Consider the following 55,731-nt stretch of genomic DNA (forward strand, 5'->3'; position numbering starts at 1 on the left):
GCGCAAGGCCGCCGCCGTCACCGCCGCCGAGCTGATGACGTCGCCGGCGGTCACGGTCACCCCGGGCATGCCGGTGCGCGAGGCGGCCAGGATCATGCACGCCCGGCGGATCAGGCAGCTCCCGGTGATCGACCCGGTCACCGGACGCGTCGTCGGCACCCTGCACCAGCGCGACGTGCTGCGCGTCTTCACCCGCCCGGCCGCCGAGCTGGAGGCGGACGTCAGGGCCGTGCTCCCGCCGGACGGCACGTTCGCGGTCGCGGTCGACGCCGGCGTGGTCACGATCACCGGCAGGGTGGCGACCCGCGCCCGGGCCGCCGCGCTGACGGAGGCGGTCCGGGCGGTGGAGGGCGTCGTCGACGTCGTGACCGAGCTCGAACGCGACCGGGACGACCTGTTCACCGTCCCGCCGCTGCTGTAGAGGCGGACGGGCCCGGCGGGCTGATTCCGGCGGCGAGGGCACTTGCTGGGACACTGAACGGTATGTCGGAAAGTGAGCAGCGTAGCCTGATGCCCCAGATGCGGCTCGACGAGCTGCTGGCCGAGCTGCAGACGAGGCTCAACGCCGTCCTCGCCACCCGCGACCGGGTGCACGCGCTGCTGGAGGCCGTCGTCTCAGTGGGCAGCGACCTCGACCTGGAGACCGTGCTGCGGCGGATCGTCGAGACGGCCACCAAGCTGGTGGACGCCAGCTACGGGGCGCTCGGCGTGGTCGGCGAGGAGCAGACGCTCGTCCAGTTCATCCCGGTCGGGCTGAGCGAGGAGGAGATCGCCCGGATCGAGCACTGGCCGCACGGGCTGGGCCTGCTCGGCCTGCTGATCAAGGACGCCCGCCCGCTGCGGCTGGGCCGCATCTCCGACCACCCCGAGTCCTACGGCTTCCCGCCCGGCCACCCGCCGATGGGCACCTTCCTCGGCGTCCCGGTGCGGGTGCGCGACGAGGTGTTCGGCAACCTCTACCTGACCGAGAAACGCGGCGGCGGCGACTTCGACGAGGAGGACGAGGCCATCGTGATCGCCCTGGCCACCGCCGCCGGCGTCGCCGTGGAGAACGCCCGGCTGTACGAGGAGTCGCGCCGGCGCGAGACCTGGCTGCAGGCATCCTCGGAGATCACCACCAGTCTGCTGTCCGGCGCCGGCTCGCGCGAGGTGCTCACCACCATGGCGGCGCGGGCCCGCCAGATGACCGACGCCGACCTGGTCCAGGTGCTGCTGCCCGACCCGTCGGGCGGCACGCTGACCGTCGACGTGGCCGAGGGCGAGGGCGCCGACGAGCTGCTGGGGATGGCGTTCGACGTCTCGGCCACCCTGGCGGGGGAGGCGTTCACGCACGCCGAGCCCCGGTCCGAACGCGACCTGCCGGGCACGCCCTACCCCGACTCGCCGCTGCGGCGGCTGGGCTACGGCCCCGGCCTGATGGTGCCGCTGGGCGCCGCCCCCCGCGTGCGCGGCGTGCTCATGCTGGCCAAGCGCGGCGGGCGGCTGCCGTTCAGCGGGGCCGACCAGCAGATGCTGGAGTCGTTCGCGGGGCAGGCGGCGATCGCGCTGGAGCTGGCCGAGGCCCGCCGCGACGCCGAACGGCTCGGCCTGCTGGAGGACCGCGACCGCATCGCCAAGGACCTGCACGACGTCGTCATCCAGCGCCTGTTCGCCACGGCCATGACGCTGATGAGCACCGTCCGGCTGGTCGAGCGGCCGGAGGCGGGCAAACGGCTCCAGCACGCCATCGACGAGCTGGACGAGACCATCCGGCAGATCCGCTCGTCCATCTTCGCCCTCCAGGCCCCGCGCGAGGACGCCGCGCCGAGCCTGCGCACGAAGATCGTCGACCTGGTGGAGGGGGCGGGCGCGCACCTGGGGTTCATGCCCGGCCTGCGCATGGAGGGCCAGATCGACACCCTGGTGCCCGACCAGGTGGCCGGGCACCTGCTCGCCGTCCTGCGCGAGGCGCTGTCCAACGTGGTGCGCCACTCCCACGCCACCCGGGCCGAGGTCTCCATCGAGGTCGCCGGCGGCCGGCTCACCCTCCTCGTCGGCGACAACGGCGTCGGCGTGGGCGACGGCGGGCGGCGCAGCGGCCTGCGCAACATCGAGGAACGGGCCGCCGACCTCGGCGGGGCCGCCGAGCTGGAGACGCCGGAGGAGGGCGGCACCCGCCTGCGCTGGCACGTCCCGCTGTGACGGCCGCCCCCCGCGCGTCCTAAGTCCCGGGAGGTCGGGACCTTCGTCCATACCCCGCGTCATGCCCGCTGAGCTGTGATGGGACGGCAAAGCCAGGTGATCGCGGCCATTCAGGCCGCCCCGCCTCCGCATGAACCACGTGAGGAAGACATGACGAACCCACCGGCCACCACCCCCGGCCGCAGCCCGGCGTTGATGCTCACCCTGGCGACCCTGGGCTTCGCGGTGAACTTCTGGGCCTGGGCCCTGCTCAGTCCGCTCGGGCCGCGTTTCAAGGAGCTGCTCGGGCTGTCGGCCGGGCAGCAGGCGCTGCTGGTGGCCGTCCCGGTGATCGTGGGGTCGCTGGGCCGCATCCCGGTCGGCGCGCTCACCGACAGGTTCGGCGGGCGGGTGATGTTCCCGCTGGTCTCGGCGGCCACCATCGTCCCCGTCCTGTTCATCGGCCTGTTCGGGCAGACGTCGATGGTCTCGCTGCTGATCGGCGGGTTCTTCCTCGGCGTCGGCGGCACCGTGTTCGCCGTCGGGGTGCCGTTCGTCAACGCCTGGTTCCCGCCGAACCGGCGCGGCCTGGCGGTCGGGATCTTCGGCGCGGGGATGGGCGGCACCGCGATCAGCGCGCTGACCACCGTCCCGCTGGTCCGCGCCGGCGGCGCCGCCGTGCCGTTCCTCATCACCGCCGTCGTGCTGGCCGCGTACGCGGTCGTGGCGTGGCTGGTGCTGCGCGACGCGCCCGGCCGGGCCGTCGTCACCCAGCCGCTGGGTGCGCGCATGGCCGCCGGGCTCAGGCTGCCGATCACCTGGCAGGCGTGCGTGTTGTACGCGGTCGCCTTCGGCGGTTACGTCGCCTTCTCGGTCTACCTGCCCGCCTACCTGCAGACCGGCTACGGGCTGGAGCAGGCCGACGCCGCCAACCGGATGGCCGGGTTCGTCGTGCTGGCCGTGCTGGCCCGGCCGATCGGCGGCTGGCTGTCGGACCGCGTCGGCCCGGTGCCCGTGCTGACCGGCGTGTTCGTCGTCACCGCCGGCACGGCGGCCGTGCAGGCGCTCACCCCCGGCCTCATGCCGGTCGGCACGATCGCGTTCCTGACCATGGCCGCCGCGCTCGGCGCCGGCAGCGGCGCCACCTTCGCGCTGGTCGCGCAGGTCGCCCCGGCCGACAAGGTCGGCACGGTCACCGGCCTGGTCGGCGCCGCCGGCGGGCTCGGCGGGTTCGTCCCGCCGCTGGTGATGGGCTTCCTGTACGGCCGGCTCGGCTCGTACGGCCTCGGCCTGGCCCTGCTGGCGGTCACCGCCGTGGTGACGCTGGCCCTGACGGTGACCGCGGTCCGCGCGCTGGCCGCCCGCCGCGTGGCCGGCCCGGCCGGCTCGCGCTGACCGCACCCACGCAAAGGCGCTGACCGCACCGCACACAAAGGGGCTGACCGCACCCCCACGCAAAGGTGGGGCCCGGCCGTCCGGCCGGGCCCCGCGCGTTTGGCGGTACGTCAGTCGGCGATCCGGCGGCCGGACAGCTGCTCGGCGTCGACCACGATGTAGTGGTCGCGGCTGCCCGGAGCCCACGGGGACAGGGGCAGCGCGGCCAGCCGGGCCGTCTCGGCCGGATCGGTCACCGCCCGCGCGTGCCCGACCGCCGTCACCGACCAGCCGGTGCGCATCGCGGGATCGAACTCGTCGGCCTCGAACGCCACCACGGCCTGCCGGGTGGCCGCGGCCAGCTTCGACCCGATCGAGGTGCGGACGACGACGCGCTCTCCGTCGAGGCAGAAGTTGACCGGCTGCACGGCCGGCAGGGCGCGATCGGTGAAGACGATCCGCCCGATCGGCGTGGACGACAGCAGGCGCAGGCACTCCTCACGAGAGAGCACCTGGAGCCCGGACGAGTCGAGTTGCATGCTTCTCAGCCTCCCACCAGGCACGTTCCCGGTGTCAGAGGCGAAAGTCCCGACGCGGGGGACGCTCAGTCGCGACGGTCGGCCCGCAACCGCGCCGACAGCGCGGCGGCCTGCGTGCGGCGCTGCATGTTGAGCTTGGCCAGCAGGTTGGACACGTAGTTCTTGACCGTCTTCTCGGCCAGGAACATGCGCTCGCCGATCTGCCGGTTGGTCAGCCCCTCGCCGATCAGGTCGAGGATGTTCCGCTCCTGCTCCGACAGCGCCGCCAGCGGGTCCTGCCGGGCGGCCTGGTCGCGCAGCCGCTGCAACATGGCGGCGGTGGTCTGCGGGTCGAGCAGCGACTGGCCGGAGGCCACCGTGCGCACCGCGCCGACCAGGTCCGAGCCGTGGATCTGCTTGAGCACGTAGCCCGACGCGCCGGCCATCACCGCGTCGAACAGGGCGTCGTCGTCGGCGAACGAGGTCAGCATGAGGCAGGCCAGCCCCGGCAGCTTCGAGCGCACCTCCCGGCACACGTCGACGCCGTTGCCGTCGGGCAGGCGCACGTCGAGCACCGCGACGTCGGGCTTCAGCGCCGGGATGCGGGCGATCGCCGACTCGGCGGTCCCGGCCTCGCCGATCACCTCGATGTCGTCCTCGGAGCCCAGCAGGGCGGCCACGCCACGCCGCACGACCTCGTGATCGTCGAGCAGGAACACACGAATCATGCCTCCGACGCTACCGCCTCCCGTCACCCGGAAGTAGGGACCAAGGTCCCTGGCGCCGGTCGTGGGCCGATCGGCCGGTACGAAGGGACTTTGGTCCCTGCCGGGAGCGCCCGCCCGCCCACCAGCCTGGATCCATGACCGTTGTGGCAGGGGAAGAGTTGTGAGCGACATAGACGCGATCCCGGGCATGGGGCCGTTGCTCGCGGCCAGGAAGTTCTTCACCAGGGCGGAGGTGTCGGCCGACGGCCGCACCCTGCACCAGGTCGATCCCGGCGCCTGGGACCGCTTCTACCGGGACCGGTGGGCGCACGACAAGGTGGTGCGCTCGACGCACGGCGTGAACTGCACGGGCTCGTGCTCCTGGCAGGTGTTCGTCAAGGACGGCCTGATCACGTGGGAGCACCAGGCCACCGACTACCCGTCGGTCGGCCCGGAGTCGCCCGAGTACGAGCCGCGCGGCTGTCCCCGTGGCGCGTCCTTCTCCTGGTACACCTACTCTCCCTCGCGGGTGCGCTACCCGTACGTGCGCGGGGTGCTGCTGGAGATGTGGCGTGCGGCCAAGGCCAGGCTGGGCGACCCCGTGCTGGCCTGGGCGGAGCTGACCGGCGACCCCGAGCGCGCGCGGGCCTACAAGCGGGCCCGCGGCAAGGGCGGGTTCGTCCGGTCGAGCTGGGACGAGGTCCTGGAGCTCATGGCCGCCGCCCACGTGCACACCATCAAGGAGCACGGCCCCGACCGGGTGGTGGGCTTCTCGCCGATCCCGGCGATGTCGATGGCCTCGTTCGCGGCCGGCACCCGCTTCCTGTCGATGATCGGCGGCACGCTCCTGTCGTTCTACGACTGGTACGCCGACCTGCCGATCGCCTCGCCGCAGGTGTGGGGCGACCAGACCGACGTGCCCGAGGCGGCCGACTGGTGGAATTCCCGCTACCTGATCATGTGGGGCTCCAACATCCCGGTCACCCGCACCCCGGACGCCCACTTCATGACCGAGGCCCGCTACCAGGGCACCAAGGTCGTCGCGGTCAGCCCCGACTACGCCGACAACGTCAAGTTCGCCGACGACTGGCTCGCGCCGCACCCCGGCACCGACGGCGCCCTGGCCATGGCGATGGGCCACGTGACGCTGACCGAGTTCTTCCGCGACCGCCAGGTGCCGTACTTCACCGACTACGTGCGCAAGTACACCGACCTGCCGTTCCTGGTGACGCTGGAGCCGCGCGGCGACGCGTACGTGCCGCGCCGCTTCCTGACCGCCGCCGACCTGGGCCAGGAGAGCGAGAACGCCGAGTTCAAGACCGTCTTCCTGGACGAGACGACCGGCGCCGCGCAGGTGCCGAACGGCTCGCTCGGCCACCGCTGGGGCCAGGAGGGCGAGGGCCGCTGGAACCTCGACCTGGACGGCGCCGTCCCGGCGCTGACCCTGCTCGGCCGGTCCGGGCGCGCGGTCGAGGTGGACCTGCCGCGCTTCGACGAGGGCCCCACCGAGGGCGGCTCGGTCATGCGCCGCGGCGTCCCGGTCACCGAGCTGGCCGGCAAGCTCGTCACGACGGTGTTCGACCTGCTCATGGCCCAGTACGGCGTGGCCCGCGACCTGCCCGGCGAATGGCCGGCGAGCTACGAGGACGCCACGCAGCCCTACACCCCGGCCTGGGCGGAGGAGATCACCTCGGTCCCGGCCGCCACGATCGCCAGGATCGCCCGCGAGTTCGCCCGCAACGCCGAGCGCACCCAGGGCCGGTCGATGATCGCGATGGGCGCCGGCACCAACCACTGGTTCCACTCCGACCAGATCTACCGCTCGTTCCTGACGCTGGTGCTGCTGACCGGCTGCCAGGGCGTCAACGGCGGCGGCTGGGCGCACTACGTGGGCCAGGAGAAGGTCCGCCCGGTCACCGGCTTCCAGCACCTGGCCTTCGGCTTCGACTGGCAGCGCCCGACCCGGCACATGGCCGGCACCGCGTTCTGGTACCTGGCCACCGACCAGTGGCGCTACGAGCGCATCGGGGCCGGCGAGCTGGCCAGCCCGCTGGGCGAGGGCAGGTTCGCGGGCCGCTCGTTCGCCGACTGCAACGCCCAGGCGGCCCGGCTGGGCTGGCTGCCCTCGCACCCGACGTTCGACCGCAACCCGCTCAAGCTCGCCGACGAGGCCGCCGCGCGCGGCGTCCCGGTGGCCGAGCACGTGGTGGACGAGCTGAAGGCCGGGCGGCTGCGCTTCGCCGCCGAGGACCCGGGCGACCCGGCCAACTTCCCGCGGGTGCTGACCGTGTGGCGGGCCAACCTGCTCGGCTCGTCCGGCAAGGGCAACGAGTACTTCCTGCGCCACCTGCTCGGCGCCGACGCCGAGGCGCGCAACGAGGAGACGCCCGAGGGGCTGCGCCCGGCCGAGGTGACCTGGCGGGAGAACGCCGCGGAGGGCAAGCTCGACCTGCTGACGACGATCGACTTCCGGATGACGTCCACGGCGCTGTTCTCCGACGTGGTCCTGCCCGCCGCCACCTGGTACGAGAAGCACGACCTGTCCAGCACCGACATGCACCCGTTCGTGCACGCCTTCAACCCGGCCATCGCCCCGCCCTGGCAGACCAGGTCCGACCACGACGCCTTCCTCGGGCTGGCCGACGCCTTCTCCAAGCTGGCCGCCCGCCACCTGGGCCGGCGCACCGACGTGCTGGCCGTCCCGCTCACCCACGACACCCCGGACGAGCTGGCCCAGCCGGGCGGCCGGGTGCGCGACTGGAAGCACGGCGAGTGCGAGCCCGTCCCGGGCCGGACGATGCCCAAGATCGTCACGGTCGAGCGCGACTACGGAGCGGTCGCCGAGCGCGTCCGCGGGATCGGGCCGCTCTTCGCCGACCTGGGCCTGACCACCAAGGGGATCACCTACCGGGTGGGCCCCGAGCTGAACCACCTGCGCGAGCAGAACGGCGAGACCCCCGAGGGCCACATCTCCCTGAGCACCGCCGACCGGATGTGCGAGGCCATCCTCGCGCTGTCCGGCACCACCAACGGCCGCCTGGCCACCCAGGGCTTCGAGACCATGGAGAAGCGCACCGGGACCAGGCTCGCCGACCTGGCCGCCGAGCACGAGGGCAAGCGCATCACGTTCGCCGACACGCGGTCGAGGCCGCAGCCGGTGATCACCTCGCCCGAGTGGTCGGGCTCGGAGACCGGCGGGCGCCGCTACTCCGCGTTCGTCATCAACGTCGAACGCGACAAGCCATGGCACACCCTGACCGGCCGGCAGCAGTTCTTCCTCGACCACGACTGGATCATCGAGCTGGGCGAGCAGCTTCCCGCCTACCGGCCGCCGCTCGACCTGCGCCGCCACCACGGCGACCAGCGCGACGGGCAGGCTGATGGGCAGGGCGCCGAGGTCACCGTGCGGTACCTGACGCCGCACTCGAAGTGGTCGATCCACTCGGAGTACCAGGACAACGCGTACATGCTGGCCCTGTCGCGGGGCGGGCCGACGATCTGGATGAGCGTCGAGGACGCCGCCTCGATCGGGGCCGCCGACAACGACTGGATCGAGGCGTACAACCGCAACGGCGTGGTCGTGGCCAGGGCGGTCGTCTCCCACCGGATGCCGGCCGGGACCGTGTACATGTACCACGCCAAGGACCGCAACGTGAACGTCCCGCTCACCGAGCGGTCGGGCCGGCGCGGCGGCGTGCACAACTCCCTCACCCGGCTGCTGCTCAAGCCCAGCCACCTCATCGGCGGGTACGCGCAGTTCACCTACGCCTTCAACTACTACGGGCCGACCGGCAACCAGCGTGACGAGATCACGGTCATCCGCCGCCGCGGCCAGGAGGTGACCTACTGATGCGCGTCATGGCACAGGTCGCCATGGTGATGAACCTGGACAAGTGCATCGGCTGCCACACCTGTTCCGTCACCTGCAAGCAGACCTGGACGAACCGGGACGGCGTCGAGTACGTCTGGTTCAACAACGTCGAGACCAAGCCCGGCGTCGGCTACCCCAAGCGGTACGAGGACCAGGAACGCTGGCACGGCGGCTGGCAGCTCGACGGGCGCGGCCGGCTGAAGCTGCGCGCGGGCGGCCGGGTCAAGCGGCTGCTCAGCCTGTTCTCCAACCCCGACCTGCCGGACCTGGACGACTACTACGAGCCGGCCACCTACGACTACGACACCCTGCTCAACGCCCCCGCCGGGCCGCACGTGCCGGTCATCCGTCCGAAGTCGGCCATCACCGGCAAGGACATGAACATCACGTGGGGCGCCAACTGGGAGGACGACCTCGGCGGCGCCCCCGAGCACGCCCACGGCGACCCCAACCTGGCGGCCATGGCCGAGAAGGTGCGGATGGAGTTCGACCAGACCTTCATGTTCCACCTGCCGCGCATCTGCGAGCACTGCCTCAACCCGGCGTGCGTGGCCGCCTGCCCCTCCGGCGCGATGTACAAGCGGGAGGAGGACGGCATCGTCCTGGTGGACCAGGACCGCTGCCGCGGCTGGCGCATGTGCGTCTCGTCGTGCCCGTACAAGAAGGTGTACGTCAACCACAAGACCGGCAAGGCCGAGAAGTGCACGTTCTGCTTCCCCCGCATCGAGGCGGGACAGCCGACCGTGTGCGCCGAGACCTGCGTGGGCCGGCTGCGCTACATCGGCCTCGTCCTGTACGACGCCGATGCCGTGCTCGCCGCCGCCCGCGTGCCCGACCCTCGCGACCTGCTCGAGGCCCAGCGCGAGGTCTTCCTCGACCCCGACGACCCGCAGGTGGCCGCCGCCGCGCGAGCGTCCGGGATCAGCGAGGACTGGATCGAGGCCGCGCGGCGCTCGCCGATCTACCGGCTGGCCATGCGCTACCGGGTGGCGCTGCCGCTGCACCCGGAGTACCGCACGCTGCCGATGGTCTGGTACATCCCGCCGTTGTCGCCGGTGCTCGACGCCGTGACCGGGGCCGGCGCGGACGCCGACGACCCCGACAACGTCTTCCACGCCATCACCGACCTGCGCATCCCGCTGGAGTACCTGGCCGGGCTGTTCAGCGCCGGGGACACCGAGGTGGTGGCCGGGGTGCTGATGAAGCTGTCGGCGATGCGCGGCTACATGCGGGCCCGCACCCTCGACGGCACCGTGGCCGGGGACCTGCTGGAGTCGGCCGGGATGACGGCGCGGGACATGGAGGAGATGTACCGCCTGCTGGCCGTCGCCAAGTACGAGGAGCGCTACGTCGTGCCCGCCGCCCACCGCGAGGACGCCGCCGCGTTGTCGGCCCAGGCCGCCGGGTGCAGCCTGGACGGCGACGGCGGCCCCGGGATGAGCGGGTTCCACCCGACCGGCGTGACCGGCCGCCGCAGCGACGGACGCCTGGGCCTGAAGCTGTTCACCGGCAAGGGGCCGGCGTCATGAGACTGCTGCCCGCCCCCGACACCGTCGTCGAACGGCCGCAGGACCGCGCCGTGCTGCTCCGGCTGGTCTCGCTGCTGCTGCAGTACCCGGACGCCGGGCTGCTGGCCGCCCGTCCCGAGCTGCGCAAGGCCGTCGCGGCGCTGCCCGACGGGCATCCGCGCCAGGCGCTGGAGCAGTTCCTGTGGTGGTTCGGCGACCGGCAGCCGATGCCGCTGGCCCGCCACTACGTCGAGACCTTCGACCTGCGCCGCAGGTCCAGCCTCTACCTCACCTACTACCTGCACGGCGACACCCGCCGCCGGGGCATGGCCCTGCTGACGCTCAAGCAGCGCTACCGCGTGGCCGGGCTCACCCCGCCCGAGGGCGAGCTGCCCGACTTCCTGCCGGTGGTGTGCGAGTTCGCCGCGCTGGCCGGGCCGGACGTGGGGGAGGCGCCGCTGCGCCAGCACCGCAAGGGGCTGGAGCTCATCCGCACCGCCCTGCACGAGGCGGGCTCGCCGTACGCGCTCGTGCTGGACGCCCTGTGCGCGGTGCTGCCCGGCATGTCGGAGGCCGAGCGGGCCGCGGTGGCCGACCTCGCCCTGGCCGGCCCGCCTGCCGAGGAGGTCGGCCTGGCCCCGTACGGGCCGCCGCTGACCGAGAGTGAGGTACGGCCGTGAGCGTCGTGCTCTGGGCGATCGTCCCCTATGTCGCCTTGACGATCTTCGTCGCCGGGCACGTCTGGCGCTGGCGGGTGGACCAGTTCGGCTGGACCACCCGTACCACGCAGGTGCTGGAGAGCAGGCTGCTGCGGCTCGGCTCGCCGCTGTTCCACCTCGGCGCGTTCGCGGCCATCGGCGGTCACGTGCTCGGCCTGCTCGTCCCCAAGAGCTGGACCGAGGCGGTCGGCGTGGACGAGCACCTCTACCACCTGGTGTCGGTCAGCGCCGGGACCGTGGCCGGGGTCATGGTCGTCGCGGGCCTGACGCTGCTGCTGGCCCGGCGTCTGACCAGCGCGCGGGTGCGGCGCACCACCACCCGCGCCGACAAGGTGCTGTTCACCGTGCTGGCCGTGGTGATCGTGCTCGGCATGGCCGCGACCGTGGGCAGCAACCTGCTCGGCGGCGGCTACGACTACCGGGCCACGATCGCCGTCTGGTTCCGGGGCGTGCTGACCTTCCGTCCCGACCCGCGGCTGATGGCCGACGTGCCGCTGCTGTTCCAGCTGCACGCGATGTCGGCCTGGCTGCTCGCCGCGATCTGGCCGTTCACCCGGCTGGTGCACGTGTGGTCGGCGCCGGTGGCGTACCTGTGGCGGCCCTACGTCGTCTACCGGCGACGCGTGCCCGTCCGGTCCCGCTGACCGGCGCGGAGCCCGGGAAGGAGAGGTGTGATGGGCGGTCAGATCGTTGTGGCGGTGGACGGATCCGCGCCCGCGACCGCGGCGGTGGAATGGGCGGCGGCCGACGCCGCGCGGCGCGGGCTGGACCTGCGCATCGTGCACGTGCGCCGGCCCGGCGGGACGGACGACCCCGCCCGCGCGCTGGAGGCCGCCGCCGCCCTGGCCGGGCAGGCCATCCCGGCCGTCCTGGCCGGGCAGGCCGGACGGGGCGGGGAGGCCGAGCGAGTCGGGGTGACGACAGAGGTGATCGCCGGGAACGTCGTGGACACCCTGGTCGCGGAGTCGCTCGCGGCCGACAGCCTGGTCCTGGGCTCGCGCGGGCTCGGCGGGTTCACCGGCATGCCGGCCGGATCGGTGAGCGTCGCCGTGGCCGGGCACGCCGCCGGCCCGGTCGTCGTCGTCCGGACGCCGCCGCACGGGCACGTCGTCCCGTGGCGGCAGGCCAACCCCGACCTGGTCATCACCGAGGAACAGCCGTGCGAGCACCCGGTCTCCGCCCTGGTCCGCGCCGCCGGGACGGCCGACCTGGTGGTGGTGGGCTCGCGCGGGCTCGGCGGCTTCGCCTCGGCCGTGCTGGGCTCGGTCGGCCACGGGGTGCTGCACCACGCGGCCTGCCCGGTGGCGGTCGTCCAGCCGCGCTTCTAGCCTCCGGGGCCGGCCCCCCTCACATGGAGTGGATGCGGCGGCCGGTGACGTGGTGGGGGACGATCCGGATGTGCAGCCGCCGGTCGCCGCCCGCCCACGGGGTGACGTCCGGCTCGGCCTGCTCGTCCGGGGCAACGTGGTGGGCGGGCCCCTGCACGAGCACGCTCCACCCCTGCCGCCGGGCCTCGTCGATCCGGTCCACCTCGAAGCCCACCATGACCTCGACGCCCTCCAGGCCGGTCCGCAGGTCCTGGTCGAGCGGGCCGCCCGCGGCGGTGCGGAAGACGATGGCGCCGTCGTGCACGCGGAAGTTGACGGGCAGCACCGTAGGCCCGTGCGAGCCGTTGAACGCGATCCGGCCGATGCCGCCGGGCGCGATCAGGCGCAGGCACTCCTCGCGGTCGAGGACCTCCAGGACGGGCTCGGCCATCGCGGGCCCGACGCCCGGCGGACGGTCGCGCCCGCCCCCCAGCAGATCCTGGCCGGTCGTCCCGAGCGCGTCGGCCAGGCGGTTCAGGGTTCCCCTGTCCGGGATGTCCACGTGCTCCTCCATGTACCGGAGGTAGCCGGCGGACATGTCCGCCCGCTCCGCCACCTGCTCGACGGTGAGCCCCAGCCGCTGCCGGTGGTACTGGATGCGGTGGCCGAAGTCGCCGGTCCCTGTCACTGTCTCCTCCTGCCGCTGCGTCCCCATGCGTGTCGCAGCCTTCCAGGCCCCCCGTACCCCGGACAGGGTCCTTCGCCCCTTCATGGGACCAACGTCCCTCGCCCACGGGACGCACGGCCCTACGGCGCGGCGGCCGGGAAGAGGAGCCTGGCCTGCATGGATGTCCTGGATCTCTCCCGGTGGCAGTTCGGCATCACGACCGTCTACCACTTCCTCTTCGTGCCGCTCACGATCGGCCTGTCGATCATCGTGGCCGGTCTGCAGACGGCGTGGCACCGGACGAAGAAGCCGGAGTACCTGCGGCTGACCCGGTTCTGGGGCCGGCTGTTCCTGATCAACTTCGCCATGGGGGTGGTGACGGGCATCGTGCAGGAGTTCCAGTTCGGGATGAACTGGAGTGACTACTCCCGCTTCGTCGGCGACGTGTTCGGGGCGCCGCTGGCCATGGAAGGGCTGATGGCCTTCTTCCTGGAGTCCACCTTCCTCGGCCTGTGGATCTTCGGCTGGGACCGGCTGTCGCCCCGCCTGCACCTGGCCACGATCTGGCTGGCCGCCATCGGCACCAACATCTCGGCCTACTTCATCCTGGCGGCCAACTCCTGGATGCAGCACCCCGTCGGCTACCGGATCAACAACGGCCGCGCCGAGCTGACCGACATCTGGGCCGTGCTGACCAACTCGACCACGCTGGTCACCTTCCCGCACGTCCTGTTCGGGGCGTTCCTGACCGCGGCCGCGTTCGTGCTGGGCGTCAGCGCCTGGTTCCTGCTGCGCAAGCGGGACGTCTCCCTCTTTCGCACCTCGGCCCGGCTGGCGCTGGCCGTCAGCCTGGTCTCGGCGGTCGGGGTGTCGTTCTCCGGCCACTGGCAGGCCCAGATCATGACCGAGCAGCAGCCGATGAAGATGGCCGCCGCCGAGGCCCTGTGGGAGGACGAGACCTCCGCCGGCTTCTCCCTGTTCGCCATCGGCGACGTCGAGAACGGCCGCAACCACGTCAACCTGCAGATCCCCTACGGCCTGAGCCTGCTGTCCACCAACACCCTGGACGGCGAGGTCGAGGGCATCAACGACATCCAGGCCCGCTACCAGGCCCTGTACGGCCCCGGCGACTACCGGCCGATCGTCGGCCTGGCCTACTGGTCCTTCCGGCTGATGATCGGGTTCGGCATGCTGTCGGCGCTGCTCGCCCTGGCCGGGCTCTGGCTGACCAGGCGCGGCCGGCTGCCCGCGGGCCGCTGGGCCTACCGGCTGGCCATCGCCGGGATCGGCCTGCCGTTCCTGGCCAACAGCATGGGCTGGATCTTCACCGAGATGGGCCGCCAGCCGTGGACCGTCTTCGGGCTGATGCGCACCGCCTACGCCGTCTCGCCGACGGCGGACGTCCCCTCGGTGGCCATCACGCTGGTCGGCTTCACGCTGGCCTACGCCGTGCTCGCGATCATCGAGATCCGGCTGTTGGTCAAGTTCATCCGGATCGGGCCGAACGAGCAGGACGAGCCCGAGACCGCCGTCCCCGCGCTGAGCTACTGAGGAAATCATGGAAAACGTCTGGTTCGTCCTGATCGCCGTGTTGTGGACCGGCTACTTCCTGCTGGAGGGCTTCGACTTCGGCGTCGGCATCCTGATGCCCGTCCTGAGCCGCGAGGAGGCCGACCGGCGGGCCGTCCTGAAGACGATCGGCCCGGTGTGGGACGGCAACGAGGTGTGGCTGCTGGTGGCCGGCGGCGCGACCTTCGCCGCCTTCCCCGAGTGGTACGCCACCCTGTTCAGCGGCTTCTACCTGCCGCTGTTCCTCATTCTGCTGGCGCTCATCGCCCGCGGCGTGGCCCTGGAGTACCGCAGCAAGAGCGACAGCACGCGCGGCTGGGACCGGGCGCTGTTCTGGGGCTCGCTCGTCCCGGCCTTCCTGTGGGGGGTGGCGTTCGCCAACATCGTGCGCGGTGTGCCGCTGAACGCCGAGCACGAGTACACCGGCACGCTGCTGACCCTGCTCAACCCGTTCGCGCTGCTCGGCGGGCTGGCCACGCTGCTGCTGTTCACCCTGCACGGCGCGGTCTTCCTGGCCCTGCGCACCACCGGCGACCTGCGCCTGGCCGCCGGCCGGATGGCCAAGAGCATCTCCCCGGCGGCGTTCCTGGTCGTGATGGCGTTCCTGCTGCTCTCGGACGGCGGCGGCGCGCTGCGGTGGGCCGCCGTGGCGCTGGTCGCGCTCGGCCTGGCCGGCGCGGTGGCCGCGACCGTGCGCGGCCGTGACGGGTGGGCCTTCACCGCCAGCGCGGTCGCCGTGGTCGCCCTGGTGGCCGCGATCTTCACCGGCCTGTTCCCGAACGTCATGCCCGCCCTGGACCCGGCCAACAGCCTCACCGTGACCAACGCGGCCTCCAGCCCGTACACGCTGACGGTGATGACGTGGGTCGCGGCCGTCTTCACGCCCCTGGTGCTGGCCTACCAGGCGTGGACGTACTGGGTGTTCCGCCGCCGCATCACCGGCGCCGTCCGAACCTGACGGCCATCAGGATCCGCGGCGGCGGCGCCGTCAGCGCCGGGCGGCGTCCACCGCGGTCAGCACGGCGGTGGACATGGCCTGGTGGCCCGAGGCGTTGGGGTGGAGTCCCACCGAGTCCACGCCCTCCATCGGCTCCATCCACCGGACGCCGAGGGGCTTGCACAGGTCGTGGCCCACCGAGCCGGTGTAGGTGTCGACGAATCGGGCGCCGCCCGCCGCGGCGCGGGCGGCGAGCATGGTGTTGAGGCGCTTCTCCACGTCCCGCAGCCAGGGCGCGTCACCCTTGGCGATGGGGACGGTCGCATAGCAGTTGCTCCCGTCGTCCGGCATGATGACCGGATAGCCGACGACGAGGACGTCCGCGCCGGGGGAGCGCCGCCTGATCTCCTGGAGCACGGCGTCGACCTTGTCGCCGGTGGCGGCGATGCGCCCGGCGAGTTGGTCGATGCCGGCCAGGGTGTAGCTGGCCTTGCACGGCGAGCCGCCGGGGTTGAGCTTGCCGAGGATGACGCAGCGGCCGATGATGCCGCTGACGTTGATGTCGTTGCCGCCGATCCCGAGGGTGACCAGGTCCGTCTCCGGGCGGAGCGCGTCCAGCTGCGGCGGGGCCGCGCCCTGTGCGCCGGTCATGTTCGCCGTGGTCGCGCCGGCGCAGCTGACGTCCGTGAAGGCGGCGACGGTCCGCGCGGCCGCGGTCAGGGTCGGGTAGTTGCGGTCGGAACGGCCGCAGTCGGCGTCCGTCTGGTTCGGGATTCCCGGGCCCGCGGTGTAGGAGTCGCCGAGGGCCACATAGTGGCCGACGGCGGTGTCACGGGCGGAGGCGTGCGCGGCCGGCGTCGCCAGGAGCGAAGAGACGGCCGCCGTGACGACCGCCGCTGAGAGTGTGAGGGACTTCTTCCCGAACATGGGCCACCTTCTCTGGAGGGGGGTGAGGGCAGGGGCCGGCGCGGCGGCGGAGGTGAACACCGCGCACGCAGGGCGAACCCGCGGCGCGCAGCCATTTCCTACCAGGTGGTTAGTTTTACCGGGCGCGGGCGTCCCGTCAAGATCCCGGTCGCCTCCGGTACGCGTACGAGCGTGGTGATCACCGGCCGGGCGCGGCGCGTAGGGTGGTGACCCGAAGCGGATACGATCCGTTCGCAGGCGACGCCGGGAAGGGCGGGTGATGGTCCGGTGGCGCAGAGGGCGACCGTCTACGACGTCGCTGAGCGGGCAGGCGTCTCCATCGCGACGGTCTCGCACACCTTCCGGCAGCCGGAGCGGGTTCGCCCGGAGACGCGCGAGCTGGTCCTGCAGGCCGCGCGGGCCCTCGGCTACGTGCCGAGCGGCAGCGCGCGCGGGCTCGCCAAGGGCCGCTCCCAGGCGCTCGGCCTGTATGCCTTCGACATGTTCCTGCCCGCCGACCTCGGCGCCCAGGATCTCGACGCCATGGTGGCCCGGGAGCTCGACGGGCTCGGTGACGTGCGCCGATTCCCGCTCTACGTCGACGAGATCCAGCGCGGGTTCGAGCTGGAGGCGCAGCGGCTGGGCCGCTCGGTGATGCTCGGGTCGGGGGCCAGTCGCGACTCGCTGGGCAGCTTCGATCTGGCCGGCAGCGTCGACGGCCTGGCGATCTTCCCGGGCGGCGCGGCGCGCGACCTGCTGGAGCACGTGGGACGCGGCGTGCCCGTGGTGATCTTCAGCAGCCCGCCCATGCACGACCCGCTGCACCACATCACGGTGGCCAACGAGAGCGCCGTGCGCGAGCTCGTTGATCACCTGGTCGAGCGGCACGGCCGCAGGTCTCCCGCCTTCCTCGGCGAGCCGGCCGCGCCCGACATCGCCGCCCGGTTCGCCGGGTTCCAGGCGGCGCTGGCCGCGCACGGGCTGCCGGTCCCCGAGGAGCCGTTCGACACCACCGCGCTGGCCCAGGACAGCCTGCGCTCGTTGCGCGCCGCCATCGCGGCCGGCGACGTGCCGGACGCCCTGGTCTGCGCCACCGACCAGCTCGCGCTCACCGTGCTGGACCTCCTGGCCCGGCACGGCCTCCGGGTGCCGGACGACGTCGCGATCACCGGCTTCGACGGGATCGTCGCCGGGCGGCTGTCGAACCCGACGCTGACCACGGTCCGCCAGCCGTTCGCCACGATGGGGCGGCTCGCGGTGCGCATCCTGACCGACACCGCGGCGGGGGTGTCCCACCCCAGGTCGTACGTGCTGCCGACGCGCCTGGTGCTCGGCCGCAGCTGCGGCTGCCCCTGACGAAGTTTTGTCTCAATTGCGCATTGGGGCTGGATTTCTGGCGAGTTAAGCGCATAAATTCTCAGCCGTTCGGAGGAGGCAACACAGGCCGACAGGAAGGAACTGGCCGTGCGACACAGATCAACAGTGGCGGCCCTGGCCGCCATCGCCGTTGCGGCGGCGCTCACCGCGTGCGGCCGGGCCGACGAGGGCGCCGGACGGGCCCAGCCGTCCTCCAGCGTCGCGGCCAAGGCCGCCGGCGCGATCACGATGTGGGCGATGGGCAACGAGGGCGAGCTCCTGCCCGAGTTCGTGAAGAAGTTCGAGGCCGCCAACCCGGGAGTCAAGGTCGACGTGACCGCCATCCCGTGGGACTCGGCCTACCAGAAGTTCCAGACCGCCATCGCCGCCGGGAACGTTCCAGACCTGGCCATGATGCCCGGCCTGCCGGTGTTCAAGGACGCCTTCGCGCCCGTGCCCGAGGCCATCGACACGGCGGGCATGTACCCGGGAGCCGTCTCGACGGGAACCATCGGCGGCCGGCTGCTGGAGGTGCCGTGGTACGTCGACGTCCGGGCGCTCTACTACCGGACGGACCTCGCCCGCAAGGCCGGCTGGGACAAGCCCCCCGCCACCTGGGACGAGCTGCGGCGGATGGCGGCCGACCTGCAGCGCAAGGCCGGTGCGAAGTGGGGCATCCGGCTGCCCGCGGGCACGACCGGATCGTTCCTGTCCGCGCTCTGGATGCCGTGGTCCAACGGCGCGGAGCTGATGAACGCCGACCAGTCCTCGTGGACGCTCGACACGCCGGAGTTCGCCGCGGCGTACGAGTACCTGGCGTCGTACTTCAAGCAGCGCATCGCCGATCCGAACGCCGACACGGCGCCCGCCGCCGCGGTGAAGGACTTCCTGACGGGCACGACGCCGATGCTCGTCGCCGGTCCCTTCCTGCGCGGCGCCATCTCCCAGGCCGGCGGGGACGCGTTCGCGGGCAAGTACGCGACCGCGCCGCTTCCGGCGGGGAAGAGCTCGACCTCGTTCGTCGGCGGCGCGAACCTCGTGGTGTTCAAGGCCGCCAAGAACCCCGACTCGGCCTGGAAGCTCGTCCAGTGGCTCAGCGAGCCGCAGACCCAGGCGGCCTGGTACAAGGTCAGCGGCGACCTGCCGGCGACCCAGAGCGCGTGGCAGGATCCGGCGCTGGTCGCCGACCCGACGCTCGCCGCGTTCGCCGAGCAGCTCAAGACGGCCAAGGCGCCGCCGCAGCTCGTCGCCTTCGACAAGGTCGGCGCGGCGGGCGACTCCGCGATCGAGCAGATCATCAAGGGCGGCCGGCCCGTGGCGGACACGCTGCGCAAGCTCCAGCAGCAGGCCGACGGCATCGGGGTGTCCTGAGCGGTGTCGAACCCCATGTCGCCCACCGCCACCGGACGGGCGCGCGCCTCCCGTGACGTGCGCGCCCGCCGGGCCGGGGGAGCCAACTCCGAACGCCGGCGCCGGCAGACGACGGTCGCCTGGCTGTTCGCCGCGCCGTTCGTCGTCGTCTTCGCGGTGTTCATGGTCCTGCCGATCGCCGGTTCGATCGGCTTCTCCTTCACGGACCTGACCGCGCGGGACATCCAGTCGCCCTTCAACGTGAACTTCGTGGGCCTCCAGCAGTACGCGGACGTCCTCACGGATCCGGAGTTCCAGAACGCCGCCGGGGTGACGGCGCTGTTCGTCCTCGTCGGCATCCCCGCCACGGTGGCGCTCGGGCTGGGGCTGGCGCTGGCGCTCAACTCGGGCGTCCGCCGGCTCAGGCCGGTCTACCGCGTCGCCTTCTACGCGCCGGTGGTCACGAGCGTCGTCGCGGTCTCGGTCATCTGGCGTCACATCCTCGCCCGGGACGGGCTGCTCAACATGGTCCTCGCCCTGGTCGGCGTCGAGGGGCCCGACTGGCTGAACAGCACCACCTGGGCCCTGCCCTCGTTGATCCTGATGGCCGTCTGGCGCAACACCGGGACCCTCATGGTGATCTTCCTGGCCGGGCTGCAGGCCGTCCCGGCCGACGTCGCGGAGGCGGCGGCGATGGACGGCGCCGGGCCCTGGCGCCGCCTGCGCAGCATCACGCTCCCGCTGCTGCGCCCCACGATCCTGCTGGGCTGCGTGCTCATCTCGGTCGGCTACCTGCAGTTCTTCGAGGAGGCGTTCGTGATGACGCAGGGCGGGCCGCTCGGCTCCACCTTGTCCATGACGTACTACACGTTCAACGCCTTCGGCTTCGGCGACTTCGCCAAGGCGTCCGCGGCGAGCTACATCATGTTCGTCGTCATCGCGGCGGTCGGCGTCCTGCAGTTCCGCCTGCTCAGGAGGGCCACATGACCCAGCAGGGACGCCTGACGGCGCGCTCGCTCAGCTACGTGGTGCTGACCGCCGGCGTGGTGGTGTGGCTCGCGCCGTTCGCCTGGATGGTGCTGGGCGCGTTCAAGACGCAGGACGAGATCTTCGCCGACCCACCGACGTGGTGGCCGCACTCGCCCACCGGCGGGAACTTCGCCCGCTGGCTCACCGAGCTGCACTTCGGCACCTTCTTCGGCAACAGCCTCGTCGTCGCCGTGCTCACCGTGCTCGGCAACCTGCTGTTCTGCTCGATGGTCGGCTACGCGCTGGCCAAGATGGACTTCGCCGGGAAGCGCGTCCTGCTCGGCGTCGTGCTGGTGACCATCATGGTGCCCGGCGTGGTGACCTTCGTCCCGCTGTTCGTGATCGTCGCGAAGATGGGCATCCTCGACACGTACGGGGCCCTGGTGCTGCCGTTCCTCACGCAGCCCGTGGGCGTCTTCCTGATGCGCCAGTTCATGCTGGACATCCCCGACTCGCTGCTGGAGGCGGCGCGCATCGACGGCGCCTCCGAGACGAGGATCTTCACCCGGGTCGTGCTGCCGCTGTGCGGCCCCGCGCTGGCCACCCTCGGCATCCTCACCTTCCTCGGCTCGTGGAACAACTTCCTGTGGCCGCTCGTGGCGAGCCAGACCGAGTCGATGTACACCCTGCCGGTCGCGCTCTCGCTCTACTCCACCGGCCAGTACGCGACCGACTACGGCACGCTGCTCGCCGGGGCCGTGCTGATCATCACGCCGATCCTCGCGCTCTTCGTGTCCCTGCAGCGCTACTTCGTGCAGGGCATCGCCACCATGGGCCTCAAATGACCACACCTCCGACACCCAAGACAGGATCGAACATGACGACTTCGCCGCCGCCGACATTCCCGGACGGTTTCCTGTGGGGCGCGTCGACGGCGGCCCACCAGGTGGAGGGGAACAACGTCGGAAGCGACTTCTGGCAGGCGGAGCACGACGGGAGCCGGGGCCTGCCCGAACGGTCGGGGGACGCCTGCGACAGCTTCCACCGGTGGCCCGAGGACCTGGACATCGCCCGCGACCTCGGTCTCAACGCCTACCGGTTCAGCGTCGAATGGGCCCGCGTGGTCCCCGCGCCCGGTCACCCGTCGCCGGCCATGCTGGCCCACTACCGCCGGATCATCGAAGGCTGCGGGCAGCGCGGGCTGACCCCGGTCGTCACGCTCCACCACTTCACCAGCCCCGCCTGGCTGAGCGCCGGAGGCGGCTGGACCTCCGGGGAGACGGTCGCGCACTTCGCCGACTACGTCCGCGCGGTGCTGCCGATCCTCGACGGCGTGCCCTGGGTCTGCACGATCAACGAGCCCAACATGGTCGCCCTGGTGGCCGCGCGCCGCAGGCACGGCGCCGGCGAACCCGTCCCCTCCTTCGTCCCGCCGGACCCCGACGTGACCCGCGCGCTGGCCCGCGCGCACGAGGAGGCCCGCGACCTGCTCGCCTCCGTGCCCGGACTGCGCTCGGGGTGGACGGTGGCCAACCAGAACGTGCAGGACCACGGCGCCGGCCCCGACCGCACCGCCGAGCTGTCGTACCTGGTCGACGACCAGTACATCGACCTGGCGAAGGACGACGACTTCCTCGGCGTGCAGGCCTACAGCCGCCTGCGCGCGGGCGCGGACGGCGTCATCGCCCCCGGCCCGGACGACAGGCGCACGATGATGGGCTGGGAGTACTACCCTCTCGCGCTGGAGGACGCGGTCCGGCACACCGCCGCCCGGCTCGGCGGATCGACACCGCTGCTGGTGACCGAGAACGGCATCGCGACCGCCGACGACGACGAACGCGTCGCGTACACCACCGAGGCCGTGACGGGCCTGGCCCGCGCCATGGCCGACGGCGTCGACGTGCGCGGATACCTGCACTGGTCACTTCTGGACAACTACGAGTGGGGATCGTGGACGCCCACCTTCGGCCTCGTCGCGGTCGACCGGACCACGTTCCGGCGCACGGTCAAACCCAGCGCCCGCTGGTTCGGGCGGCTCGCCCAGGACCCGGCGGCCGTCCTGGGCGGGGAGTCGGCGTCGTGACGGACCTCCTGGACGTGACCCTGGACGCCGCGGACCTGGCCCGCCTCATCGACGGCGCGGCCGCTCTCGACCCGGGAGCCCACGGCGGCCTGCGCCCGCGCCGGCTGCCGCCATGGGCCCGCGCACAACACGACGACCCCTGGTTCGACCTCATGGAACAGGCGCCCACCGGCGTCTCCCTCCGCTTCGCCACCAGCGCGACCCTGCTGCGGCTGCGCCTGCACACCCGTTCGCTCCGGCCGGCCGGCGCCGAGGTCGCCGGGCCGCACAGCCTCGCCGTCGTCGTCGACGGCGCGGTGGCGGAACACGTCGCGATCCCCGAAGGGGACGTCGTCGTCATCGGCGCCGACCGGCAGGTCGCCGGCCGGGAACAGCGCGATCCGTCCGCCGTGACGGTGGCCCTCGTGCCCGACGGCAGGGAGAAGCAGGTCGAGATCATGCTGCCGCACGACTGCGCGGTCGAGGTCATCGGCCTGGCGGCCGACGCCCCGATCGCGCCGCCGTCCGCCGGCGGCCTCCCACGCTGGACGCATCACGGCAGCTCCATCAGCCATGGGCTGCAGGCCGCCACCCCCGACGGCACGTGGCCGGCGCGGGTCGCCCTGGGCGCCGGCTGGCGCCTGCGCAACCTGTCGTTCGGCGGGAACGCGCAGCTCGACCCGTTCGTCGCCCGCATGATCAGGGACACCCCCGCGGACCTGATCACCCTGAAGGTGGGCATCAACCTCGTGAACGCCGACTCGATGCGGGCCAGGACGATGCTGCCCGCGATGCACGGCTTCCTCGACCTGATCCGCGAGGGCCATCCGGACACGCCGGTGGTCCTCATCACCGCCATCGCCTGCCCGGCGCACGAGCACACGCCGGGACCGACCGTCGATCGCGGCGGCACGGCCGCCGGGGCGGACCGGGCCCTGGAGGCCGACGACGGCGCCCTCACGCTGGCCGCCACCCGCCGGATCATCGAGCGCGTCCACGCCGGGCGCGCGCCCGACGACCCCCACCTGCACCTGGTGGACGGCCGTACCTTGCTGGGCGAGCAGGACGCGCGCCTGCTGGGCGACGGGCTCCACCCCACGCAGGAGGGGCTGGACCTCATCGCGCGGCGCTTCCAGGACACGGTGGCCGGCCTGCCGGCCCTGGCGGGGCTGCTCGGCGGCCGGCGATGAGGGCCGCGCTGGTGCCGTGGCCGCACGCGGTCGCGCTCGACCACGCGACGACGACCGTCCTGCGCCCCGGCCACGTCGAGATCCGGGCGGACGATCGTCTGCGCGACGCCCGCGCGTGGCTCGAAGGCGAGTTCGCCCGGCTCCCCGCCACCCCCTCGGCGGGTCACCCGTCCCCGTCGCGCGTCGTCCTGCTGATCGGCGAGGCGCCCGGCGACGTGCCGCCGGCCGGCGGGATCGCGCCGGAACAGCTCCCCCCGGACGAGCGGCACACCGTGACGATCGCCCCGGAGGAGATCACGATCACCGGCCCGACCCCGCACGCGGTCCTGCGGGGCGCCGCGACGCTGGTGCAGCTGGCGGAGTCGGCGGCGGGCCGGCTGCCGGTCGGGCGCATCGCCGACGGGCCCGCCCTGGCGTGGCGGGGCCTGATGCTCGACGTCGTCCGGCATCCCTTCCGCCCGGACGAGATCCGCCGCGTCATCGACCTGCTGACGCGGTACAAGCTGAACGTGCTGCACCTGCACCTCACCGACTCCGGCGGCTGGCGGCTGCAGTCGGCGGCCCGTCCCGCGCTGGACGCGACCTCGCCCGGCGAGCTGATCACGCGGCGCGAGCTGGCGGAGCTGACGGCGTACGCCGCGGCGCGCGGGGTGACGATCGTGCCCGAGATCGACCTGCCCGGGCACGCCCGCGCCGCGATCCGCGCCTGCCCGGAGCTCGCCGGCGACCGGACCGCGGCCCGTCTGGGCTACGTGGATCCGGCCGTGCCCGGGGCCGAGTCCTTCATCGCGGAGACCGTCGCCGAGTTCGCGCAGGCGTCCCGTGCCCGGTTCGTGCATGTCGGGGGTGACGAGCCGTTCGGGATGCCCGTCACGGCGTACACGCGCGCGGTCGGCGTGGCCGTCCGCGCGGCGCACGACGCCGGCAGCCGGGTCGTGGCCTGGCAGGAGACGGTACGCGCCGGGGCGCTGGGCGACGGCGACCTCGTGCAGCTGTGGATCGGCGCGGAGACGAGCATCGACGCCGACGCCAAGAAGGCGGAGCTGCCGGAGTCCGCGCACCCGTTCGTCGACCAGATGGTGGCGTTGTTCGCCCTCGCGCCGTCCGACGGGCCCGCCGCGGCGGCGGCCGGGTTGCCGGTGCTGCTGTCCTCCAGCGACGTGCTGTACTACGACCGCCCGTACGCCGAGCCCGCCGCGGACGCCGAGGGGGAGGCGCGCCGGGCCCGGCTCGGGTTCCGCGACTATCCGGCCAAGACCCTCCGGCAGATGTTCGACTGGACCCCGCGGTCCTTGGTGTCGGGGCTCGACGTCCGCGTCGCCGGGGTGGAGGCGGCGATCTGGTCGGAGACGATCACGTCCTTCGACGATCTGGCGTTCCTGCTGCTGCCCCGTCTCCCGGCCGCGGCCGAACGATCCTGGACGCGTGAGCCGGCGACCTGGGAGGACCACCGGGCACGCCTGGAACCGCACGCCGCCACGTGGGAGGCGACGGGATGGGGAGCGGCGTACCGGCCCGCGGCGGAACCGTGACCCCGCCGCGGCCCCGGGGCTCGTCAGGGTCCCGGGGCCCGTCGCGGCCCAGGGCTCGTCGTCGTCAGGCTCGCCAGGGCGACCCGCCGAGCTCGGTCACCGTCAGGGCGCGCAGCAGGTACGGATGCAGGCCCTCGGCCCGCGGCCGGGGCAGGCCGGCGGCGATCGCGGCCTCGGTGAGCGCGGCCCGCGTCCAGGCCAGGTCGACCCGCCGGCCCGCCTCGCCGGTGAGCAGCGGGTGGTCGGCGGGCCGGTCGCCGCACAGGCGGCGCAGCGGGCGGCGCAGGTAGGGGGCGAGCGGGAAGGCGACGATGTCGCCCCGCCCGTCGTGCAAGGTGATCAGCACGGGGTCGCCGGCGCCCACCAGGTGCACGTCGCACGGGGTCAGCCGGGCCAGCGCGTCGACGGACGCGCCGGTGGACTCCAGCAGCCCGACGGCCACGGCCTCGGCTAAGCGCCCCTCCTCGGCCAGCAGGGCGACCCCGCCGCGCAGCAGCCGCCGCTCGGCCGGGGTGGGCGGGTGAGCGGCCGGCGCCGGGAGAGCCGGCCCGTGCCGTCCGGCGAAGGCGTAGAACGAGGCCAGCACGGCCCGCCTGCGGATCACCGTCGCGCGCGCCAGTGGCCGGCCGGACGGCGCCAGACCGGCGGTGAGCGCGGCCAGGCAGTAGGCGTCGACCTGCGACCCGGCCCCCAGCACGTCGCCGCCGGGATCCTGGCCGCGCAGCCACCGCAGGTAGGAGGCCAGCACCCGCAGCCGCGTCCGCCGCAGGGCCGGGGACGGCCGCTCGCGCAGCCAGGCCGCCGCCACGCCGGCCGCCGCCGGACCCAGCCCCTCGACGACGTCGACGTCGGCCGCGGGGACCTCGCCCCCGTCGCCGGGACCGCGCCGCGGACGCAGCCCCTCGATGCGGGAGACGAGGCCGCGGGCCTCCTGACCGGTGAGCGCGCCCCGGGACGCGACGGTGTCCTCGGCCATGCTCAGCACACGACCGGCACGACGACGGGATCGGCGGCAGGGTCGGCGGCGGCCCGTGCCGGAGCACAACAGGACGAAAGGGAGGCGTGGAGGACGTCACTGCTCGCGCCCAACGGACCCATCATGATCTCGATCGTCTCATGGAACTGCGCCCGCGGGCTCCATCCGGCCGGGCCGCCGGGGCCGCGGGACCCGGGGGCGCGGCCGTCCGCCGAGGTCAGGGTTCGATCAGGCCGGCGCGGATGGCGTAGCGGGTCAGGTCGAGGCGGTCGTTGAGGCCGAGTTTGGCCAGGATGTTGCTGCGGTGGCGGTCGACGGTCTTGGGGCTGATGACCAGGGTGTCGGCGATGGCCTTGGTGGAGTGGCCCTCGGCGATGAGCTTGACGATCTCCTCCTCGCGGGCGGTCAGCAGGCTGTCGGGCAGCGGGTCGCCGTGCCGGTGGCGGTGGAGGTAGTCGCGGATCAGCGCGGTGACGGCCCCGGGGTAGAGGAACGGCTCGCCGCGCATCGCCGCCCGGCACGCCTCGATGAGGTCGCGGTCGGCCACCGACTTCAGCACGTAGCCGCAGGCCCCCGCCTTGAGCGCGGCGAAGAAGTACTGCTCGTTGTCGTACATCGACAACATCAGCAGGCGGATGCCGGGCCGGCGGCGGGAGATCTCCCGCGCGGCCTGCAGGCCGGTCATGCGCGGCATGGCGATGTCCAGGACGACCAGGTCGATGTCGTGGGTGCGGACGGCCTCCACCGCCTCGGCCCCGTCGGCCGCCTCGGCGACCACGGTCAGGTCGGGCTCGGCGTCCAGGATCAGGCGGACGCCCTGGCGGACGAGCGCGTGGTCGTCGGCGAGCAGGATGCGGGTCATCGGGCGTTCTCCTTGGCCGCGCCGGGGACGGTGAGGACGATCTCGGTGCCGCCGCCGGGCGGCGAGTGCACGCTCAGGCGGGCCCCGATGAGCAGGGCGCGCTCGTGCATGCCGCGGATGCCGGCGCCCGGCTCGCCGATGCCGCCCCGGCCGTCGTCGGTGACGCGCAGGACCAGGTCGCCGTCGTCGGGCGTCAGCGTGAGCGTCGCCCTGGTGGCCTGGGCGTGGCGGGCGACGTTGGTCAGGCTCTCCTGGGCGATGCGGTAGAGCACCAGCTCGACCTCGGAGCTGAGCGGTGGCAGCCCCGCGGCCAGTCTACGCGTGACCTCGACCGTGCCGGTCTGCGACAGGTCGGTGGCCAGCGCGGTGAGGGCGCTGGTCAGCCCGAGGTCCTCCAGGACGCCGGGGCGCAGCCGGTGGGCGACCTGGCGCACCTCGTCCAGGCTGGTCCTGATCGCCTCCTGGGCGTGGCCGAGCTCGTCGGCCAGCTCCGCGGGCGCCCGGTCGCGCACCCGCTTGAGCGCCAGGAGCGCGACGGTCAGGCTCTGGCCGATCTCGTCGTGCAGCTCGCGGGCGATGCGGCCGCGTTCGGCCTCCTGGGCGGCCAGGGCCTGGGCGCTGGCCACGCTGCGCTCCTCCTCCAGCCGGTCCAGCATCTGGTTGAAGGTGTCGGTGACGCTGCGCAGGTCCCGGTTGCCGGCGGGCAGCCGGTCGTGGGTGTGCAGCAGGTCCACCCGCCGCATGAGGGCGGTCAGGGAGGTCAGCGGGGCCAGGCTGGCCCGCACCAGGAACGCGTTCGCCGCCAGGATCAGCGCCAGGCCGATGAGCAGCACCGGGATCTCGGTCAGCAGCACCGGTGAGGAGACCGTCGCGGGGGACAGCGCCAGCACGAACGTGCCCGCGGCGAAGACCAGCGCGTTGATGACGAACAGGCGGCGGAACAACGCCTGGGCCGGGGTGCGGCCAGGCGGCTCCGGCGCGGTGGCGACGGCGTCTCTCATGCCTCTAGCCTGGGCGTTCGCCTCGCGCGCTGTCCACTGACCCGGCTCGAATACGGTCGCGCCCCCACCCGATATGGGGGCCGGACCCGATGGGCGCGGCCCCCCGCGCGGTGATGGCATGGTCTCCCCGGAAAACAGGGACGGACCGTAAGGAGGTGGGCGATGCGTGGCACGGACCTTCTCCGGGCCGCGGCGGCAGGACCGCTTCTCCTCCTGCCCGCCCGCGGGTCGCGGTCCGTCCCCCGGGGCCATCTGACGCGCGGGCCGCGCCGGGGGCCGGCCGCCGTCCCGTGGCCGGGGCAGAGCGCCTGAGCCGTCCCGGCCGCCTTTGTGACCTTCGCCCATGCCCCCGCTGGAGGCTCCCCATCAAGATCCGTCATACGACCGTGCCCCGAACCGGCGCGAACCGTCGTCTTCCCACCACTTCGACCACCGTGGACGGTGCCATGCGAGCACAGGACATCGCCGTCACCCTGCCGACCGTGACGGCCCGCGACTCCGTGGGACGCGCCGTGCGCCTGATGGTGGTCAACCGGCTGCCCGGACTCATCGTGGTGGACGAGCGGGGCAGGCCGGCGACCGTGCTGCCGGGCACGCAGGTGCTGCGGCTGGCCATCCCCGGCACGTACCAGGAGGACCAGGCCCTGGCCCGCACCCTCGACGAGAGCGACGCCGAGCTGTTCTGGCAGGAGCTCGCCCACCTGACCGTCGGCGACTGCCTGCCCAGGCCGCCCGCGCGGCCCGTCACCGTGCCGCCGGACGCGACCCTGCTGGAGGTGGCGGCGCTGATGGCCCGCACGCGCAGCCCGCTGGTCGCCGTCCTCGGCCCGGACGCCACCCTCACGGGGGCGATCACGCTGGAACGCCTGCTGACCAGCCTGGCCATCACGAGCCTTCCGGACTGATCCGCATGAGCGCGATCCTGGCACTATCCATCTTCGTGGTGGCGTTCTTCTTCATCGCCACCGAGAAGGCCGACAAGGTCAAGGTCGTCCTGGTGGCGGCCGGCCTGATGACCGTGCTGGGGCTGACGCCGGGGGAGGAGGTGTTCTCCTCAGGGCACGCGGGCATCGACTGGAACGTCATCTTCCTGCTGCTCGGCATGATGATCATCGTGGGGGTGATCAAGCAGACCGGGCTGTTCGACTACCTGGCGATCTGGGCGGCCAAACGCTCGCGGGGGCGGCCGTACCGGCTGATGGCGATGCTGATGGCCATCACCGCCGTGGCCTCGCCGTTCCTGGACAACGTCACGACGATCATGCTGGTCGCGCCGGTGACGGTGATGGTGTGCGGGCGGCTGCGCATCCCGGCGCAGCCGTACCTGATCGCCGAGGTGCTGGCCTCCAACATCGGCGGGGCGGCGACGCTGATCGGCGACCCGCCGAACATCATCATCGGCAGCCGGGCGGGGCTGACGTTCAACGACTTCCTCGTCCACATGGCGCCCGCGGTCGTGGTGATCTTCGGCGTGTTCGTGCTGCTCACCTACCCGCTGTTCCGCCGGTCTTTCCACTACAACGCCGACCACGTCGCCAAGGTGATGGCGCTGCAGGAGCGGCGGGCCATCACCGACCCCGCGCTGCTGGCGCGGTCGATGACGGTGCTGGCCGGGGTGGTGACGGCGTTCGCGCTGCACTCCGTGCTGCACCTGGCGCCCTCGATCATCGCCCTGGTCGGCGCGGGGGTCATGCTGCTGGTCTGCCGGGTCGAGCTCGGGGACGTGCTGCGCGAGGTCGAATGGCCCACGCTGGTGTTCTTCGCCGGGCTGTTCGTCATGGTCGCCGGCCTGGTGCACACCGGCATGATGGAGACCATCGGCCGCGCCACCATCGACCTGTTCGGCGACAACTACTTCGCCGCGGCCACCTCGCTGCTGTTCGGCTCCAGCGTGCTGGGGGCGTTCTTCGACAACATCCCGTACGTGGCGACGATGGCGCCGGTGGTGGAGGAACTGGCCGCCGCCGCACCGGACGCGTCCACCGGGCAGGCGCTGTGGTGGGCCTTCGCCTTCGGCGCCGACTTCGGCGGCAACGGCACCGCGGTCGCCGCCAGCGCCAACGTCGTGGCCCTCGGGATCGCCGCCCGCACCGGGAACCCGATCTCCTTCTGGCAGTTCACCCGGTACGGCATCGTCGTCACCCTGGGCAGCACGGCCCTGGCCTGGGTGTACGTCTGGCTGCGTTACTTCTGACCCGGGCCGCCCGGGTCAGGGACGCAGCCGGTGGAACAGCTCGACCCGGGCCCGGTGGTAGTCGAGGTCCTCCTCGTCGTGCGGCACGCCCGCCGCGGCGGCCCTGCGGAAGTAGGCGTGCTCCCTGCGCAGCTTGTGCCGGACGAGCTGGGCGAGCGACTCGTCGTCGAGAGGGGCCGCCGTGCCGCCCTCCTCGTGGTAGGCGGCCACGAACTCCTTGCTGGGGCCGGTCAGGTCGTCGCCCCACTCCAGCGCGGCGGCGGCCAGCTCCAGCTCGGGGGCGCCGACGAAGGTCTCGTCCCAGTCGAGGGCGGCGACGATGCGGCCGTCCCTGGCCAGGGTGTTGCCGGTGTAGTAGTCGCCGTGCAGCGGGTGGCGTACGGGATGCCCGGCGTGGAAGGCCGCCAGCCAGCGGTCGAGGACGGGGTCGTGCAGGTCGGCGGCGTCCGGGGGCGGGTCGCCGTACAGGCCGGACTCCTGGAAGGCGGGCACGGGACGCGGGCCGGGACGCAGACCGGCCAGCGCGCGGTGCAGCCTGGCCAGCAGCCGCGCGCCCGCCTCCCGCTGCGCCGGCACGTCGGAGTCGGGCCACTCGCCCTCGACGTAGGGCCAGCAGGAGACCGGCCGCCCCGCCACGACGACCACCGTCGCGCCGCCCGCGGTGGCCAGCGGGGCGACGGCCTCGGGGAGCGTGGTGGCGGCGTGCCGGGCGACGGCGTGGCACCACTCCGACTCGGCCACCCCGCGCGCGGCCGGGCCCACCCGGACGACGTGGTCCCCGAGACGGTAGGCGGCCGACTCCTCCCCGCCGTGCAGCCGCTCGCCCTCTCCTTCGGCGCCCCAGGCCCGGGAGACGGCGGCACGGATCTCGGGGGTGAGGGGCGTCTTTGCGTAGATCACCTTGTCAGGTTATGGGGCTCAGGTCATGAGCTGGGACGGCTTGTGGAGTGTTCTGCCAAGGTCGGGCGACACGTGGCGCAAATTCGGCGCTCTCCGCCGGATGGCGCTTAACCTGCACTAACAGGATCATCATCCGCTTGTCACCCCGCGGTCAGGGCCGCCGGTGCCGAGCCCGCTCCGAATTCGGGACGCTCATGATCGTGCAGTCGCAAGAAATCGCCCAAAGCTCACATCCGCCCCATACCCGCCCGTCCCGGCGCCGGGGCACCCGCACGCTGCCCGGCACGGCGCGGCGCGGCCCGCGTCAGGCCCTCGCCGTCGCGCCCGGTCCGCGAGCCGTGGGCCGGGCCTTCCTGCGCCAGGCGCGCGCAAGCCTTGGAACGGTCCACGTTCCGGGGCCGGTCTGGCGCGACCTGCCGCCCGCCGCCGTCTCGCGCTGCCGTTAGCGCCGCTCGGGCAAGCTCGCCGATCACCGTCTGGGAGTCCCGCGTGTCCCATCCGACTCCACCCGCAGCGCCGTCTGTCACGCCGCCCGTGGTGCCGCCAGCTGTGTCATCCGTCGTGCTGCCCGTCGGGGCGCCCGCCGGGGCGGGGCGGGGGCGTGCGACGTGGCGGCACGTCGCCGGCCCCGGCCGGCGCGTGGAGATCAACCCGTGGCTGGCGCGGGCGCCGTGCTCGGTGCGCGCGTGCCTGCCGGAGGAGGCCGTCGCCGCCGGGCGCACGCGCCGCGCGGCCCGGCTGTGCGCCGCCCTGCTGGTGCTGCTGGCCGCGCTGCCCGCCTTCCTCGCCATGGGGGCCGCGCCGAGGCTCTGGCGGGCCAGGACCGCGCAGGCGGCGGCCCGGCTGCTGCTGCGCGCGCTCGGCGTCCGGGTCGAGGTCGCCGGTCCGGCGGACCTCGCGGGGGCGGCGGCCGGGGTGCTCGTCGTGGCCAACCACGTCTCGCTGCTCGACCCGCTGGTCATGCTGGCCGCGTTGCCCTGCCGCCTGCTGGCCAAGCGGGAGGTGCGCCGGTGGCCGCTCATCGGGACGCTCGGCGCGGCCTGCGGGGCGCTGTTCATCGACAGGGAACGCCTGTCCACGCTGCCCGCCGCGGTGGGCCTGGTCCGCGACGCCCTGCTGGCCGGGGAGACGGTCGCCGTCTTCCCCGAGGGCACCACGTCCTGCGGGCGCGAGGTCGGCACGTTCCGGCCCGCGGTCTTCCAGGCGGCGATCGACGCGGGGGCGGCGGTGTGCCCGGCCGTCCTGCGCTACTACGAGGGACCGAGCCCGTCGAGCCGGGGGAGCTGGGTGGGCGAGGACTCGGTGACCGGGTCCGTCGTCCGGGTGGCCGGGACGCGGCGGCTGCGGGCCGAGGTGCGGCTCACCCCGCTCCTGCCGCCGCCCGCGCCCGACCGCGGGCCGCGCGGACGGGCCGCCCTGGCCCGCGCCGCCGAGGAACGCGTGCGCGCCGGCCTCGGCTGACCGCACAGGCCGACCGCACACAACTGACCACACAGGCCCGCGCCGCGGGGGAGCGCGTGCGCGGCAGCCTCGACCGACCGTTACTCGACGTAAGGATTCACCGATGTGGGGCAATTCGCCGCCGTCCGGCCGTGGGCGGAGGTGGCCGCGACGGGTCGTGCTCTGGGGCGCGGCCGTCACGTTCGCCGTCTCGCTCGTGGCCGGCCTGGACGTGCACGACCGGCTCGTGCTGGGCGACATCGTGCCGCTCGGATCGCAGTCCCTGCGCGCGGACGACATCCTCCAGGACGCCTTCCACGCGGGCAACGCCGACCTGGTCCTGATCGCCCGCGCCGCGCGCCCGGTCGACGACCCCGAGATCGACGCCGCCGGGACGCGGCTCACCGAACGCGTCTCGGCCGATCCCGGCGTGTGGCGGGTCACCTCGTACTGGCGCGGCCACGAGCCCAGGCTGCGCAGCGGCGACGGGCGCGCGGCGGTCGTCCTGGCCCACCTGAGCGGCGACAACGCCGCTCGCAACGCCGCCGCCCGCCGGATCATGGACTCCCTGCACGGCCGCTACGGCCCCCTGTCGCTGACCGCCACGGGCGAGGCCCAGGTGCGCGTCGAGGCGCAGGACCGCAGCGAGACCGACCTGCGCACCGCCGAGCTGATCGCCGCGCCGCTGACCCTGGCCATCCTGTGCGTGGTGTTCGGCAGCCTGGTCGCCGCCCTGCTGCCGGTGCTGATCGGCGCGCTGGCGGTGATCGCCACCATGGCCGTGCTGCGCCTGCTCACCGAGGTCATGGAGATCTCGGTGTTCGCGCTGAGCATCTCCAGCGCGCTCGGCTTCGCCCTGGCCGTCGACTTCAGCCTGTTCATCGTCACCCGCTTCCGCGAGCAGCTCGCCCAGGGCCAGGACGCCGTCCAGGCCGTCTCCGTCACCATGCGCACCACCGGCCGGGCCATGGCCTGCTCGGCAGCCACCGTGGCGCTGTCCATGTCGGCGCTGCTGCTGTTCCCGTTCACCATCCTGCGCTCGCTGGCGGTCGGCGGGATGACGATCAGCCTGACGGCGGCCGCGGCCAGCCTCGTGGTGCTCCCGGCCGTGCTCACCCTGCTCGGCGACCGGGTCAACCGGCTTCCGGTGCCCGGCCCGTGGAACGCCGCGCGCCGGTCCGCGCCGCCGGTGGAGGACGGGCCCTGGTACCGCCTGGCGGTCGCCGTCATGCGCCGCCCGCTGGCGGTGGCCGTGCCCACCACCGCGCTGCTGCTGGCGATGGGCGCGCCGTTCCTGGGCGCCCGCTTCGGCACCCTGGACGACCGCATCCTGCCGCCCGACGCGCCCGCCGCCCGCGCGGCGCAGGCGCTGCGCGCGGAGTTCGGCGGGCAGCAGGTCGTCGGCGGCACCATGATCGTGCTGCCGGACCTGCGGATGACCGGGCAGAGCTCCGCCGGCCCGCTGGACGGCTACGCCAGGCGCCTGGCCGCCACCGACGGCGTGCTCCGGGTGGACACGGCCGGCGGCTCCTACAGCAGGGCCGCCACCGTGCCGGGGCCGGGCCGCCGGTTCACCGGCGAGGCGGGCACCTGGCTGCTCGTCACCACCGCGCACGAGCCGTACTCGGTGGCCAACAGCGAGCTCGTCCGGCGCCTGCGCGCGATCCCGGCCCCGGGCCAGGCGCTGTTCGCCGGGCCGGGCGCCGAGCTCGACGACATCAGGCAGAGCATCGCCGGCACGCTGCCCACGGCCCTGGCGCTGATCGCGCTGGCCACCCTGGCCATGGTGACGCTGCTGACCCGCAGCGTCGTGCTGGCCGTCAAGGCCCTGGTGATGAACGTGCTCAGCCTCACCGCCACCTTCGGCGCCCTGGTCCACGTCTTCCAGGACGGCCACCTGCGCGCACTGGTCGGCGACTTCACCGCCACCGGCAGCATCGACGCCCTCATGCCCACGCTGATCTTCTGCGTCGCCTTCGGCCTGTCCATGGACTACGAGATCTTCCTGCTGTCCCGGATCACCGAGGAGTACCGCGACCGCGGCGACACCGCCACCGCGGTCGCCACCGGGCTGCAGCACACCGGGCGGCTGTTCACCTCGGCCGCCGTCATCTTCGCCGTCGTCATGGCCGCCGTGGCGACCTCCGGCCTGGCCGTGCTCAAGATGATCGGGGTGGGCATCGCGGTGGCCGTCCTGGTCGACTGCACGCTGATCCGCACGCTCCTCGTGCCCGCCGTGATGCGCCTGGCCGGGCCCGTCAACTGGTGGTCGCCCCGGCTGCTGCGCGGCAGGCGGGGGAGCGGCGGCGGCTCTCCCGGCGACCCGCCGCGCGTCCCCGTCGGCGCCGCCGCGGGCGGCCCGGACGGGACGGAGCCCGCGGCGCCGGCGGGCACACCCGCGAGCACACCGTGACGACCATCCGCGATCAGGACCACCGCCACGAGCGGCCGCCGTCCGGGCCGGGGCTGTCGCCGTGCACGCCGGACGCGTGCGTGCGCCCGCCGGTCGCCGCCGCCGGGCCGGTGCGCCGGGCCGCCCGCCTCCTGGGCTGTGCGCTGGCCCTGGGAGCCGCCCTGACGCTGTCGGCGATGCCCGCCCGCCGCGCCGGCGCCCAGCGCGCACGCCTCGCGCGCAGGGCCATGGGCCTGATCGTGCGCGCGCTCGGCATCACGGTGCGGATCCCGGGCGGCGTCCCCGCCCTGGACGGGCACGGCACCCTGCTGGTGAGCAACCACATCTCGTGGGCCGACCCGCTGATCATGGCGGCCCTCACGCCGGCCCGCCAGCTCGCCAAACGGGACATCGGACGGTGGCCGCTGGTCCGGTCGCTGGCCGCGGCCCACCGCACGCTGTTCATCGACAAGGACCGGCCGGCCGGGCTGCCCGCCGCGATCACGGCCGTCGCCGCCGCGCTGCGCGACGGGGACGCGGTGCTGGCCTACCCCGAGGGCACCACCTGGTGCGGGCAGGCCATGGGAGCCTTCCATCCGGCCCTGTTCCAGGCCGCCGTCGAGGCGGGCGCGACCGTCCGGCCGGTGGCGCTGCGCTACCGCGAAGCCGGCGCGCCCTCCACCCGCGCCGCCTGGATCGGCGTGGAGTCCCTGCCGGTCTCGCTGCTGCGGGTGGTCGCGACCCGGAACCTGGTGGCCGAGGTGACGTTCCTGCCCCCCGTGCGCCCCGAGCTCACCGGACGGCCGCGCGCGGACCGGGCGGCGCTGGCCGCGCTGACCGAGTCGCGGGTCAGGGACGCTCTGGGCCCGGCTTGATGGACATTTGATGTGTCATACCCGGACCCGCCCGCACTCCTGGAGCACACTCGGACACGCCCCCCATCCGCCGAGAGAACGGACGGCACCATGACCGACGACCAGATAACAGACGTGCTCCGCGGCCACGTCGCGCGGGTCCTGGGCGTCAGCCCGGCCCAGATCGGCCCGCACACCGACCTGCGCGAGGAACTGGACGCCGACAGCCTCGACTTCGCCGAGCTGCACGCCGTGGTCGAGGACGAATGGGGCACCTTCGCCGACGACCGGCTCCAGCGGGTGCGGACCGTCGCCGACATGGCCGCCGTCATCCGCCGCCACCTGACGGCGGTGGGCGGCTGATGCGACCCCGGGTCGCGGTGACCGGGCTCGGCCTGCGCACGCCCGCCGGCTCCGGCCCCAAGGAGCTGTGGAACGCGCTGCTCGGCGGGCGCTCGACGGCACGGGCCATCACGTCCTTCGACACGTCCGCGCTCGCGGTGCGCTTCGCCTGCCAGGTGCCGGAGCTGGACGTCTCGGCGTACCTGACCGACCGGCAGGCCCGGCGGCTGGACCGGGCGTCGCTGCTGGCGGTGTGCGCGGCGGGCGACGCGCTGGCCGACGCCGGTCATCCGCGGGTGCCGCCCGAGCGGCGGGCCGTGGTGGCGGGCAGCTCGTTCTGCGGCACCGAGACCTACGAGTCGGCGCTGCTCGACACGCCCGGTCCGGCCGCGCTGCGGCTGTCGCCGATCTTCATCCCGAAGATCATGCCCAACGCCGGCGCCGCCGCCATCGGCATGCGGTACGAGATCCGCGGGCCGAGCATGTCCGTGGTCACCGCCTGCGCCTCCGGCGCGCACGCCATCGGCGAGGGCGTCCGGCTGATCCGCGACGGCTCGGCCGACCTGGTCGTGGCCGGGGCCGGGGACGCCAACGTCACCCCCGGCATGCTGCACGGCTTCAGCCGGTGCCGGGCCCTGTCGGTCCGCAACGACGACCCCGAGGCCGCCTGCCGCCCCTTCGAGGCCGATCGCGACGGGTTCGTGCTGGCCGAGGGGGCCGCGTTCCTCGTCCTGGAACGCCTCGACGACGCCGTGCGCCGCGGGGCGCGCGTCCACGCCGAGGTGTCCGGCTACGGCCGCACCAGCGACGCCCACGACCTGACGGCTCCCGCGCCCGGCGGCGAGGGCGCCCGGCGGTGCATGGACGCCGCGCTCGCCGACGCGGGCCTGGCGCCCGAGGACATCGTGCACGTCAACGCCCACGGCACCGGGACCGAGCTGAACGACCTGGCCGAGGCGCAGGCGATCGGCCGCGTCTTCGGGCCCGCCGCCGTGCCGGTGAGCTCGACCAAGGGGGTGACCGGGCACGCCCTCGGCGCGTCCGGGGCGATCGAGGCCGTGGCCTGCGTGCTGGCGATGGCCGAGTGCACGGCCCCGCCGACCGCCAACCTGGACCGGCTCGACCCGCGCTGCGACATCGACGCGGCGCCCGTGCCGCGCCCGATCGCGAGGGGGCCGGTGATGTCGAACTCGTTCGGCTTCGGCGGCCACAACGCCACGCTGGTCTTCTCGCCGGCGCGCTGACCGCTCCCGCCGGGCGGTCAGCCCCGCCGGGAGACGAACACGCAGAACGGGTGCCCGGCCGGGTCGGCGTAGACCCGCAGGGGTTCCTCGTCGTCGTCGATCCGGTCCAGCAGCAGCCGGCCGCCCAGGCGCAGAACGCGTTCGTGCTGCTCCAGCAGGCTCTCGACCGACGGCACGGTCAGGTCGAGGTGAAGCTGCTGGGGCACCCCGGGCTCCGGCCAGGTCGCCTCCGGGAGCGTCTCGACCTGCTGGAAGGCGAGCTGCGGCGCGCCGTCCCTGGTTCGCAGCACGAGCCAGTCGCGGCCGCGCTCGTCGTCGGCGCCCGCCTGCGGCGGCTCGTCGCCGGGCCGGTAGACCAGGTCCAGCAGAGACCGGTAGAACTCCGCCAGCGCCCTGGCGTCGGTGCAGTCGAGCACCACCTGACACAGCCTGATCCCGCCGTCCGTACCGGCCATGCGCGCCTCCCGTGATCGTCTTTCGTCCGTCATGCTCTCTGCACGGCCGGATGGCACGTCAAACCCGGCGGCCTCACCAGGTGACCGGCAGGGACGCCAGACCGTAGATCGTGGCGCGCGGGCGCAGCGGCACCTCCTCGGCGGGCACGGCCAGCCGCAGCCCGGGGAAGCGGCGCAGCAGCGCGGGGAAGGCCAGCCGCATCTCCAGGCGGGCGAGCTGCTGGCCCAGGCACTGATGGATGCCGTGGCCGAAGCCGAGCTGCGGCCCGGCCTCGCGGGTGACGTCGAAGCGGTGCGGGTCGGGGAAGCGGGCCGGGTCGCGGTTGACGGCCGGCAGGGAGAGCGTCACGGTCTCCCCGGCGCTGATCGTCCGCCCGGCGAGCGGCACGTCGGCCCGCGCGACCCGGATCGGGCCGATGTGCACGATGCTGAGGTAGCGCATCAGCTCCTCGACGGCGGTCGCCGCCACGCCGGGGTCGGTGCGCACCAGCTCCGCCTGCTCCGGACGGCTCAGCAGCAAAAACGCGCCGAGGGCCAGCATGTTCGCGGTGGTCTCGTGGCCGGCGGTCAGCAGCAGGGTGGCCACCCCGGTCAGCTCCTCGTGGTTCAGCTCGCCGCCGGAGACCAGCTCGCCGAGCAGGTCCTGGGCAGGCTCGGCCCGCTTGCGGGTGACCAGCTCGGACAGGTAGCCCATCAGCTCGGCGCCCGCCGCGCCGCGTTCCTCGGCGGAGTTGTCCAGGTTCACCGCGCGCGCGGTGGAGTCCTGGAAGCGCGCGCGCTCGTCGTACGGCACGCCGAGCAGCTCGCAGATCACCAGCGACGGGATCGGCAGCGCGAACGCGCCGACCAGGTCGGCGGGCGCTCCGGCCGCGGCCATCTCGTCGAGGCGGCCGTCGACGATCTCCTGGATCCTGGGCTCCAGGAGCCGCATCCTGCGCATGCTGAAGCGGCCGGTGAGCAGCCGCCGGTAGCGGGAGTGCTCGGGGTCGTCCATGGCGATGAAGAAGCCCGGCGGGACCACCAGGTCGGCCAGGCCCTCGGGCGGCGCCAGCTCCTTGATCGGCGGCGCGGCGCCCTGGGAGGTGTTGCTGAAGCGCGGGTCGTCGAGCACCGCGCGGGCCTCGGCGTGGCCGGTGACCAGCCAGCCGGGGCGGCCGTCGGCGTAGATCATGCGGTGCAGCGGGCCGTGCAGCCGGGCGAGCTCGGCGGGCGGCTCGAACGGGTCCTCGCGGTCGAGCGGCAGGCTCTGAAGGATGTCCATGCCTTCAGAAAACCGCAGAGACTGCGAATTTGCAACCTATGCATAAAAGCAGGGCGTGCAGTAGGGTGGCGCCGTGGAAGGTCATCGCGAACGCAAGAAGGCCCGCACCCGCCGCGCGCTGCTGGAGGCGGCCGTCCGGCTGTTCGCCGAGCGGGGGTACGAGCAGACCACGGTCGCCGACATCGCCGCGGCGGCCGACGTCGCGCCCCGCACCTTCTTCGCGTACTTCGCGAGCAAGGAGGACGTGCTCTTCCTCCAGGCGGGCGAGCGCGAGCGGGTGATGCTGGAGGCGATCGCCGGGCGGCGGCCGGGAGAGCCGCTGGGGGAGCTGCTGAGCCGGATGTTCGAGGCCATGGTGCGCAGCCTGGCCGAGGACGACGAGCTCGGCTTCGCGCTGTCGCCGCTGCGGGCGCGGCTGATGGTCGCCGAGCCCGCGCTGCGCGCCCGCGGCCTGACGCTCATGATGGAGACCCAGCCCCGGCTGGCCAGGGCGCTGTGCGAGGTCTATCCGGGGCTCGACCCGGTTTCGGCGGGGGCGGCGGTCGGCAGCTTCATGGGCGCGCTGGCCGTGGCCGGCATGGTCGCCCAGGAGCAGGGCGGCTCGGAGGACGACGTCCTGGCCGCCGGGCGGCGCGGGATCGAGGTCGCGGTCGACGGCCTGTCGAGCCTCGACCGGCCTTAGTCCGCTGTCGAGCCTCGCTCCGGCCTGGGCCTGCGCAGGGCCGCCCGGGGCGGCCCGGGGCCGCGTCCGGATGCCGCTCCCGGCGGGCGTGCCCGCCGGGCGCTCGTCACGGCTCCAAGGCCCGCCGGGCGCTCGTCACGGCTCCAAGGCCTGGCGGGCGCGCAGGGCGCGGAGTTTGTGGCGGTTGCCGCAGCGTTCCATCGCGCACCAGCGGCGGGCGCCGGGGCGCGAGGTGTCGACGAACACCAGCGGGCAGTCGTCGCTCGCGCACTCCCGGATGCGTTCGGCGAGCGGCCCGGACAGCAGTTCGATCATCTCCCGCGCCATGGCGGACAGCGCCTGGGCGGCCCGCACCGGTGACGCCCATCCGGCGGTGACGCCGTCGGCGGCGAGCTCGGGGACCAGGGGCGGGGCCGTCGCGGCCCGGTTGATGACCGTGATCGCCCCGGCGGGCAGGGGGCGGCGCGCCGCCTGGGCGTGCGCCGCGTCCCAGATCGCCTGGCGCAGGGCCTTGGCGTCGACGAGCTCGCCGACGGTCACGGGGGCCGTCATGACCGCCGTCAGCGGGGGCTGGGCCAGCCATTCGGCCAGGTCGGCGGGCTCGTGCAGGGTCTCGAAGATCGCATATTGACCCTCGCCGCCGGTGTGGGCGAAGTCGAGGCAGAGGGCGCCGGCGTCGAACCTGAACGACCCGCCCTTGGGATCGTGCAGCACCCGTCCGGTTGCGTTCACGCGCATGACACCACTATAACTGGTGTCGCAACGAAACCCCTTAAACCGGTTTCAGAACGTGAGGAGAGAGAACATGGGCGTACGGCACATCAACCCCGAGGGGCTGCACCGCAGCCCGGCCTTCAGCCAGGCCGTCGTGGTCGAGCAGCCGGCCAAGACCATCTACATCGGCGGCCAGAACGGCGTCGGCCCCGACGGCAAGGTCGTCGGCCCGACGGTGGGGGAGCAGGCCAGGCAGGTGTTCCGCAACCTCAGGACGATCCTGGAGAGCGAGGGGGCGAGCCTGGCGAACGTCGTGCACTGGCGCATCGCCGTGCTGGACGGTTACACGTTCGACGAGGGAGTGGCCGCCTTCCAGGAGGTGTGGAACCGGGCCGACCCGCCGCCCGCCATCACGGTGCACGTCGTGGCCGGGCTGAACCCGGGATGCCTCGTCGAGGTCGACGCCGTCGCCGTCGTGTGACCCCGCGGTCACCCTCGACGAGATCTCCGATCATGACGAACACCGCGGAGGCGCCACCGGCCGGGCGGGGCGCCGCCCGGCCGCCCGGCCCCCTCTGGCCGATCGTCGCCCTGGTCTGCCTGGCGCAGTTCATGATGGTCCTCGACGTGTCGATCGTGAACGTCGCGCTGCCCGCCATGGAGTCCGACCTCCGCCTGGGCGCCGAGGGGCTGCAATGGGTGGTCAACGGCTACCTCCTCACCTTCGCCGGGTTCCTGCTGCTCGGCGGCCGGGCGGCCGACCTCTACGGCCGCAGGCGCACCTTCGTCGCGGGCCTGGCCGTGTTCGCGGTCGCCGGCCTGGCCGGCGGGATCGCTGGCCGGCGGGCTGCTCACCGATCACCTGTCCTGGCGCTGGATCCTGCTGATCAACGCGCCGATCGGGGCGGTCGCCGTCATCGCCGCGCTGCGCCTGCTCGCCGAGAGCCGCGACACCGGCGCCCGCGGGCTCGACCTGACCGGCGCGATCACGGTGACGGCCGGGCTGTCGGCGCTGGAGCTGGGCGTGCTGCAGACCCCCGCGCACGGCTGGGGTTCGGCGCGCGCGCTGGTCCCGATGGGCGCGGGCGTGCTGGCGCTGGGCGTGTTCGTCCTGGTGCAGGCCCGGTTCGCGCGGGCGCCGCTGATGCCGCTGCGGATCTTCCGGGCCCGCTCGGTGTCCGGCGCGCTCCTCGTGCAGTTCCTGCTGGGGGCCGCGGGCTTCGCGCTCTGGTACTTCCTGTCGCTCCACATGCAGCAGGTGCTGCGCTACAGCGCGCTCCAGGCGGGCCTGGCGTTCCTGCCGCACACCCTCGCCGTCGTCGTCGCCGCCAAGGCCACGCCGTGGCTGGCCGGCCGGGTCGGGCTGCGTCCGCTGCTGGCCACGGGCGCGCTGGTCTCGGCGGCGGGGTTCGCCTGGCAGGCCGTCGTCACGCCGGAGAGCGGCCTGCTCGCCGGGATCGTGCTGCCGGGCGTGCTCGTCACCGGCGGGCTGGGGCTCACCTCGGCCCCGATCGCGATGACGGCCACGGCCGGCGCCGCCCCCGGCGAGGCGGGGCTGGTCTCCGGCATCCTCAACTCCGCCCGCCAGGTCGGCGGCTCCCTCGGGCTGGCCGCGCTGACCACCCTGGCCGCGGCCCCCACCGGCGCGCCGACCTCCGGGTACGCCCTGGCGTTCTGGGCGTGCGCCGGCCTGGTGACCGCCGGGGCGGTGGCCGTGCTCGCTCTGCCCAGGGCCTCGAAGGACCGTCCCTGACGGGGGATCGCGTCCGATAGTGGACAGCCTTCCCGGGTGGCGCGCGGCGGGTCGCGGGGCAGGGAAGAGTTGCCGCCGTCCCTTCGGAGGAAAGGGAACGTCATGATCATGCTGGTGCGACGGCTCGCCGTCGTCTCGGCCCTCGTCCTCGCCGGGGCGTCCCTGCCCGCGTCGTCCGCGCACGCGATGGGCTCGTGGGTCTGCTCCGGCGGCTCCCGCACCTACCTGGGCAGCGTCGTGGGCTACCACATCCTGGGTTCCGGCTGCACCGGGGAGGGTTCGGGAGCCGGGTCGATCACCATCCCGTCCGGCACCTACGGCTGCGCGGTCGTCAACCCGACACCCCAGCTGGGCATCGTCAGCGGCCTGAACTGCTGATCCCGGCCCGGTCACGTCATCGCGACCGGTCGAGCAGCCACCGCTCGACCGCCGCGCTCATCCGCCCGCCCGCCTCCAGCGCCGCCGCCTTGGCGGCGGCCGGGTCGGTGTGCGCGGCCTGGCCGAGGATGACGCCGAGCACCAGATGGCCCCGTACGCGCGAGGCCCACATCAGGTTGCCGCCCGCGGCCGTGCCCGAGCCGGTCTTGATGCCGATGACGCCGTGCCTGTTCAGCAGCGTGTTGGTGTTGTGCAGCCGCCGGGCGTCCCCCGGGACGGACGTGTCGGTCTGGGCCACCACCGCCCGCAGCACCGGGTCGCCCATCGCCGCCCTGGCCAGCCTGAGCTGGTCGGCGGCGGTGCTGACGGTGGTGTCCTCGTTGCCGCTGGCCCCCGTGTACGTGGTGTCCGCCATGCCCAGGCGTCGTGCGGCGGCGTTCATCCGGGCCACGAAACGCTCCTGGGAGCCGGCGTCCCAGCGGGCCAGGAGCCGGGCCACGTTGTTGCCCGAGGGCACCATCATCAGCTCCAGCAGCCGCCGCAGCCGCACCGTCCGGCCCTGGACGAGCGGGACGGTCGACTCCAGCCGCGACAACGACTCCTCGGCCGCCGTGCGGTCCACGGTGATCGGCGGGCCGTCGTCGCCGGGCCGGAGCGGGTGGCGGCGCAGGATCACGTAGGCGGTCATCACCTTCGTCACGCTGGCGATCGGCACCGGCCGCAGGTCGCCGCTGACGCCCAGGCTGCCCACGTCGGCCACCTCGACCGCCGCCTGCCCCTCCTGCGGCCACGGCAGGGACGCGTCCCCGGTGACCGGGGGAGCCCCGGCACAGCCCGACAGAACACCCGCCAGCAGCAGAAACATCAAGGAACGTCGCATACCGGCCAGGTTGCGCGACCGGCGTGTCCGTACGGCCGTGGCCGCGCATCCATCCGTGCTCAGCCGTGTATCAGCCCGGCATCAACCCGCCGGGAGGCGGAGGACGGCGACCGCGCCGCCGTCCGGGGCGTTGGCCAGGGTCAGCTCGGCGCCGATGACCCGGGCCTGGCCCAGCGCGATCGTCAGCCCCAGGCCGTGCCCGCGGCCCCGCTCGGCGGCGCCCGTGCGGAACCGGCGCGGCCCGTCGGCCAGCAGCTCCGGCGGGAACCCCGGCCCCCGGTCGCGCACCTCGATCACGTGGTCGCCGACCGCGATCTCCACCGGCGCCGCGCCGTGCCGATGGGCGTTGAGCACGAGGTTGGCCAGGATCCGGTCGAGCCGCCGCGGATCGGTCTCGGCCACCGGGTCCCCGTCGGCCAGCACCCGCGCCTCGACCCCCACCCGGGACGCCGACTCCGCGGCCAGCCCGGCCAGCGGCACGCGCACCCGCTCGGCGACCTCGGCCCCGGCGTCCAGCCTGGACACCTCCAGCAGGTCCTCCACCAGCGTCCGCAGCACCCGGACCCGGTCCCGCACCAGATCGGTGACCTCGCCCTCGTCCAGCAGCTCGACCACGGCGACCAGGCCCATCAGCGGGGTGCGCAGGTCGTGCGCGACGTCGGCGGTGAACCGCTGCTCGGCCAGCAGCCGGTGCTGCAGGCTCGCCGCCATCGAGTCCACGGCGGCGGCGATGCGGGCGATCTCGTCCCGGCCGCGGGCGTCCGTCCGGGCCGCCAGGTCGCCCCCGGCGATCCTGCGGGCGGTGCGCGCGACCCGCCGCAGCCGCCGGTTGGGCAGCTCGGCCGCCAGCACCGACAGCGGCACCACCCCGGCCAGGGCGAGCAGCCCCGCCTTGGCCATGTTCCGGTCGAGCGCCTGGAGGCCGAGCACTTCGGAGCCCATCGCGATCTGCACGCTCCTCACCTCGCCGTCGCCGTACGGCTGGACCGCCCACATCCACGGCTCGTCCCGGTGGTCGAGCCCGTACCAGACCACCCGCCGGCCGGGCCGCAGCCGGTCGGCCAGGGCGTCGGGGAGCTCGGCGACGGGCACCACGTCCTCGGCGGTCCCGGCGGCCAGCGACTCCTCCAGGGCCACCTCGGCCCGAGCCTGGCCGAGGTCGAGCGCCCGCTGCCAGGTCGCCCGGTGCACCAGCAGCCCCACCATGGCGGCGACGACGGTCGCGGCGAGCGTGACGAGGGCGGCGATCTTCCAGCGCAGCGAGGCCGGATTCACGTCACGGCCAGCTTGTAGCCGAACCCGCGCACGGTCTCGACGCGCTCGGCGCCGATCTTCCTGCGCAGCCGCTGCACGCACAGGTCGACCACGCGGCTGTCGCCGTCCCATCCGTAGTCCCACACGTTGCGCAGCAGCGTCGCCCGTTCCAGCACGATGCCGGGATGGGCGGCGAACTCCAGCAGCAGCCGCAGCTCGGTCGGCGACAGCTCGACGCGCCGGCCGGCGCGGCGCACCTCCAGCGCGCCGGTGTCCACGCTCAGGTCCCCGAACTCCAGCACGGCCGCCCCTGCCTCGGGCCCGGCGGCCGGCGTCCGCGCGAAGGTGGCCCGGCGCAGCAGCGACCGGATCCTGGCCACCAGCACCGGCAGGTCCACCGGCTTGACCACGTAGTCGTCGGCGCCGCCCTCCAGCCCGGCCACGATGTCCAGCCCGTCGCCGCGGGCAGACATCATCAGGATCGGCACCTGGCTGGTCTCCCTGATGCTGCGGCACACGCTGATGCCGTCGAGGCCGGGCAGCATCACGTCCAGCAGCAGCAGGTCGTGATCGCCCGTACGGGCGGCCTCCAGCCCGTCGAGCCCGTCGGCCGCCGTGGTCACCCGGTAGCCGTACCGTTCCAGGGCCATGCCCAGCGACGTGCGGATCACGGTGTCGTCCTCGACGAGCAGCAGGGATGTCATGAAATCGCACCATACCTAGCGAAGTGCATTTACCGGTTCCATCCGGGCGGCGCGCAGGGCCGGATACAGGCCCGCCAGCAGCCCGACGACGGCCCCGGCCACCGGCGCCAGGACGGCCTGCCCGACGTCCAGGACGGGCGTCCACTGCTTGACCGCGCAGACCCCGACGATCACCAGGATCCCCGCGGACGCGCCCAGCACGCCGCCGATCAACCCGGTCAGCGTGGACTCCAGCAGGAACTGCGCCGCGATGTGGCGGCGCGCCGCGCCCAGCGACCGGCGCAGCCCGATCTCGGCGACGCGTTCCATGACGGTCACCAGTGTGACGTTGGCGATGCCGACCGCGCCGACGACCAGCGAGACCAGCCCGAGGATCAGGAACAGGGCGTTGACGTCGCCCTCCACCGCGTCGCGGGCCCTGGTGGGGCTGGGCGGCGAGATGACCTGGAGCAGGCCCTCGTTGCCGGGGCTGAGCGCCGCCGGCGCCTGCCGGGCGATCAGCTCGGCGGCCCCGAGCGCGGTGTCGACCAGGACGCGGGTCACGGTGCCCAGGCCGTAGGGCCGGCCGGCCGTGGGAGGCAGGATGACCGCGCTCGCCAGGCTCCTCTCCCGCCGGAGATCCCCGAGCACCCCGATCACGGTGTACGCCCGGGTGCCGATGAACACGGCCGGAGCCCGGTCCAGCCCGGTGACGCCGAGCAGCCGGGCCGCCTGCTGGCCCAGCACGACGACCCGGTCACCCCGGGCGACGTGCCCGGCGTCGAAGTAGCGGCCCTCGATCATCCTGCCCCTGACCGCCGCGGGCAGGCCGGGGCTGCTGGAGACCACGGTCAGTGTCTGGTCGGTGACGCGGGCCGGGTCCACGACGTCGTTGGAGCGGACGACGAGGTTGGCGCTGCGGTCGGACTCGGCGAGCGCGGCGGCCGCGACCACCCCGCGCAGCCGGGTCACCCGGCTCACGTCGGCCCATCCGACCAGCGGGAACGGGTGCGCCGGGACCTCGACCGTGACGGAGGTGGCGGTCAGCTCGTCGAAGCGGCCGACGATCTGGTTGCCGGCCGTCGCGGCGACGCCCAGGGTCACCACGAGCGTGGTGATGCCGAGCACGGTGCCCAGCGTGGTCAGGGCCGAGCGCACCGGGCGGGCCAGCAGGCCCGCCACGGCCTCGGTCAGCAGGTCGCGCGGGTGCACGTCTACTCCTCCGTGAGGACGCCGTCGGTGATGCGGACCCGGCGTCCGGCCCGGTCGCTCACCTCGGTCTCGTGGGTGATGACGACGATGGTCATCCCTTGGGCGCGCAGCTCGTCGAACAGGTCGAGCACCGCGCCGGTGTTCGTGCTGTCGAGGTTGCCGGTGGGCTCGTCGCACAGCAGCAGCGACGGCTCGCCGAGCAGGGCGCGGGCGATGGCGGCGCGCTGCCGCTCGCCGCCGGACAGCCTGCCGGGCAGGAAGTCCACCCGGTGCGACAGGCGCACCCGGTCGAGGGCCCGCACGGCGCGGTCCCGCCGTCCGGCGCGCGGGGCGGTGCCGTAGACCTCGGCCAGCATGACGTTCTCCAGGACGCTGCGGTGCGGCAGCAGGTGGAAGGACTGGAAGACGAAGCCGATCCGGCCCCCGCGGACGGCGGTGCGCGCCCCTTCCCTCAGCGTGGTGGTCTCGATGCCGTCGAGCCGGTAGCTGCCGCGGGTCGGCCGGTCGAGCAGGCCCAGGGTGTTGAGCAGGGTGGACTTCCCCGACCCCGACGGGCCGACGACCGCCACGTAGTCCGCCCGCTCGACCCGCAGGTCGACCGACGACAGCGCGCGGACGGGCGGATCGCCGGGGAACTCCTTGGTCAGCTCGCGGAGGTGGATGACCGGCTCAGCCACTGTTGACCGCCACCCGCTCGCCCGGCCGGAGGTCGCCGGTCACCTCCACGGCCCCGTCGGCGGACAGGCCGGTGCGCACCTGCACCTCCTCGGTCCGACCGGGCGCGGTCTCCACCTGCACCCTGGCCCGGCCGTCCGCCGCCGTGACGACCGCCGCGACCGGGACCACGAGCACCTCCCCGCCGGTGGCGCCGATGGTCACGCGGACCGTGACAGGCTGCCCGGCGAGCGCGCGCAGCCCCTTCGCGGAGGCGGGCGTGACCGTCACCGGGACGGCGCCCTTCGCGTCACGTCCCGCGACGGCGGTCACCGTGCCGGGGACGGTCGTGCCGGAGTCGGTCTCGATGCTCGCGGCCAGCCCCGCCTGCACCCGTTCGGCCTCGGCCGCGTCCACCGAGCCGGACACCACGAAGCCGGCGCCGGTGACCGTGGCGACCGCCTTGTCCACCGGCTCGCCCGCCTTGACGGCCGGCTTGTGCAGTCGGACGGGCAGCCTGGGCAGGAAGACGATCTCGCCGGGCGGCACGGTGGTGCCGTAGGTGCGGGAGAACTCGGCCAGCAACGCCCGCGCCGCGGCCAGGTCGCTGCGCGCGTTGGCCACCTTCAGCCTGGCGGGGGAGAGCTGCCTGGCCTGCCGCAGCGCCTGCTCGGCGACGGCCACGGCCTCCCGCGCCGCCCGTACGGCCTTCTCCAGCCCGGCCAGCCGCTTCGCCCGCGCCGCTCCGGCCTCCGCCCGCGCGCGTTCCAGCGCCGACCGGGCGGTGGCCAGGTCCGCGCGGGCGTTGGCGACCCGCAGTTCGAGCAGGCGGGTGTCGGCGGGCGGCCCCACCGTGGGGGCGGAGCCGGGCGCCGCGGTCGGCCCGGTGGTGGGCCCGGTGGTGGGCGCTGTGCTCGGCCCAGTGCTCGGCCCAGTGCTCGGCCCGGTGGTCGGCGCGGCGGTGGGCGCGGTGGTCGGCGTCGCCCTGGCCTGGGCGAGCTCCTGCTCGGCCGCGAGCAGCCGCTCCTCGGCCGCCCGCACGGCGCTCTCGGCGGCCTCGACGCCGGCCGCGTCCCCGGCCGCGTCCCCGGCCGTGCGGTCCTGGGCCCGCGCGCTCCTCAGCGCCTGCTCGGCCTCCTTCAGGTCGCGGCGGGCGCCGGTCACCCTGAGCTTCAACGGGAGCACGTCCATGCCCTGGTCGAGGGCCTTGCTCTCGGTCGCCAGCACCTCCCGCGCGGTCCGCACGGACCGGGCCAGCTCGTCGCGCCGCTGCCGCAGCTCCAGGGTGGGCTGCTGGGCCTCGTAGCCGCGCCGGGCGTAGAAGCGCGACACCGCCGCGACGGTCGCCTGGTCGAACACGCCGGTCACCGGCACGCGGTGCCCGAGCCGGCGCAGCGCCTTCTGCAACTGCCGGACGTCGTCCCCCTCGGCGCCGGGGACGATGCCGCGGTGCATCGGCACCCTGCCCGCGAAGACGAACACCGGTCGCCCGTTCACCTCCATGAGCACCGCGCCCTCCACGAGCTTCCCCCGCCGGGGGGCACGGGTGGCCCGCTGGACGGCCTCGCCGCCGCCCACCATCCCGCCCACCACCCCGGCCAGCGACACCGCACGCGGGGAGCCGTACTCCAGCGTGCCGCTGACGACGACGGTGGCGACCAGCCTGCGCCGCTCGACCTCGACGGTGACCAGCGACGGCACGGGCGGCCTGCGCGCCGCCGCCTCGTCGGCCGGGGAGCGCAGCCGGGCGCCCACCCCCCAGCCGGTCCCGGCGACCGCCAGGACCACGACCAGCACGAGCAGCAACTTGCCGCGAGGGGTGCGCATCACTGCTCTTGGAACCCGTACTTCACCCGCGCCTCGTTGGTGAGCCGCCGTTGCAGCGGGACGAAGGCCGCGTAGAAGTCCTTGCCGCACTCCAGGTCGACCAGCGCCGACCTGATCTCCTTGGCCAGGTACGGCCGGGCCGCGGCGGCCGTGACCTCGCCCGCCTTGCCGAGCCGGTCGGCCTGCTCGCCCCAGAGCATCGACCCCCGCGCGCTCAGCGCCAGCGGCCGGGCGGAGGTCACCCGCTCGCCCTTGGACTTCAGGCACTCCGCGAACGGCCCGGCCAGCTCCACCAGCTTCGGATCGCCGTCGAGCGCCTTGTCGATGTTCTCGATCTCGGTGCTCATCTGGTCCTGGTAGTCGGCGAGCGAGGTGACCTTCAGGCCGTTGACCTGGCGCAGGGCGCTGACCCGGCACTCGTTCATGGTCTTCTGGTAGGCGTCCCGCCGGGGGCCGGAGAGCCCGTCGAGCGTGGCCTGGTTGGGGTCGGGGGCCCGGGTCTCGGTAGGCTTGGGGTAGACGATCGCGGAGAAGACGCCGAAGCCGTTCCTGCTCCGCTCGGCCTTCATCGCGTCGTAGTCGGCCGGGTCGGCGTCGGGCGGCGCCGGGCGGCTGACCGAGGGCGTGTAGGCGAAGCCCTTCTGCTTCATGCAGGTGGCGATGGCGGTCTCCCGCTCGCGGAGCTTGTCCGCCCCGGCCTCGCCCCCGCCGGACGCCGGGGCGGCCTGTCCCGCCGGAGCCCCTCCGCAGCCGGTCAGCACCGCCAGACCAAGCAGACCGCACACCAGCACACGCATCAAGGGCTCCTTCACCGTGGGGACGCGCCGCCCTCCGCGACGCCTCGGCCACTCTTGAGCCCTTTTCCGTCCGCCCGGCCTTGGCCGGGTATCACCGGGCGCTCGGCCGTGTATCGGCCGTGTATCAGCGCCCGTAGCTCGCCATCAACCCCCACGGAAACGGAGAAGAACCGTGCCGAATCACGTTCTCACCGGCACCCCGGGCGCCGGGAAGACAGCCGTCCTGCGGCTGCTGGAGGTTCACGGGTTCAGCGTCGTCGAGGAGGCGGCGACGGACGTCATCGCCCTCGGCCAGGCGCTCGGCCGCGCGGAGCCCTGGCGCGAGCCCGCCTTCGTCGAGGAGGTGGTCAAGCTCCAGCGGCGGCGCCAGGAGGCCGCCCCCGCGGTCGGCGGGGCCGCCGTCTTCTTCGACCGCTCGCCGGTCTGCACGCTGGCGCTGAGCCGCTTCCTCGGGTTTCCCGCCTCGCGCCTGCTCGCCCGCGAGGTCGAGCGGGTGGTGGACCGGGGGACGTACGACGGGAAGGTGTTCTTCGTGCGCAACCAGGGGTTCGTCCGCGCCACCTCCGCCCGGCGGATCGGCTACGAGGAGGCGCTGGACTTCGAGCGCCTGCACGAGCGGACCTACCGCGACCTCGGGTTCGAGCTCGTCGAGGTGCCCGCCGGGCCGCTGGCCGACCGCGTCGCGCTGGTCGAGCGCGCCGTCAGCCCACCCGGCCGCTCTTGACGAGGGCCCAGCACAGCGAGGCGAACGCGCCGGTGGTGGTGATCGTCCGGACGAGGTTGTAACCGGCCCACTTGGCCTCGTCGAACGCGCGGCGCACCGCGGCCAGGTCGGCGATCCGGTCCGGGTCGCCGGCCGCCTTGATGGCGTCGTTGAGCGGCACGTTCACGGCCACCGTGAGCACGAAGGCGACCAGGTAGAGCACCAGCGCGACGACGATCCAGGGCAGCACCGCGCGCACGTTCTGGCCGAGGTGCAGCGCCGCCGCCAGGCCCGTGAAGGCCAGCGCGCCGACGAAGCTGAGCATGAACCACGGGTTGAGGATCGCCCGGTCGACGGCCTGGAACGCCCCGACGAACGTGCGGTCGTCGGTCGCGCCCAGACCGCGCATGATGGTGTGCGAGTAGAGCCCGAAGACGCCCGCCGCGAGCCCGGTCGCCATGGTCGCCGCGATCAGCACGACGGTGCGCAGAACCGACATCAGTGTGTCCCCCTGTTCGTTCCCGCGCCCGACGTCCCGGACGCGCGAGGACAAGTCAACGCGACACCGGGGGAGCGCGGCCATGGCCGAGACTCTCCCGCCCATACGCCGGACTCCAGGGGGCGCCGGGGTCAGGGCGCGGGCGGGTTCCGGCGCGCGGTGACCAGCGCGAAGGACAGGTATTCCCCCTGGTCGGCTTCGAGCATGGCGATCGTCGCCGTCTCCTGCCGGGCGCGGGCCCACAGCAGCCAGTCGTGCCATCCGCCGTCCTGCAGGCGCGCGGACGTCACCGTGACCAGCTCGGTGATCTCCCACTGGAAACGCCACCACGCGGCGGTGTGCCAGGCGATGGCCTCCCAGCCGACCAGCGCCTTGACGTGGGCGGGGATGTGCCCGAGGTCGCGGACCTCGCGGGTCATGCCGGGCGTGGCGACGCCGAGCTGCCCGCCGGGCCGCAGGAAGCGGACCAGGTAGGGCAGGTAGGAGTCGGCCGTGCCGAAGTACTCGAAGGCGTCCACGCTGACGATGGCGTCGAAGGACTCCTGCTCGAACGGCAGCGCGTGCGCCTCGGCCCGTACGGCCCGGACGCGGTCCGCCACGCCCGCCGAGGCGAAGACGGCCGCGGCCTTCTCGGGCGCGACCCACAGGTCGGCGGCCACCACCTCCACCCCGAACTCGCGGGCCAGGAAGACCGAGGTCGCGCCCAGGCCCGAGCCCAGGTCGAGCACCCGCATGCCGGGCCGCAGGTCGAGGTCGCGGGCCAGGTCCTCCAGCAGCCACAGCGGATGGGGGCCCATGTCCAGCCCGAGCACCCATTCCGGGTCGTACTTGGAGGAGAGCGGATAGACGTCGGGGCGCACGAGGTCCTGGATCGCTGACACAGCGGGCCATCCCACCACGAAGGCCCCGCCCGTTCAACCGGTTATGCGCCGCCGGGGCCGGGGCCGGGCCTCGCAAGTGCGATCCGGGTCACCGGGTGAGGTGCGCCAGCAGGGCGGCGGCGGCCGGGTTCGTGGGAACGGGCGCCCGGCCGGCCAGCACGACCGTCCTGGCCGGATCGGGCTGGCGGATGCGCACGGTCGGCAGCCCCTCCTGCTCGGCCACCCGCCGGGGGACGATCGCCACCCCGATCCCGGCGCGCACCAGGTCGACCAGCAGCCGGATCTGGGTGACCTCGCAGGTGATCTGCCGGTGCAGCCCGCACCCGGCGGCCAGCCGGCGCACCGCCGTCTCCAGCCCGGTGCCGGCCTTGAAGTCCACGAACGGCTCCTCCGTCAGCTCCGACAGCAGGGCCCGCTCCGCGCCGGCCAGCCGGTGGTCGGGCGAGGTCATCAGCACCAGCTCCTCCTCCCAGGAGTCGAACACGGCCAGCCCCGCCGGCAGCTCGGCGCCGTCGAGCGCCAGGTAGGCCAGGTCGAGCTCGCGGGCCAGCAGCGCGTCGAGCAGCCCCGCCACCGGGGCGTCGCGCACCGAGATCTGGATGCCCGGCCGCAGGCGGTGGAAGGCGGCCAGCTCGGCCGGCAGGTCGACGCTGGTGAGCGTCTGGATGGTGCCGATCGCCACCCGGCCGGTGGCCAGCCCGGACACCGCGGACACGGCGTCGCCGGCCGCCGCGGCGTCGGCCAGCAGCGCCCGCGCGGCCGGCAGGAAGGCGTGCCCGGCCGGGGTGAGGACCGGCCGCCGTCCGGTGCGCTCGAACAGGTCGGCGCCGAGCTCGCGTTCGAGCTTGCGGATGGACGTGCTGAGCGCCGACTGCACGATCAGCTCGGCGCGCGCGGCGGCGGTGAAGCTGCCGTGGGTGGTGACGGCGACGAAGTGGCGGAGCTGGCGCAGTTCCATCCATCTACGATAGCGATGGCTGCCAGCGAGACGATGTGTTGGATCGATCAGTGCACGCCAGGACATCCTGGTCCGCATGGAACGACACGTACCCGCCCTGTGGTCGGCCGCCTACTGCTCCCGCCGTTCCGCCCCGGTCCGGCTCGCCGGGCGGGGGCTGCTCAAGTTGCTCGACTTCGTCCGGGCGCTCGCCCTGGCCGACCACCGCACGTTCGTCTCGCACTGAGCACTGAGCACTAGCACTGAGCACTGAGCGGGGCTCAGCCCGCGTTCTCCCGGTGCCGCAGGAGCAGCAGCGCGATGTCGTCGGTGTGCGGGGCGTGGTCCAGCAGCGTCCCGGCGACCTGCTGGAGCTGCTCGCGCGGGGCGCTGGTCAGGTATGCCGCCAGCGTCCCGATGGCCTCGTCCAGGTCCACGCCCGGCGCCTCGACCAGCCCGTCGGTGTAGAGGGCCAGGACGGCGCCCGGCGGGAACGGCACCTCCACCGTGGCGTACTCGGCGTCGGCGTCGATGCCGAGCAGCAGGCCCGCCGGGATGTCGATGATCTCGGCCGGCATGTTGGGCGGGCGCAGCAGCGGCAGGGGATGACCGGCGTTGGCCGCCCGCAGCGTGCGCAGGCGCAGGTCGAAGTAGATGAGCAGGCAGCTGGTGAACAGGTCGGTGTCCAGGTCCATGAGCAGCCGGTTGGTGTGCTGGAGCACGTCCCCGGGGCTGGCCCCGACGGCGGCGTGGGCGTGGATGGCGGTGCGCACCTGGCCCATGAGCGCCGCGGCCGTCATGTTGTGCCCCTGGACGTCCCCGATGACGGCGGCGGCGGTGGTCTCGTTGAGGCGGATCAGGTCGTAGAAGTCGCCGCCGATGCCGACGCCGCGGGTCGCGGGCACGTACCGGGCGGCCACCTCCAGGCCCGGCATGTCGGGCAGGCTGCCGGGCAGCAGCGAGGTCTGCAGGCTGTGGGCCAGCCGGTCCTTGGTGTCGTAGAGCAGCGCGCGGTCCAGGGCCTGGCCCATCAGCCCGGCCAGCGTGGTCAGCGTCGCGCACTGCTCGGCGGTGAACGGCCGCGGGTGGTCGAAGGCCAGCAGGCAGACGCCGAAGGTGTCGTCGGAGACGGTCAGCGGCAGGAAGGCCCAGGCGGCCATCCCGTCGTCCTGGGCGGTGTCGGGGAAGGCCCGGCTCAGCTCGGCCCGGTCGGCGTAGAAGGCGGGCTCGCCCGTGCGGACGACCTGCTCGGCGGGGCTGGGCGCGGCCAGCGTCTGGCCGTCGAGCCGCTCCAGCACCTCGGGGACGTAGCCGTGGGAGCCGACGATCCGCATCCGGCCGCTCTCCGCCCTCATGATCGCCATGGCCTGGGCCTTGAACACCGGCATCACGTGCTCGGCGATGAGATCGACGACCTCTCGGACGTTCAGCGCCCGGGTCATCGCCGAGGCCATGTGCAGGAAGTTGTAGAAGACGTCGGCCCGCGGCAGCCCCGAGTTGTCCGGCATGAAGGCGCGCGCGGGCCGCTGCGCGGACAGGTCGGCCCCCGAGGGGGTGATGCGCAGGCTCAGGCCCGTCGGGTCCGGGTGCAGGACGAACTCCAGCTCGTGGCCGTCCGGCCGGCGGGCCGAGCAGGAGGCGACCTGCTGGCCGACCACCGCCGCCCGGCAGCGGTCCTGGAAGGCCGGGTCCTTCAGCCACGTCGCCGTCTCCCACAGCGGCGTGCCCAGCAACTCCGAGACGGTGGTGCCGAGCAGGCCGGCGGCGGCGGGGCTGGCGAAGGTGACGACGCCGTCCAGGTCGAGCGCGACGGAGCCGTCCCGCAGCCGGTCCAGGTAGCCGGCCGCGGCCACGGCCTCGTACGGGTCGGGCATCGGCGGCGGCACCGGGGTCAGCACCCGCGGCTCGCCGCCCGGACGCAGCGGACATCCGCTGTCGGCGGCCTGCTCCAGGACGGCCGCCAGGCGCTCGCTCGTGGCGGCGATGACCTCCTGCTCCGGCCCGCTCAGCTCGGCCGGCCGCCCGTCCGGCCAGAGCAGGATCCACGAGCCCCACATGCGGGAGTCGCTGTGCAGGGGCGCGGCGGCCGAGGCGAAGGCGTACGGGAAGGCCAGGGCCGTGCCCGGGAAGCGGCGGGCCAGCTCCTGCGCGGTCGGCACCCACACCAGCCGCCCCTGGCGCACGGCGGCGGCCACGGGCGCGCCGCCGTCCAGCCTGACGGTGGTCCACGGCTTGACGAGCTGCGCGGGCAGCCCGATCTCCGACTCCATCACCAGGACCTGCGGGGAGCCGGTCAGCAGGTACACCGCGCCGATGTGCGCGCCGGTGTCACGGGCGGCCTGGGCGAGCAGCTCGTCCAGCGCCGAGGTGTACGGCCGGGTCCCCTCGTCGGCGTGGCCGCCCACGGGCTACCTCGTTCCGTCCTGCGCTGACGTCGGCGCCGCGTCCCGTTGATCGCCCATAGGACAACTGTAGATATCCGTATTGGGGGTGATGCTCACCGTTGCCGGATTCTGGCGAAGAGGAGGGACGAATATGAGCTTTGCGGCGGGCGGCCGTCTGGTGGGGCCAATTGGCCGGAACGTGACAAAGCGGCGGGGTTCTCGGCCAGTTGATCGCTGTCTACACTCCGGTTCGGACGCCAACCCACCCCGCCCACGGGGAGGGGAGGCGGTCCAGCTCGTCACCCACCGGGGAGGGTCATCGATCTCTCCGGCATGCGCGCGTGGGGGTGACATGACGTCCTCGGCCGGGCCCGCGGGTTCGTGCAGCTCCTCGGCCAGGAGGTCTTTGTGTTGTCCCGTTCGTTCTCATCCCGTTTACGCCGGTTGACATCGTTAGCCGTCGGGCTCGGTGTCGTGCTGACCATGAGCCCGGCCGTGGCGCGGGCCACGCCGGCCCCGCCCGGAAAATGGCGGTCGGTGCCGCTCACCGGCGCCGAGGTGGTCGAGGGCGCCAAGTCCCCCACCGGCAAGCTCGCCAAGAGCGACGCCGCGCTGCTGAAGGTCACCTCGCCCGCGCCGGTCAACGTCATGGTCAAGCTGGACTACGACTCGCTGGCCGCCTACCAGGGCGGGCTGGCCGGGCTGCCGGCCACCAGCCCCGCCGTCACCGGCAAGGCCCTCGACACCAGGAGCGCCGAGGCCAGGAAGTACGGCACCCACATCCAGGACGTCGAGAACGCCTTCCTCGGCGAGCTGGCCAAGAAGGTCCCCGGAGCCGTCGTCGGCCAGCGCGTCAGGACCGTCTACGGC

Annotated in this window: 53 protein-coding genes and 1 pseudogene (2 of these 54 cut by a window edge); 32 read left to right on the forward strand and 22 right to left on the reverse strand. The window is 73.8% G+C overall.

The window, feature by feature from the left end:
- The 3 genes from ACIBK9_RS07475 to ACIBK9_RS07485 all read left to right on the forward strand — a co-directional run.
- Positions 1-421: the 3' portion of a CBS domain-containing protein gene (locus ACIBK9_RS07475; RefSeq protein WP_397156017.1), read on the forward strand. The gene continues 236 nt to the left of window position 1, outside the view; only the last 421 of its 657 coding nucleotides appear in the window; its start codon lies off the left edge, out of view; its stop codon occupies positions 419-421.
- 89 nt (positions 422-510) lie between these two features.
- A complete protein-coding gene (locus ACIBK9_RS07480; RefSeq protein ID WP_397156019.1) occupies positions 511-2,181 on the forward strand; it encodes a GAF domain-containing protein in 1,671 nt (556 codons plus the stop codon).
- Positions 2,182-2,331: 150 nt separating this feature from the next.
- The gene (locus ACIBK9_RS07485) at positions 2,332-3,555 is read left to right on the forward strand and encodes an MFS transporter (RefSeq protein WP_397156021.1); all 1,224 of its coding nucleotides are present in this window, start codon (positions 2,332-2,334) and stop codon (positions 3,553-3,555) included.
- Positions 3,556-3,665: 110 nt separating this feature from the next.
- On the opposite strand, the gene ACIBK9_RS07490 is transcribed toward ACIBK9_RS07485, so the two are convergent.
- Complete coding sequence (locus ACIBK9_RS07490; protein ID WP_397156023.1) at positions 3,666-4,073, reverse strand: pyridoxamine 5'-phosphate oxidase family protein; 408 nt, start codon at positions 4,071-4,073, stop codon at positions 3,666-3,668.
- A gap of 65 nt (positions 4,074-4,138) precedes the next feature.
- A complete protein-coding gene (locus tag ACIBK9_RS07495; protein ID WP_352351499.1) occupies positions 4,139-4,780 on the reverse strand; it encodes a response regulator transcription factor in 642 nt (213 codons plus the stop codon).
- Between the two features lie 187 nt (positions 4,781-4,967).
- On the opposite strand from ACIBK9_RS07495, the gene ACIBK9_RS07500 reads away from it, so the two are divergent.
- Genes ACIBK9_RS07500 through ACIBK9_RS07520 form a run of 5 tightly spaced genes read left to right on the forward strand, consistent with a single transcriptional unit; the run spans position 4,968 to position 12,185 of the window.
- Positions 4,968-8,609 carry a nitrate reductase subunit alpha gene (locus ACIBK9_RS07500; protein WP_397157551.1) on the forward strand — a complete coding sequence of 1,214 codons (3,642 nt, stop codon included), beginning with the start codon at positions 4,968-4,970 and terminating at the stop codon, positions 8,607-8,609.
- Positions 8,609-10,159, forward strand: coding sequence for a nitrate reductase subunit beta (narH, locus tag ACIBK9_RS07505; RefSeq protein ID WP_397156026.1), 1,551 nt, complete (start codon positions 8,609-8,611; stop codon positions 10,157-10,159). The genes ACIBK9_RS07500 and narH overlap by 1 nt, the downstream gene beginning before the upstream one ends.
- Positions 10,156-10,818: a nitrate reductase molybdenum cofactor assembly chaperone gene (gene narJ / locus ACIBK9_RS07510; protein ID WP_397156028.1), complete on the forward strand. Its 663-nt coding sequence runs from the start codon at positions 10,156-10,158 to the stop codon at positions 10,816-10,818. The genes narH and narJ overlap by 4 nt, the downstream gene beginning before the upstream one ends.
- Positions 10,815-11,501 (forward strand): respiratory nitrate reductase subunit gamma, encoded by a 687-nt coding sequence (gene narI / locus ACIBK9_RS07515; RefSeq protein WP_397156030.1) that lies wholly within the window; start codon positions 10,815-10,817, stop codon positions 11,499-11,501. The genes narJ and narI overlap by 4 nt, the downstream gene beginning before the upstream one ends.
- Before the next feature lie 30 nt (positions 11,502-11,531).
- On the forward strand, positions 11,532-12,185 hold the full coding sequence (locus tag ACIBK9_RS07520; RefSeq protein WP_397156032.1) for a universal stress protein: 654 nt from the start codon (positions 11,532-11,534) through the stop codon (positions 12,183-12,185).
- A gap of 19 nt (positions 12,186-12,204) precedes the next feature.
- Here ACIBK9_RS07520 and ACIBK9_RS07525 read toward each other — a convergent pair whose 3' ends face one another.
- Positions 12,205-12,852, reverse strand: a complete 648-nt coding sequence (locus ACIBK9_RS07525) for a pyridoxamine 5'-phosphate oxidase family protein (RefSeq protein ID WP_397156034.1) — start codon at positions 12,850-12,852, stop codon at positions 12,205-12,207.
- 156 nt (positions 12,853-13,008) lie between these two features.
- Here ACIBK9_RS07525 and ACIBK9_RS07530 point away from each other — a divergent pair, with 156 nt between their 5' ends.
- Entirely contained in the window at positions 13,009-14,382 is a 1,374-nt protein-coding gene (locus ACIBK9_RS07530; protein ID WP_352326394.1) for a cytochrome ubiquinol oxidase subunit I, read from the forward strand.
- A gap of 7 nt (positions 14,383-14,389) precedes the next feature.
- Positions 14,390-15,358 (forward strand): cytochrome d ubiquinol oxidase subunit II, encoded by a 969-nt coding sequence (cydB, locus tag ACIBK9_RS07535; RefSeq protein WP_387669687.1) that lies wholly within the window; start codon positions 14,390-14,392, stop codon positions 15,356-15,358.
- Between the two features lie 30 nt (positions 15,359-15,388).
- Here the strand turns inward: cydB and ACIBK9_RS07540 are convergent, their stop codons facing one another.
- Positions 15,389-16,264 carry an SGNH/GDSL hydrolase family protein gene (locus ACIBK9_RS07540; protein ID WP_397156037.1) on the reverse strand — a complete coding sequence of 292 codons (876 nt, stop codon included), beginning with the start codon at positions 16,262-16,264 and terminating at the stop codon, positions 15,389-15,391.
- 267 nt (positions 16,265-16,531) lie between these two features.
- Between ACIBK9_RS07540 and ACIBK9_RS07545 the strand changes: the two genes are divergently transcribed.
- From ACIBK9_RS07545 to ACIBK9_RS07575, 7 genes are all read left to right on the forward strand, one after another.
- Complete coding sequence (locus tag ACIBK9_RS07545; RefSeq protein WP_397156039.1) at positions 16,532-17,599, forward strand: LacI family DNA-binding transcriptional regulator; 1,068 nt, start codon at positions 16,532-16,534, stop codon at positions 17,597-17,599.
- 108 nt (positions 17,600-17,707) lie between these two features.
- Positions 17,708-18,970 carry an extracellular solute-binding protein gene (locus tag ACIBK9_RS07550; RefSeq protein ID WP_397156041.1) on the forward strand — a complete coding sequence of 421 codons (1,263 nt, stop codon included), beginning with the start codon at positions 17,708-17,710 and terminating at the stop codon, positions 18,968-18,970.
- Positions 18,971-18,973: 3 nt separating this feature from the next.
- A complete protein-coding gene (locus ACIBK9_RS07555; protein ID WP_397156044.1) occupies positions 18,974-19,936 on the forward strand; it encodes a carbohydrate ABC transporter permease in 963 nt (320 codons plus the stop codon).
- Positions 19,933-20,763: a carbohydrate ABC transporter permease gene (locus ACIBK9_RS07560; RefSeq protein ID WP_352351481.1), complete on the forward strand. Its 831-nt coding sequence runs from the start codon at positions 19,933-19,935 to the stop codon at positions 20,761-20,763. The genes ACIBK9_RS07555 and ACIBK9_RS07560 overlap by 4 nt, the downstream gene beginning before the upstream one ends.
- A 32-nt stretch (positions 20,764-20,795) precedes the next feature.
- Positions 20,796-22,001, forward strand: a complete 1,206-nt coding sequence (locus ACIBK9_RS07565; RefSeq protein WP_397156046.1) for a glycoside hydrolase family 1 protein — start codon at positions 20,796-20,798, stop codon at positions 21,999-22,001.
- On the forward strand, positions 21,998-23,170 hold the full coding sequence (locus ACIBK9_RS07570; RefSeq protein WP_397156048.1) for a GDSL-type esterase/lipase family protein: 1,173 nt from the start codon (positions 21,998-22,000) through the stop codon (positions 23,168-23,170). Before ACIBK9_RS07565 ends, ACIBK9_RS07570 begins: the two co-directional genes overlap by 4 nt.
- On the forward strand, positions 23,167-24,702 hold the full coding sequence (locus ACIBK9_RS07575; RefSeq protein WP_397156050.1) for a family 20 glycosylhydrolase: 1,536 nt from the start codon (positions 23,167-23,169) through the stop codon (positions 24,700-24,702). Before ACIBK9_RS07570 ends, ACIBK9_RS07575 begins: the two co-directional genes overlap by 4 nt.
- Before the next feature lie 64 nt (positions 24,703-24,766).
- Here the strand turns inward: ACIBK9_RS07575 and ACIBK9_RS07580 are convergent, their stop codons facing one another.
- The 3 genes from ACIBK9_RS07580 to ACIBK9_RS07590 all read right to left on the reverse strand — a co-directional run bounded on the left by ACIBK9_RS07580 (position 24,767) and on the right by ACIBK9_RS07590 (position 27,541).
- Complete coding sequence (locus tag ACIBK9_RS07580; protein WP_397156052.1) at positions 24,767-25,678, reverse strand: hypothetical protein; 912 nt, start codon at positions 25,676-25,678, stop codon at positions 24,767-24,769.
- A 217-nt stretch (positions 25,679-25,895) separates the two neighbouring features.
- On the reverse strand, positions 25,896-26,540 hold the full coding sequence (locus tag ACIBK9_RS07585; RefSeq protein ID WP_352351471.1) for a response regulator transcription factor: 645 nt from the start codon (positions 26,538-26,540) through the stop codon (positions 25,896-25,898).
- Positions 26,537-27,541, reverse strand: a complete 1,005-nt coding sequence (locus ACIBK9_RS07590) for a histidine kinase (RefSeq protein ID WP_397156054.1) — start codon at positions 27,539-27,541, stop codon at positions 26,537-26,539. Before ACIBK9_RS07590 ends, ACIBK9_RS07585 begins: the two co-directional genes overlap by 4 nt.
- Before the next feature lie 446 nt (positions 27,542-27,987).
- On the opposite strand from ACIBK9_RS07590, the gene ACIBK9_RS07595 reads away from it, so the two are divergent.
- Both ACIBK9_RS07595 and ACIBK9_RS07600 read left to right on the forward strand, forming a co-directional pair.
- Positions 27,988-28,446: a CBS domain-containing protein gene (locus ACIBK9_RS07595; protein WP_358301452.1), complete on the forward strand. Its 459-nt coding sequence runs from the start codon at positions 27,988-27,990 to the stop codon at positions 28,444-28,446.
- Between the two features lie 5 nt (positions 28,447-28,451).
- Positions 28,452-29,735, forward strand: a complete 1,284-nt coding sequence (locus ACIBK9_RS07600; protein WP_387669671.1) for an SLC13 family permease — start codon at positions 28,452-28,454, stop codon at positions 29,733-29,735.
- A gap of 15 nt (positions 29,736-29,750) precedes the next feature.
- On the opposite strand, the gene ACIBK9_RS07605 is transcribed toward ACIBK9_RS07600, so the two are convergent.
- On the reverse strand, positions 29,751-30,635 hold the full coding sequence (locus ACIBK9_RS07605; RefSeq protein ID WP_397156057.1) for a phosphotransferase enzyme family protein: 885 nt from the start codon (positions 30,633-30,635) through the stop codon (positions 29,751-29,753).
- Between the two features lie 549 nt (positions 30,636-31,184).
- Here ACIBK9_RS07605 and ACIBK9_RS07610 point away from each other — a divergent pair.
- The 5 genes from ACIBK9_RS07610 to ACIBK9_RS07630 all read left to right on the forward strand — a co-directional run bounded on the left by ACIBK9_RS07610 (position 31,185) and on the right by ACIBK9_RS07630 (position 36,907).
- Positions 31,185-32,096, forward strand: a complete 912-nt coding sequence (locus ACIBK9_RS07610; protein WP_397156059.1) for a lysophospholipid acyltransferase family protein — start codon at positions 31,185-31,187, stop codon at positions 32,094-32,096.
- Positions 32,097-32,199: 103 nt separating this feature from the next.
- Positions 32,200-34,488: an MMPL family transporter gene (locus ACIBK9_RS07615; protein WP_397156061.1), complete on the forward strand. Its 2,289-nt coding sequence runs from the start codon at positions 32,200-32,202 to the stop codon at positions 34,486-34,488.
- Positions 34,485-35,342, forward strand: coding sequence for a lysophospholipid acyltransferase family protein (locus ACIBK9_RS07620; protein ID WP_397156063.1), 858 nt, complete (start codon positions 34,485-34,487; stop codon positions 35,340-35,342). The genes ACIBK9_RS07615 and ACIBK9_RS07620 overlap by 4 nt, the downstream gene beginning before the upstream one ends.
- 90 nt (positions 35,343-35,432) lie before the next feature.
- Positions 35,433-35,684, forward strand: a complete 252-nt coding sequence (locus ACIBK9_RS07625; protein ID WP_397156065.1) for an acyl carrier protein — start codon at positions 35,433-35,435, stop codon at positions 35,682-35,684.
- Positions 35,684-36,907 (forward strand): beta-ketoacyl-[acyl-carrier-protein] synthase family protein, encoded by a 1,224-nt coding sequence (locus ACIBK9_RS07630; RefSeq protein ID WP_358301437.1) that lies wholly within the window; start codon positions 35,684-35,686, stop codon positions 36,905-36,907. Before ACIBK9_RS07625 ends, ACIBK9_RS07630 begins: the two co-directional genes overlap by 1 nt.
- A gap of 17 nt (positions 36,908-36,924) precedes the next feature.
- Here the strand turns inward: ACIBK9_RS07630 and ACIBK9_RS07635 are convergent, their stop codons facing one another.
- Positions 36,925-37,362: a VOC family protein gene (locus ACIBK9_RS07635; RefSeq protein ID WP_358301434.1), complete on the reverse strand. Its 438-nt coding sequence runs from the start codon at positions 37,360-37,362 to the stop codon at positions 36,925-36,927.
- Positions 37,363-37,435: 73 nt separating this feature from the next.
- Complete coding sequence (locus ACIBK9_RS07640) at positions 37,436-38,623, reverse strand: cytochrome P450 (protein WP_397156067.1); 1,188 nt, start codon at positions 38,621-38,623, stop codon at positions 37,436-37,438.
- Between the two features lie 73 nt (positions 38,624-38,696).
- On the opposite strand from ACIBK9_RS07640, the gene ACIBK9_RS07645 reads away from it, so the two are divergent.
- Complete coding sequence (locus ACIBK9_RS07645) at positions 38,697-39,305, forward strand: TetR/AcrR family transcriptional regulator (RefSeq protein ID WP_358301429.1); 609 nt, start codon at positions 38,697-38,699, stop codon at positions 39,303-39,305.
- Positions 39,306-39,440: 135 nt separating this feature from the next.
- Here ACIBK9_RS07645 and ACIBK9_RS07650 read toward each other — a convergent pair whose 3' ends face one another.
- A complete protein-coding gene (locus ACIBK9_RS07650; protein WP_397156070.1) occupies positions 39,441-40,043 on the reverse strand; it encodes a CGNR zinc finger domain-containing protein in 603 nt (200 codons plus the stop codon).
- A 67-nt stretch (positions 40,044-40,110) separates the two neighbouring features.
- Between ACIBK9_RS07650 and ACIBK9_RS07655 the strand changes: the two genes are divergently transcribed.
- The 4 genes and pseudogenes from ACIBK9_RS07655 to ACIBK9_RS07670 all read left to right on the forward strand — a co-directional run bounded on the left by ACIBK9_RS07655 (position 40,111) and on the right by ACIBK9_RS07670 (position 42,150).
- Entirely contained in the window at positions 40,111-40,500 is a 390-nt protein-coding gene (locus tag ACIBK9_RS07655) for a RidA family protein (RefSeq protein WP_397156072.1), read from the forward strand.
- Positions 40,501-40,532: 32 nt separating this feature from the next.
- A pseudogene (locus ACIBK9_RS07660) lies at positions 40,533-40,833 on the forward strand (MFS transporter); the annotation flags it as partial.
- Positions 40,834-40,905: 72 nt separating this feature from the next.
- On the forward strand, positions 40,906-41,772 hold the full coding sequence (locus tag ACIBK9_RS07665) for an MFS transporter (protein ID WP_397157553.1): 867 nt from the start codon (positions 40,906-40,908) through the stop codon (positions 41,770-41,772).
- Between the two features lie 102 nt (positions 41,773-41,874).
- On the forward strand, positions 41,875-42,150 hold the full coding sequence (locus tag ACIBK9_RS07670; RefSeq protein WP_397156074.1) for a hypothetical protein: 276 nt from the start codon (positions 41,875-41,877) through the stop codon (positions 42,148-42,150).
- A gap of 16 nt (positions 42,151-42,166) precedes the next feature.
- Here the strand turns inward: ACIBK9_RS07670 and ACIBK9_RS07675 are convergent, their stop codons facing one another.
- The 7 genes from ACIBK9_RS07675 to ACIBK9_RS07705 all read right to left on the reverse strand — a co-directional run bounded on the left by ACIBK9_RS07675 (position 42,167) and on the right by ACIBK9_RS07705 (position 49,457).
- Complete coding sequence (locus tag ACIBK9_RS07675) at positions 42,167-43,030, reverse strand: D-alanyl-D-alanine carboxypeptidase family protein (RefSeq protein WP_397156076.1); 864 nt, start codon at positions 43,028-43,030, stop codon at positions 42,167-42,169.
- A gap of 81 nt (positions 43,031-43,111) precedes the next feature.
- Complete coding sequence (locus tag ACIBK9_RS07680; RefSeq protein ID WP_397156078.1) at positions 43,112-44,305, reverse strand: ATP-binding protein; 1,194 nt, start codon at positions 44,303-44,305, stop codon at positions 43,112-43,114.
- Complete coding sequence (cseB, locus tag ACIBK9_RS07685) at positions 44,302-44,988, reverse strand: two-component system response regulator CseB (RefSeq protein ID WP_397156080.1); 687 nt, start codon at positions 44,986-44,988, stop codon at positions 44,302-44,304. The genes ACIBK9_RS07680 and cseB overlap by 4 nt, the downstream gene beginning before the upstream one ends.
- A gap of 15 nt (positions 44,989-45,003) precedes the next feature.
- A complete protein-coding gene (locus tag ACIBK9_RS07690; protein WP_397156082.1) occupies positions 45,004-46,179 on the reverse strand; it encodes an ABC transporter permease in 1,176 nt (391 codons plus the stop codon).
- Positions 46,180-46,181: 2 nt separating this feature from the next.
- A complete protein-coding gene (locus ACIBK9_RS07695) occupies positions 46,182-46,856 on the reverse strand; it encodes an ABC transporter ATP-binding protein (RefSeq protein ID WP_397156084.1) in 675 nt (224 codons plus the stop codon).
- On the reverse strand, positions 46,849-48,660 hold the full coding sequence (locus ACIBK9_RS07700) for a peptidoglycan-binding protein (RefSeq protein WP_397156086.1): 1,812 nt from the start codon (positions 48,658-48,660) through the stop codon (positions 46,849-46,851). Before ACIBK9_RS07700 ends, ACIBK9_RS07695 begins: the two co-directional genes overlap by 8 nt.
- Positions 48,660-49,457 carry a hypothetical protein gene (locus ACIBK9_RS07705; protein WP_397156088.1) on the reverse strand — a complete coding sequence of 266 codons (798 nt, stop codon included), beginning with the start codon at positions 49,455-49,457 and terminating at the stop codon, positions 48,660-48,662. The genes ACIBK9_RS07700 and ACIBK9_RS07705 overlap by 1 nt, the downstream gene beginning before the upstream one ends.
- A 172-nt stretch (positions 49,458-49,629) precedes the next feature.
- Between ACIBK9_RS07705 and ACIBK9_RS07710 the strand changes: the two genes are divergently transcribed.
- Entirely contained in the window at positions 49,630-50,181 is a 552-nt protein-coding gene (locus tag ACIBK9_RS07710) for an AAA family ATPase (protein WP_397156090.1), read from the forward strand.
- Here the strand turns inward: ACIBK9_RS07710 and ACIBK9_RS07715 are convergent.
- The 3 genes from ACIBK9_RS07715 to ACIBK9_RS07725 all read right to left on the reverse strand — a co-directional run bounded on the left by ACIBK9_RS07715 (position 50,159) and on the right by ACIBK9_RS07725 (position 52,498).
- Positions 50,159-50,659 carry a DUF1772 domain-containing protein gene (locus tag ACIBK9_RS07715; RefSeq protein WP_397156092.1) on the reverse strand — a complete coding sequence of 167 codons (501 nt, stop codon included), beginning with the start codon at positions 50,657-50,659 and terminating at the stop codon, positions 50,159-50,161. The two genes, ACIBK9_RS07710 and ACIBK9_RS07715, sit on opposite strands and share 23 nt — an antisense overlap.
- Positions 50,660-50,790: 131 nt before the next feature.
- Positions 50,791-51,540, reverse strand: a complete 750-nt coding sequence (locus tag ACIBK9_RS07720) for an SAM-dependent methyltransferase (RefSeq protein WP_397156094.1) — start codon at positions 51,538-51,540, stop codon at positions 50,791-50,793.
- Between the two features lie 88 nt (positions 51,541-51,628).
- Complete coding sequence (locus tag ACIBK9_RS07725; protein WP_397156096.1) at positions 51,629-52,498, reverse strand: LysR family transcriptional regulator; 870 nt, start codon at positions 52,496-52,498, stop codon at positions 51,629-51,631.
- 76 nt (positions 52,499-52,574) lie between these two features.
- Here ACIBK9_RS07725 and ACIBK9_RS07730 point away from each other — a divergent pair, with 76 nt between their 5' ends.
- Positions 52,575-52,724 carry a hypothetical protein gene (locus tag ACIBK9_RS07730; RefSeq protein ID WP_397156098.1) on the forward strand — a complete coding sequence of 50 codons (150 nt, stop codon included), beginning with the start codon at positions 52,575-52,577 and terminating at the stop codon, positions 52,722-52,724.
- A 34-nt stretch (positions 52,725-52,758) separates the two neighbouring features.
- Here the strand turns inward: ACIBK9_RS07730 and ACIBK9_RS07735 are convergent, their stop codons facing one another.
- The gene (locus tag ACIBK9_RS07735; protein WP_397156100.1) at positions 52,759-54,882 is read right to left on the reverse strand and encodes a SpoIIE family protein phosphatase; all 2,124 of its coding nucleotides are present in this window, start codon (positions 54,880-54,882) and stop codon (positions 52,759-52,761) included.
- 423 nt (positions 54,883-55,305) lie between these two features.
- On the opposite strand from ACIBK9_RS07735, the gene ACIBK9_RS07740 reads away from it, so the two are divergent.
- On the forward strand, positions 55,306-55,731 hold the start of the coding sequence (locus ACIBK9_RS07740) for a S8 family serine peptidase (RefSeq protein WP_397156102.1). 2,868 nt of this gene lie beyond the right edge of the window; only the first 426 of its 3,294 coding nucleotides appear in the window; the start codon lies at positions 55,306-55,308; its stop codon lies off the right edge, out of view.

This window comes from Nonomuraea sp. NPDC050227, assembly GCF_044459705.1.
Classification (GTDB): domain Bacteria; phylum Actinomycetota; class Actinomycetes; order Streptosporangiales; family Streptosporangiaceae; genus Nonomuraea.

Excerpts from the sequence above, each read along its gene's own strand:
- ACIBK9_RS07595 (WP_358301452.1), top strand. The coding sequence starts at position 27,988 with ATGCGAGCACAGGACATCGCCGTCACCCTGCCGACCGTGACGGCCCGC.
- ACIBK9_RS07485 (WP_397156021.1), top strand. The coding sequence starts at position 2,332 with ATGACGAACCCACCGGCCACCACCCCCGGCCGCAGCCCGGCGTTGATG.
- ACIBK9_RS07480 (WP_397156019.1), top strand. The coding sequence starts at position 511 with ATGCCCCAGATGCGGCTCGACGAGCTGCTGGCCGAGCTGCAGACGAGG.
- ACIBK9_RS07725 (WP_397156096.1), bottom strand. The coding sequence starts at position 52,498 with ATGGAACTGCGCCAGCTCCGCCACTTCGTCGCCGTCACCACCCACGGC.
- ACIBK9_RS07615 (WP_397156061.1), top strand. The coding sequence starts at position 32,200 with ATGTGGGGCAATTCGCCGCCGTCCGGCCGTGGGCGGAGGTGGCCGCGA.
- narH (WP_397156026.1), top strand. The coding sequence starts at position 8,609 with ATGCGCGTCATGGCACAGGTCGCCATGGTGATGAACCTGGACAAGTGC.
- narJ (WP_397156028.1), top strand. The coding sequence starts at position 10,156 with ATGAGACTGCTGCCCGCCCCCGACACCGTCGTCGAACGGCCGCAGGAC.
- ACIBK9_RS07600 (WP_387669671.1), top strand. The coding sequence starts at position 28,452 with ATGAGCGCGATCCTGGCACTATCCATCTTCGTGGTGGCGTTCTTCTTC.
- cseB (WP_397156080.1), bottom strand. The coding sequence starts at position 44,988 with ATGACATCCCTGCTGCTCGTCGAGGACGACACCGTGATCCGCACGTCG.
- ACIBK9_RS07495 (WP_352351499.1), bottom strand. The coding sequence starts at position 4,780 with ATGATTCGTGTGTTCCTGCTCGACGATCACGAGGTCGTGCGGCGTGGC.
- ACIBK9_RS07650 (WP_397156070.1), bottom strand. The coding sequence starts at position 40,043 with ATGCGCGTGAACGCAACCGGACGGGTGCTGCACGATCCCAAGGGCGGG.
- ACIBK9_RS07490 (WP_397156023.1), bottom strand. The coding sequence starts at position 4,073 with ATGCAACTCGACTCGTCCGGGCTCCAGGTGCTCTCTCGTGAGGAGTGC.
- ACIBK9_RS07675 (WP_397156076.1), bottom strand. The coding sequence starts at position 43,030 with ATGCGACGTTCCTTGATGTTTCTGCTGCTGGCGGGTGTTCTGTCGGGC.
- ACIBK9_RS07640 (WP_397156067.1), bottom strand. The coding sequence starts at position 38,623 with ATGGACATCCTTCAGAGCCTGCCGCTCGACCGCGAGGACCCGTTCGAG.
- ACIBK9_RS07565 (WP_397156046.1), top strand. The coding sequence starts at position 20,796 with ATGACGACTTCGCCGCCGCCGACATTCCCGGACGGTTTCCTGTGGGGC.
- ACIBK9_RS07635 (WP_358301434.1), bottom strand. The coding sequence starts at position 37,362 with ATGGCCGGTACGGACGGCGGGATCAGGCTGTGTCAGGTGGTGCTCGAC.
- cydB (WP_387669687.1), top strand. The coding sequence starts at position 14,390 with ATGGAAAACGTCTGGTTCGTCCTGATCGCCGTGTTGTGGACCGGCTAC.
- ACIBK9_RS07580 (WP_397156052.1), bottom strand. The coding sequence starts at position 25,678 with ATGGCCGAGGACACCGTCGCGTCCCGGGGCGCGCTCACCGGTCAGGAG.
- ACIBK9_RS07500 (WP_397157551.1), top strand. The coding sequence starts at position 4,968 with ATGGGGCCGTTGCTCGCGGCCAGGAAGTTCTTCACCAGGGCGGAGGTG.
- ACIBK9_RS07705 (WP_397156088.1), bottom strand. The coding sequence starts at position 49,457 with ATGCGTGTGCTGGTGTGCGGTCTGCTTGGTCTGGCGGTGCTGACCGGC.
- ACIBK9_RS07590 (WP_397156054.1), bottom strand. The coding sequence starts at position 27,541 with ATGAGAGACGCCGTCGCCACCGCGCCGGAGCCGCCTGGCCGCACCCCG.
- ACIBK9_RS07560 (WP_352351481.1), top strand. The coding sequence starts at position 19,933 with ATGACCCAGCAGGGACGCCTGACGGCGCGCTCGCTCAGCTACGTGGTG.
- ACIBK9_RS07655 (WP_397156072.1), top strand. The coding sequence starts at position 40,111 with ATGGGCGTACGGCACATCAACCCCGAGGGGCTGCACCGCAGCCCGGCC.
- ACIBK9_RS07625 (WP_397156065.1), top strand. The coding sequence starts at position 35,433 with ATGACCGACGACCAGATAACAGACGTGCTCCGCGGCCACGTCGCGCGG.
- ACIBK9_RS07540 (WP_397156037.1), bottom strand. The coding sequence starts at position 16,264 with ATGTTCGGGAAGAAGTCCCTCACACTCTCAGCGGCGGTCGTCACGGCG.
- ACIBK9_RS07520 (WP_397156032.1), top strand. The coding sequence starts at position 11,532 with ATGGGCGGTCAGATCGTTGTGGCGGTGGACGGATCCGCGCCCGCGACC.
- ACIBK9_RS07730 (WP_397156098.1), top strand. The coding sequence starts at position 52,575 with ATGGAACGACACGTACCCGCCCTGTGGTCGGCCGCCTACTGCTCCCGC.
- ACIBK9_RS07575 (WP_397156050.1), top strand. The coding sequence starts at position 23,167 with ATGAGGGCCGCGCTGGTGCCGTGGCCGCACGCGGTCGCGCTCGACCAC.
- ACIBK9_RS07715 (WP_397156092.1), bottom strand. The coding sequence starts at position 50,659 with ATGTCGGTTCTGCGCACCGTCGTGCTGATCGCGGCGACCATGGCGACC.
- ACIBK9_RS07670 (WP_397156074.1), top strand. The coding sequence starts at position 41,875 with ATGATCATGCTGGTGCGACGGCTCGCCGTCGTCTCGGCCCTCGTCCTC.
- ACIBK9_RS07700 (WP_397156086.1), bottom strand. The coding sequence starts at position 48,660 with ATGCGCACCCCTCGCGGCAAGTTGCTGCTCGTGCTGGTCGTGGTCCTG.
- ACIBK9_RS07630 (WP_358301437.1), top strand. The coding sequence starts at position 35,684 with ATGCGACCCCGGGTCGCGGTGACCGGGCTCGGCCTGCGCACGCCCGCC.
- ACIBK9_RS07585 (WP_352351471.1), bottom strand. The coding sequence starts at position 26,540 with ATGACCCGCATCCTGCTCGCCGACGACCACGCGCTCGTCCGCCAGGGC.
- ACIBK9_RS07530 (WP_352326394.1), top strand. The coding sequence starts at position 13,009 with ATGGATGTCCTGGATCTCTCCCGGTGGCAGTTCGGCATCACGACCGTC.